Raw genomic sequence first — 57,671 nt, 5'->3', positions numbered from 1 at the left:
CATAATTTTTTGATTTTCAACATACTCGGCAATAGTTTTAATTCCCATGACGTGAGCGATTTTGGTAATAGCTTCCACCATTGCAACATCAATAGGATTATCGACAATATTCTTAATAAAATTGCCGTCTATTTTGAGATAATCAACCGGCAAGCTTTTCAGGTAAGCAAAGGAAGACATCCCGCTGCCGAAGTCGTCCAAGGCAAACTGGCAGCCTAGTTCCTTGAGTTGCCAAATCAAGCTTGCTGCCTTGCTGAGATTACCGATCGCCACGGTTTCGGTAATTTCAAAACAAATTATTTGCGGCGGTATTTGATGGATGGAAAACTGTTCTTGAATAAACTCGATAAACTTTTCTTCGTTGAGGCTGTCCCCAGAAAGGTTGATTGAATAAATGGTGGGATATTTGCCAAATAAGGATTGCGGATTAGACAAAAGAGAGCAAGCAGGGAAGGTAACTATTTTATCGCTGCCTACTCCAGGGTCTTGGACTAATAAATTGGCCGTGAAAATTTTAGATAAATTGCTAAATAAAGTACGAATTACCCAGCGGTCGATCGCGTGCATCAAGTTGTAGCGTTCTGCCGCCGGAATAAACGCCATCGGCGACACCAACTCACCAGTTTCCAACCGGAGGCGCAGGAGGATTTCGCAGTGGGTTCCGGTGGTTGGAGAATTGAGCAAAGGTACGATCGGCTGAGAGTACAAGCAAAAGCGATTCTCTTCTAATGCTTGATTAATTTGCACCACCCACTCGGTTTCGCCGTGCTGTTTGATTAATTCTCGATCGCCTGCTTGATAAACCTGTACCCGGTTGCGACCTTTATTTTTAGCAGCGTAGCAGGCCATATCGGCCGCGCTCAAAATCGCAGATGTCGATGCTGTTTTGGGATTGATTGCTACCAAACCGATACTGACGCCGATCGAAAAAGTTTTGTCCTGCCACGCAAAGCGGAATCCCTGAATGCTTCGCAGCAGCGTTTCAGCAACGTTCAATCCTCGTTCGACGGGACGATTGTACAGGAGTACAGCAAATTCATCGCCGCCGAGACGCGCCAAAATATCGGTTTTGTGGATATTGCTTTTAAATAGCTGGCTGACTTGGCGCAGCAGTTCGTCCCCTGCAGCATGACCGGAGGTGTCGTTAACTATTTTGAAGCGATCGAGATCCAGGTAAAGCATCACGTGTTCTTGCCCGTAACCTTGAGCGCCGTGTAGGGCGTGCTCTAGCTGGTACTCAAATTCCCGGCGGTTGACTAATTGCGTCAGAGGGTCATGAGTTGCCTGCCAGGTGAGTTGCCGCGCTTGAGTTCGCACTTGGGTGACATCTCGGAACACAACGACGGCCCCGACAATTTTGCCGCTGCTGGCGTGGATGGGGGCGACGCAGTGGTCGATCGCAAATTCGGTGTGGTTGCGGGCAATCAGCAAGCTGTTGTGTCCTTGGTCAACAATCCGACCTTCGCACAAAGCGATTTCGGCGATATTTTCGATCGGCAGCCGGGTAGTTTCGTCAACTATTCTCAGCACGCTGGCGAGGGGCAAACCTTTAGCTTCCAATGTAGACCAACCAGTAAGTGTTTCGGCAACTGGATTAAGGGTGGAAATGCAGCCGTCGGCGTCTGTCGCGATTACGGCATCGCCGATCGATTGTAGAGTAACATGAGCGAGTTCTTTTTCTTCAAAAAATGCTTGTTCCATGCGCTTGCGATCGCTAATATCCCGCTGCACCGACACCCAGTGGGTAACGTTCCCGGAGGTGTCGGCAATAGGTACGCTGTTGAGTTCCACCCAATAAGTTGAACCGTCTTTGCGGTAGTTAATCAATTCTAGGCGTAGGGGTTCTCGGCGAGAGAAAGCACGGCGAATTTTATCGACTTGGGTGGGGTCGCTTTCTGGGCCGCGCAAGCAACTGGGGGTTTGTCCGATGATTTCTTCGGGTAGGTAGCCCGTCATTTGGGTAAAAGCTTCGTTGGCATAGATGATGGTGGGGTCGGAGATATCGCTGTCTCCGGCATCCATAATCACGATTGCGTCGTTAGCGTTCACTACAGCAGATTCTAAAAGGTGGAGTCTGGCCTCGGCCCTAACGCGGGTAGCAATTTCGCTTTCTAATCTGGCGTTAGTCAAGCTGAGGGATGCGATCGCTTTTTGCAATTCCCTAGTCCTTTCTGCCACTGAATCGTGCAGAATATCTATCGCCCCGGACATTTCCATCGGGTCAAGTACGCGCAGTATGTTGGTTTGAGTAACTATTCCCAGGAGTTCTCCCTGTTCCCCCGTTACTACCAACCTGCGGACTAAACGCTGGTGCATTTCCTGATGAGCTACCCACAGCGAGTCTTCTTGCTTGAGGCTAAATAAGGGGGTACTCATCACAGTTTGGGCGATCGTTTGCGACAAATCTATATCTAAAGCTTGAAATTCCACAATATCCCGTTCTGTGACGATACCTACTGGAATCGGGAACGGTAAATCCCTCGATAATTCTGTTGATTCGGTAATTACCACGCAGCTAACGCGGTGCTCGGCCATCAACTCGGCTAAACTCATAACTGACGCGGAGCGAGGTGCTTGAATGACTTGTGCGGTCATTACTTCTTTCACGCGGCGCATTTTTAAGATATTTGCCGGTTTCAGCATGGCTTGGCGAATGCTTTCCGGGGTAATTACTCCTAAGAGTTGACCTTCACTATCCACTATTGGCAAGTGCTTAATTCTTCGTTGCCCCAGGAGAATTAGGGCACTGAAAATGTCTTGAGTCTCGGATTTTGTCAGAGTTGCTGCCGGCTGCCTCATTACTTCTGCGATGGTGACACCTTTTAAGTTTTTGCCCGAGGCAATCAAATCGACAAGATCCCTTTCTGTAAAGATTCCTTGCAAGTGAGAATGTGGAGCCGAGTGCGAGGATAATTTTAAGAGTGATTTTTCCACGACAAAGACGCAGATACCTGTCGCGTCTCTGCACGCGCTTGAGGTGGGGGGATTTGCGATTTCTGTTAGTGGCTGATAGATATCGGTTGGTGGAATGTCTGCGTTTAGAGAGCAAATTCCGCGCCGTTGGCCCATCAGGGTAATTACTTCTGCTAGTGGGGTATCGGGCGCAACTGTCAAGGGGTAGCGGTCTATTACTTGAGCTAAGGTTGGCAGATACTTGGAGGAATCGTTTTTGAGCATATTTAATTGAGTTTTGCGATCGCGTAGACTCTGCGACATTCCAAAAAAGTGCTGATTTCCAAGCACTAGGTGGATTTTTACGGCGCTGCTGAGACCTAATTAAAATTTATTGTTAAAAATGCAGCCGAGCTTGGGCCGGGGATCGGGGCTGTGACTGCTTTTCCTCTACCTATAAAGTTATAAGCTTATCTTTATTTTAAATTAAATTTTCTGTCTCGTGACACTTTTATTAAAAACCAGGTATTTTTTGTCAACTTTTTGGGGAGCATCTCACCTTTGCAGCCAAGCTAGAAATTGGAGTTTTGAGGCAGGAGGCAGAAGGCAGGAGGCAGAAGGAAAGAGGAAGAAGGAAAGAGGAAGAAGGAAGGAGCCAGAAGAAGGAAGGAGCCAGAAGAAGTATTTTTACAAATATGAGATGCTCCCACTTTTTGCGATAAGATCGCAGCTAAAATCATCCATAGCATTGCGAATCATCTCCATCTTCAGAAAGACGCATCGGTTGGCTATCCGGGTTAACCTAGAAAATGTTACTACAAAAAGGCACTGAATTAAGTTAGGCAGTGTTAAGTTTTGCGAAATTATGTTTTGCAAGCTGGTCGAGACCATGTATGCGTTGTTGAGTGCAATTGATATCACAGCCAATGTGTGAATTAGATCGCAACTTCCGAAAACAACCGTGGTAAGATTGTAGATATCAAGACAAGAACTTGAATACAGAGTCTGTGAGGAAAAGGGATTATGAAACGCAATCTATTAGCCGCTACTTTTTTAATTACTCCCCTACTGTTGGCTGGCCCGGCTCGCGCTGAAAATCCCGCTCACGTCCAACAGTTATTGTCAACCGGGCAATGTTTTAAGTGCGACTTGTCAGGAGCAGATTTAATGGGAGCCCATTTAATTGGTGCTGATTTGAGAGAAGCAAATTTACGAGGCGCAAACCTATCTAGTGCCAACCTCGAAGGCGCGGACTTGACGGGTGCTAACTTGACGGGTGCTAACTTAACCCAAGTTTTTCTGACTAATGCCAGTTTAAATGACGCAGACCTCGATCGGGCAAATCTGACCGCGGCCATCATTAACACCACTGACGTATCCGGCGCATCAATGGAAGATATGACCATCACTAATGCCAAAATCTACAATACCCAAATCGGCGTCGGCGGCAGCTACGACCAGTAAACTTCTTAAAAGAATGGAAAACGCCAATTTTCAGTTTAAAAACCCGGTTTCTATCCAGAAACCGGGTTTTTAGTCTTTTTGTAGGAACCCTCGAAGCCTTGTCTTACATTTTCTCTCGTATTTCAAGCGAACAATCTGACGTACCCTACCCTACCACGACCACTAAAAACCCAAATCAACCGCAATTCGGTGCGCGCAAGCAAACCCAGAAAACGCCACCGCATTTAAACCCTGTCCGGGAAACGTACTGTCACCCACACAATACAAACCAGGCATAGAAGTTCGATTAAACGGCATTCCCAGCAAACCCATTAACTTCTGTCGCGGAATCGGCCCGTAAGTTCCATCTTCGCGCCCCAAAAAGCGGCGGTGAGAACGCGCTGTCCCCACTTCCATATAATCCAAACCGGCATCTAAACCGGGAAAAATCTTTTCTAATCTTTCAATAATTCTCCCTCCAGCCTCTTCCTTTTTATCCTCATATTCCTGCTGCGAAAGTCCTTCCCACTGTTCCATCCAACTCGAAGTAAAAGCGTGAACGATGTGATATCCTGCGGGAGCTAAATCCGGGTCGAGCACGGTCGGAATGGACACCAAAACAGTTCCCTCTGGCGCTTCCATTTTGTCCCAATCTTCTAACAAAATGTGGTGGCAGGCACTACCGGCAGGGATTACGCTTGCTTCCACTCCCAAATGCAAACTCAAGAAACTGGGGGCTTTTTGATAGCGCTGCTGCCATTTCTTTTCGCTAGCGGGCATCTCTTCTGCGGGCAGCAATTTCTCAAAAGTATCCCACCGCGTGGCGTTAGAAACTATGCGCTTGGCGCGGTAAACTTCGCCGGTTGCTAGCTCGACTCCGACAGCGCGGCCGTTTTCTGTTATAATTTTTTTCGCCTTAGCTTTGTATTGAATTTTTCCGCCGCATTTTTCTAATCCTTCTACTAATTTTTGGGCGATTTGACCGACTCCGCCTTTGGGATAATTGATGCCACCGTAATGTCTGTCGGAAAATACCATTCCGGCATTAATCATCGGCGTCAAGTCTGCGGGTACTACAGACCAGTAGTAGCATTCCATGTCGATAAATTTCAGCAAAGTAGGGTCTTTTATGTAGCGCCGCGCAATGTCGCCAGTATTTTGAGGCAGATATTTTACTAATCCCAAACAGGCTAAAGGATTCTGAAAAAAGACTCGGACGAGATATCCGGGTTCTTCTAGGGATAGCAATTCCATGCCGTTGAGGCAGTTAAAGACGTTCCAGCATTCGCCGTAAAATTTGTGGATTCCTTCGCGTTCGTGAGGGAATCTGTCTGTTAATTCTTGCAAGTATTTCTCATAAGCCTGGGGAACTTCAAGTTCCAAGCCGCTGGGTAAGTGATAGTGAAGCTGTACGGGGTCGGGAATGGTTTCTAAGGTGACGTTGACTGCTTTCAGGGCGCGGGTGAGGAGGTTGGTGGTGCCACGCTGTCCGAAACCAAATATCATGGAGGCGCCGACATCGAATCTGTAGCCTTCTCGATCGAAATATCCAGCACTACCCCCCGGAATTGTATAGCTTTCGAGCACTAAAACTTTGGCTTTCTTAGCCGCTAGCTGGGTGGCTGTCACGAGTCCACCAATGCCGGAACCGATGACAATTACATCAAACTCTTGCTCTGTAGGGCGGGAGTTGGGAGAAAATAACTGGGATTGGGTAGGAGCTGACATTGGGTTAAAAATCTTAATATTTCTATGATTTTACAGTCGATCGCTCCAGAAGGAAGAAGGAAGAAGGAAGAAGGAAGAAAAATAAACTATTTCCAATGCCCGATGCCCAATGCCCGATGCCCAATGCCCGATGCCCAATGCCCAATGCCCGATGCCCAATGCCCGATGCCCTGTTTGCCCGATGCCCAACGCCCAATGCCCCTGCTTCCCAAAAAAATGCGGGAACAGTCTACCATTGCCGACTGCCCCCGTCTGCCGATCCTTTGAGAGGAGAACACTAAAAATTACTATAGCCTTGTTGCTAATTAATGTCAATACTATTGGAAAAATATTTCAATAAGCTGATGGAGGTCGATCGGCGAATGGGTTCTAACTCATATGTTGCACAATTCTCAAGAACAGGCAAGATGCCTGTTCCACAAAGAGTGAGTTTTCTTGTGGGGTGGGCATAGAGCCCGCCCGTGAAAGGCTTATTAATAATGGTGCAAGATGTCAGTTCTAACCGACTGCTGGTGGTTGTCGCAATAGTCCGGCACTCCGGCGGAGGTTTGAGCCTGTGAGGGCAATCTTAAAAATAGTGCTCTTCGGTCGATTCTCAATCTCTGGCTTGTATGCGCCCTCAAGGATGTGATAAGTTGCACAGAGCGATCGATCGCCCGTTGGCGAAGCCCTCAAAGAAGATCGATCGCACCGCATAAAATCCCTCAAACCTAGCAATCTCCCCAATTTCCTAATGTCCCTGCAACTGCGCGTTTACGTTCCTCCGCATCCATTAATTAAACACTGGCTGGCTGTTGCCCGCGACGGCGCCACCCCCTCGGTACTTTTTCGTTCTGCGATGACAGAATTGGGAAGGTGGCTGGCTTACGAGGCGATTCGAGAATGGCTGCCGACAGTGGAAACCACAGTGCAGACGCCTTTGGCAGAATGTCCGGCGGCTTTTATCAACCCGGAAGCTCCGTTAGTTGTGGTACCGATTTTGCGGGCGGGTTTGGCACTGCTCGAAGGAATTCAGACGGTTGTGCCGCTGGCGTCGGTTTACCACCTCGGCATGGCAAGAAATGAGGAGACGCTACAACCGACTTGTTATTTGAACAAATTGCCGGCGCAGTTTATCCCGCAAACGCGGGTGATAATTAGCGAGCCGATGCTGGCGACTGGCGGGACGATTATAGCGACTATGCAGGAATTGACTGCACGGGGAATTGATCCGAGCTTGATTCGGATTATCTCTGTGGTGGCTGCTCCTCCGGCTTTGAAGAGGCTGAGTGCAGAGTACCCGAGTTTGATGATTTACACGGCAACGATCGACGAAATAGTCAACGAACAGGGCTTTATTGTACCTGGTTTGGGAGATGCGGGCGATCGAACTTACGGCACATGAACCAGCCAGTCAGTCAATTTTAGATTTTAGATTTTAGATTTTAGATTTTAGATTTTAGATTGACTCGACAGATAAATCTGGGGGGTTGTCTCCCTTTTTGGGCGCGGTGAGTGGTTCCAGGAATGAGTTGCTGAAATCTTCGGCGAAAAAGATGACCGAAAGCATCTAGGATACCCGCCACGTGATTCATCCCTGGAGGAATAAAAAACCTGTATCCGATAAAACTTGCCCCCCGAATTTATCCGTGGGGTTAATGCTTCAATTCTAAAATCTCAAATCTAAAATCTAAAATCTAAAATCGATTGACCCTGGTTTGGTAAAAGCAGGCACCGAGAGAGTTAGAATCAAAAGTACAAGTCAAAAATAAATAGCGTTTAGCACTCATTGCCCGTGAAACTTGATTCTGTTCCGCCAAGCTTGTCTGCTTCTGACTCAGTAAACCTCAATTATGATTTGCCACAACAGGTACAACTACAAATAAAAGAGGTTACTGAGATTTGTGCTGCTTTAACCCCGGAGCCCGCTGAACTCTCAGTGACTGTAAATCCCGATATTTGTCAGGAACAAAAGAAACTGAAGCCCAAGCACTGGGCAATTTTTGCTTCGACTTTTGCAACTATTTTTTTAGCTGAAATTGGAGACAAAACTCAGCTCGCGATTTTGCTGATGACGGCTGAATCTCGAAATCCTTGGATCGTTTTTGCGGGTGCGGGTTCGGCTTTGATAGCAACCAGTTTGCTGGGGGTGTTGCTAGGAAGGTGGCTGGCTAGTCGGATTGCTCCGAGAACTTTGGAGAGAGCAGCCGGAGTGATTTTACTGGGGATTTCGGCGGTTCTGCTGTGGGAAGTGCTGGGTTAATTGTCTGCCTGTCGGTAAGTCGTAGATTTCTACAAGAGCTAATTAAGAACTGAAAAAAATATGGACTGGCAACTTTTGGGAATCAGTTTTATTACAGTGTTTTTGTCAGAATTGGGAGACAAAAGTCAATTAGCTGTGATCGCCCTGGGCAGTAGTTGTAACTCGCCGCGGGCTGTATTTTTTGGTACGGCGTCGGCGCTGCTTCTGGCGAGTTTAATCGGCGTGGGCATTGGCTTCAGCACGGCAGAGGTGTTGCCGGAACGACTGGTAAAGGGGCTCGCAGCGATCGGATTTGCGGTGATGGGCTTGCGCTTGCTGTGGCCAAAAGCAGATTTACCGGAAACCTCCGAGTAGGGCGTGCCGTTAGTCGATTTTAGATTTTAGATTTTAGATTTTAGATTTACTCTACAGATGAATCTGGGAGTTTGAACAAGAGTCTAAAATTTTTCTTTCTCCACGGGAGGAGTCGTTCGCAAGTATCCGTTTTTGCGCGGGTTCAGGAAACTTGACAGTATTGTTATATCAAATCTGTTAGCATCGGAGATTATTCCTATCACTCTTCTCTTCATCTGCGTGAATCAGCGTCAATCCCTTGTCATCTGCGGCCCAAGAAATTCTCTTTTTTTAACCGCAGATGAGGGCAGATAAACACAGATTAACGCCGATGAATATCAAATCCGGTGTTTACGATCGTTAAAATTTAAAAAATTAGCGGGGGGCGTGAATTCACGCCCCCCGCTGCAGGTTGAGTTTTTTTTCTCAACTCAACCTCTTAGCCTTCTGTCGATTAAACTTGGTTTTGGTAGCACCAGCCCAGCAGCGTACCGGCGACAGCCAACTTCAGCGCTTCCAAGGCAAAATAGCCTTGGTGCAGTAGATTCATGCCGGCGGGCACTTCTGCTGCGGAATCGAACAGATTTAGCTGCATTCCCAAGGCGCTCATTTGGGGTGTCAGGGCGTAGGTGTCAATCAGGGCGATCGCCAGAAGTACCAATGATAATAAGATTGCTGTGCGGCTGCGCTTGCCGAAGTCACCGACTAAATTGCTCAAAACCATCAAACCCGTTGCCACCACGCCCGAACAGATTAACTCAACGCGGTTGAATCCCCAGAACATTAAATTGCCGGCTGTTGCAAACTCCGGTGATGTCGTCATGCCAGATACGTAGAGACTGGGCATAATTACTAGATCCAAAATCAGGCTAACGCTGAGCCAGAAAATTAGAGCCACCATGACAATTGCTTGCCAGCGCGGTTTGATTGATTCCACTCTTGATGTTGTAATAGCTGTCATATAAATTAGACCCTCTAAAATTTTCTTCTGCCTTTTCTAGAGTTTAACTAACTTTTTTCTAAAATCGTGTTAAGTATTTTTAAATTAATGGTAACTTTTGTGTAACTAACTGAGAAGAATTGTTAAGCTTGCGGGTGTTCGTCTTCGATGGCTTTTTTTCTGATCGCTTCGCTAACGCCAACGGGCGAGCCAACAGCAACAGTTTAAAATTTATGGCGATCGTCAAAAATCTCTTGATAATTACTCATTGGAGGGAGAGACTCCAGAAATTTCATGTGTTATTATTACAGTTGATTTGAAAAATATTAAAAATGTTAGCAAATGATTGAAATGAACACAATCATGGAATTGAGTCGGGCAATAGCCAATAAATTCAAACCGCAAAAAATAATTTTGTTCGGCTCTTACGCCTATGGAAATCCCACAGAAGATTCGGACGTTGATATGTTGGTAGTTTTATCTTCGGATGGTAATAATCTTCGTAAAACTTGGGAAATATTAAATCAAACTCAGCCAAACTTTGCTGTAGATTTGTTAGTGCGAACTCCTTCGGAAATTGAACAACGTCTAGCTTGGAATGATTTATTTTTGCGGGAAATCATCGAGAAAGGAAAGGTGATTTATGAATCCGCTCACACTTGAATGGGTTGATAAAGCTGAGGGCGATTTTACTACAGCTTTGCGGGAATTGCGAGCGCGAAAATCTCCGAATTATGATGCGGCGTGTTTTCACGCTCAACAGTGTGCCGAGAAATATCTAAAAGCGCGTTTGCAGGAAGCAGTAATTGCTTTCAGCAGAACGCATAATTTGACTGTTTTGTTAGATTTGCTGTTGCCCGTTGAGCCTGGGTGGGATAAGCTTCGCACAAAACTTTTAGCGTTAACTGCTTTCTCCGTTGCCTATCGCTATCCGGGGGCTTCGGCTGATAAAGATACAGCGCGCGAAGCATTAAATTTTTGTCGCGAAGTTCGCGAACAAGTAAGGTTAAGTTTGGGTTTGACTCCATAATACCAAATCCTGCTTTAATACCTGCTTAATTCTTGAGTCCGCGAAGGCGGACTTCGTTTGTGTAGAGGCGGTTTCAACCGCCGACTGTTCATTAGTTTAGACGCGGTTTCAACCGCCGACTATTATAAATAATATATGCCTAAATTTCAATTATCCTCTTGGTTGCCCCGTCTCCCCCCTCAAGTCTGGATTCTTGCCGCCGGCAGATTCCTCTCCCAAAGCGGCACGGGTTTTACTTTATTTTACGCGCCGATATTTTTTGTCGATCGCGTCGGTTTATCTGCTACTGCTGTTGGGATTGGTTTGGGTAGCGGTTCAGTTTCAGGAATATTCGGCAGAATTTTGGGCGGTTCTTTTTGCGATTCCAAATTTTGGGGAAGGCGGCGAACTTTATTGCTGGCGACAATTATTTCGGCGGCCGCTTCTTTTATACTGGCGGGGACTAATGATTTCCCAGGCTTAATTGCGGGCAATTTACTGATGGGTTTTGGCGTGGGTTTGTATTGGCCTCCAACGGAGACGATGGTGGCCGATTTAACCGAGGGCGAACAGCGACAGGAAGCTTTTGCTTTGACGCGGCTTGCTGATAATTTGGGTTTGCAAGTTGGGATTATTTTGGGCGGTTTGTTGATTTCTATAACGGGGAATTATCGATCGCTCTTTATTATTGATGGTATCTCGTTTTTAGTGCTGTTTGCGGTGGTGGCGATCGCGATCGCCGAAACCTACAAACCAGTTAATTCAACGGATATAGGCAAAAAAAGTCTAAAAAATGGTTGGATGGTGGCGCTGAGCGATCGCAGTCTTCTAGTTTATGCTTTAGTAAATACTCTGTTCACATTATATATTTCCCAAATCCAAACCACCATGCCGCTGTACTTTAGCAAGTTTGTCGCGGTGGGGACATCGGGAAAAGGCTTTTCAACAGGTACAATTACCGTTTTGTTTGCTTTTAGCACGTTTTTAACTGTGGCTTTGCAACTGCCGGTTGTTAAAGCTTTGAAGCGGTTTTCCCATCCGAAAGCTTTGATGATTTCTGCGCTGCTATGGGGAATGGGATTTATTGCGATCGGCTTGACGGGAATGGCTGCAACTGGCAATCTATTGTTGGCTGTTTTAGGCTTGAGCTTTTTGTCGATGGCGACTGTTGCTTATACGCCTTTTGCTTCGGCTTTGGTGGTGGATTTAGCGCCGGAATCTTTGCGGGGCGTGTATTTAGCGGTTAGTTCTCAGTGTTGGGCGATCGGCTATTTAATCGGGCCACCGCTGGGCGGTTTGGCTTTGGATGGAGGTAAATGGGCGGCAGATAATTTTTGGTTGGGTTTGGCTTTGAGTGTGGGCGCGGCTATTTTTATTTTGCAAAAGCTCGATCGAATGTTGAAAAATAGCAGTCATTAGTTATTAGTCATTAGTCATTAGTCATTAGTCATTAGTTATGAGTCATTAGTTATTTGTTGCTGCTACCAATGCCCAATGCCCAATGCCCAATGCCCAATAACCAATAACTAATTTATTTTCGTCGATCGCCCAATTTGCGGTAAACTGCTCTTAAATCAACTTGATGGTGAGCCAAAGCAACCAAAGCGTGATAAAATAAATCCGCAACTTCCCCAGCAATCCCCTCTTTGTCGTCATCTTTGCAAGCCATCACAACTTCCGCCGACTCTTCGCCAATCTTTTTGAGAATCTTGTTGTCGCCGCCCTCGAACAACTTGCAAGTATAAGAACTTTCGTTAGGATTGTCGCGCCGATCGCAAATTACCGCAAATAATTGAGATAACATATCCCCTGGCGGCGGTGAAATTTCCCCGTCAACTTGGTGAAAACAACTTCTTTCTCCTGTGTGACAAGCAATATCTCCGACTTGTTCGACAGTCACCAGTAAAGCATCGCTATCGCAGTCGTAACGCAGCCCTTTGACATTTTGAATGTGTCCCGAAGTCGCGCCTTTGGGCCACAATTCGGAACGAGAACGACTCCAGAACCAAGTTTGCCCGGTAGAGAGCGTTTTTTGCAGCGACTCCCGATTCATCCAGGCCATCATTAACACCGTACCGTCCAAATAATCTTGGACGATCGCAGGCACTAAACCGCGATCGTCGTAACGAATCTTTTCAATTGGGATCGATCGGCTCAAACTCGATAAATCAGTAGTAGACATACTTTTATTTCAACTTGGTAAGATAGATTAACGCTTTCCTGTCGGAGATTGTTTTTTTTATTAACCGCAGAGAACGCAGAGGACGCAGAGGAAGAGAGAAGATTGAGCAAGTGATGGGTAAATTGTCAAGAACTATTTTACAAAAAATTACATTTTAGGGCGATTCCCTACGGGATAGCTTCGCTTCACGGTGCTAGTGCGACAAAGCCTAAAAAACCTAAGCTAGTATTGCTACTCATTGGTTTGTACCCTAAAATCTACTAGAATAGTTTCCTTGAATCGACCTAACCTTTATGTTGAACTGGCTATAAAATTATTCTACCAACAACAGACGTTCACTAAGGAGAAAACATTGGTTTCCACAACCTTGAAAACGACCAAATCAGAAGAAATTTTCGCCGCAGCCCAGAAGTTGATGCCAGGTGGCGTCAGTTCCCCCGTCCGCGCCTTCAAATCCGTAGGCGGACAGCCCATCGTCTTTGACAGGGTAAAAGGAGCCTACATTTGGGATGTTGACGAAAACCAATACATTGACTATGTAGGCACTTGGGGCCCAGCCATCTGTGGCCACGCCCACCCGGAAGTCATCAAAGCCTTGCACGAATCTTTAGAAAAAGGTACGAGTTTCGGCGCACCATCGCTGTTGGAAAACGTACTCGCCGAAATGGTCATCGATGCGGTTCCCAGCATTGAAATGGTGCGATTTGTCAACTCTGGCACCGAAGCCTGTATGGCCGTTTTGCGGCTGATGCGAGCTTTCACCGGACGCGATAAACTGATTAAATTTGAAGGCTGCTATCACGGACACGCCGATATGTTCTTGGTAAAAGCCGGTTCCGGCGTGGCAACTCTGGGCCTTCCCGACTCCCCGGGCGTCCCGAAATCCGTTACTGCCAATACCCTCAACGCTCCCTACAATGACTTAGAAGCAGTCAAAGCTTTATTTGCCGAAAATCCCGGCGAGATAGCAGGCGTAATTCTCGAACCAGTGGTGGGGAATGCCGGTTTTATTACCCCGGATGCAGGTTTTCTCGAAGGTTTGCGGGAAATTACTAAAGATAACGGTGCTTTGTTAGTTTTTGATGAAGTAATGACCGGTTTCCGCATCGCCTACGGCGGAGCTCAGGAAAGATTCGGTGTCACGCCGGATTTGACTACTTTGGGTAAAGTTATCGGTGGCGGTTTGCCGGTGGGTGCTTACGGGGGAAGGCGGGATATTATGGGGATGGTGGCTCCTGCTGGGCCGATGTATCAAGCGGGTACGCTTTCGGGAAATCCTTTGGCGATGACTGCTGGGATTAAGACTTTGGAATTGCTGCAAAAACCCGGCACTTACGAACAGTTGGATAAGATTACCAAAAAACTGTCCGACGGATTGCTAAAAATTGCTAAGGAAGCCGGACACGCGGTTTGGGGCGGGCAAATTAGCGGGATGTTTGGCTTGTTTTTTGCGGCTGGCCCGGTTCACAATTATGAGGATGCGAAGAAGTCGGATTTGACGAAGTTCAGCCGCTTTCACCGGGGAATGTTGGAACACGGAATTTATCTTGCTCCTTCGCAGTTTGAGGCTGGATTTACTTCTTTGGCTCATACTGACGAAGATATCGAGAGAACTTTGGCAGCAGCGCGTGAAGTGATGGCTAGTATTTAACGTGTGTAGTAAGGATGTTAATCCTTAACACTCAGGAATAAATCATTAAAGTCCTTGCTGTTTGTTGGCAGTAAGGACTTTAATTTTTAACGGCTACCCAATCCGCTTTAAAAATCTCTTGATTAGGGCTTACGCAGGGGGCGAGAAACCCGGTTTCTAGGGAGCATCTCATATTTGCAAAAACACTTCTTTCTTCTTCCTTCTGACTCTTTTCTCCTGGCTCCTGACTCCTGACTCCTAATTCCAATTTCGAGCTTTGCTGCTTTCATTGAGATGCTCCCGGTTTCTAGAAGATTTTGCGACGACTCACGATAAATATACGCAGAAACCGGGTTTCTGAGGTATTGTTTTTTTGGGATGACCTACTTAATGACGAATGAGTAATGACTGCTGACTCATTAGACTGGAATTGCATACATTCACAAAGTATCTTTAAATGCCTCTGCGTTGCATCAGCAGTTTTCCTGTCACTCAATGATTTATGCAATAAGTCTAATGACTAAGGACTAATGACTACTGACTAAATCAATCATTAATAAATTCACTTTCACAGATAATCGAGTCTCTGTTCTCTAAATCTTCTTGATTCCAAACCGCGTTTAATGCTGCGGAACTTAAGGAAGTTGACATCGTATTTAAGGTCGTGTTGTAGTATTCTACAGCATTATTAAGTTCCACCTGCGGCGCTTCTTTGAAGTACGAATTAATATCAGGCGTACACCGCTGGGCTTGGTAGTATACATAAGCTTCAGCATTAATGCACATTACGTGGTAAAAATCCTTATTTGCTGCCGCAACATCTCCAAGTTTATACAGCGCTAAACCCCGGTTGAGATAAGCTTTAACATAGTTCGGATCGAGTTCCACTGCTTTGTCAAAGTCTTCAATTGCAAGCTGCATTTGTTTTAATTTATAGCGAACGCAACCTCTGTTATAATAGGCATAAATATTTTGTGGATCGATGCCGAGTGCAATGTTGTAATCGGCCATCGCCTGCGTATTGTCTCCTAATTGGTGGTAACAGAGACCTCGATTTATGTAAGCTTTGATATATTTAGGATTCAACCGCAGCGTTTCGTTAAAGTTTTCCGTTGCGGCCTCTTTTTCTCCCAAAAGGTAGTAAGCGCGCCCCCGGTTGTAATAGGTTTTATAATTGTTGGCATTGATAGATAGAGATCGATTGTAGTCTTCTATTGCTTCTTCGTAATTTCCTAAATTAGCAAGTACAAGTCCCCGGTTGTTGTAGATAGCGTGGCTGTTAGGCTTATTTGCTAAAGCACAGTTTAAATCTTCAATGGCTTTGTCGTGTTCTCCGAGATGACGCCAAGCATTGCCTCGATTCAAGTAAGCCTCGAAGAAGTTAGGATTGATATCTAAGGCTTGGCTGAGGTCTGCGATCGCTTTTTGGTAGTCTTTCATGTAATAGTAAACCAAGCCGCGATTGTTATAGGCTTTGGCATCGGCGGGATTGACTTGCAGTATCTGATCGAAGTCCTCAAGTGCCGCTTCATAGTTTCCTTTCTTGGCGCTGTGCAAACCGCGCTTGTAAAATTGTTTGAGGTTCATAGGTCAACTTTCAGGATTGCTTGATTCTGGGGGTTGATTCCTGTGCAGTCAGTTTTGAGTTAGAGGGCCGTTAATCTGTTGAAAGAGCATCCACCTGGGGTCAGAGTAACTCTTGAATGATTCCCGGCAATCTACCGTAAACAGGATTTTGGGTTTATTTTAACAGTAGTTAAATCCTGTTGAAAGGCTCTGCACCTCGGCTGGATTTACTTATTAGTCAGTTCGATTGTTTACCCGATCGACTTAATCTCAAAAGTCTACTTTTACTTGGTGCTCTGTGTCTCTTGATGCGGCGGCGATCGGCTCGATCGCCCAATTAAGTTTGAGACCGCTACTCAGTATAAATTGTTGCCAGTAGTCCTACCGAGTAAACTCTATATTTTTTTGACAAACTTCGTCTCAGTATTTACGGCAGTACGTCTCTACAAACTTTTGTTGCCTAATTACCAATTACCGATTGATTTCCTCTTCCACATAAACTCTCAATTTCTCCAAATCTGGAAGTTCGATCAATTCTTGTTCCTTTTCCTTAACCGACACGGGCATCATCACAGGTTTACGCTGCTCGATCCAGCAACTCGCCAGCGGTAAAGTTTGTTCCAAATCTTCCAAAGGCCTCGGAATTACCATCACCGCGTTCAACTCGCCAATTCGCTCAGCTTCGTACATCCCTGCCTCTACGGCTACTGCTACATCTGCAACTGCACCGCGAATAATTGCCGTGCACAAACCGGCGCCAATTTTCTCGTAAGCTGCCAAGTGTACGTCTGCGGATTTGAGCATAGCGTCGCAAGCACCCACCATTGCCGGGAATCCCCGGGTTTCGAGCAAACCGATCGCCTGATTGCTAAGCCGAGAATAACTGCCTTTTTCCGAAAGTTCAGTCAGCCGAAAGCCGATCGGCAAAACCACTTCCAAATTAGCCAAAGGTCTAGGAATCACCAACTTAGAAACAAACTGCCCGAACTGTTCCGCTGTTTGAGCTCCAGCTTCCACAGCCAAACGCACATCGGAAATTCTGCCGCGGACAATCGCGGTACAGTGACCGGAACCAATTTTTTCGTATCCTACTAAAATCACTCCTGCCGACTTGAGCATCATGTCAGCAGTCCCCACAATTGCCGGAAAACTCTTGGTGGATACCAAACCCAAAGCAGTGTCTTTGAAGTATTCCTGGCGCTGCGATCGCTCTTCGTGACTGTTACGATCTGTTTGTCCGTCCATCTTCTATTACCCTTAGAAACTTCCCAAAATAAAAATTTGTTGATAGTTTTAGTTTCTCAGATGAGAAGACAGACTGCACGAGCTACAAGACACTGATTGCTGCGGCAAAGCCTGACAAATTGCTGAGCTACCAATAATATGAGATTACCTATTTATATTTGATCTTTCTGCCTTTAGCATAGCTGGCTTTTGCCGAAATGACCGAAAGCATCGAGGATACCCGCCACGTGATTCATCCGTCCAGAAATAAAAAACCTGTATCCCATAAAGGAACCCCGAATTTATCCGTGGGGTCAATGCTTCAATCTCAAATCTAAAATCGAAAATCTAAAATCGATTGACGGCTACCCGGAACCGCCCGATAGAGTTTGGCCGTTTTCCTCCGATCGATTAAAAGCTTGCCGGTGCGGAAACAGCGTCCCCAACAGCCGATTAATGTGAGCTTGACCGTACAGAATAGTTGGCGTTTCCCCTGGTTGGGGCGGCTCTGCGGCGGTGGATTCCGGCGGGTCTGGGGCAGTCTCCGGCGCAGTTTGAGGCGGTGTTTGGGGGGGTTGTGGTGGCTCGATCGGCTCGATCGGTCGATCGACTGGTGGCGTAGTGGCTTCGGGGGTTTCTGGTGATGTTGGCGCTGCTGTTGGCGCTGCTGTTGGCGCTGCTGCTGTTGGTTCTGCGGCGACTTGGCGGCTGGTATCTCCCATTAGAGAACCTGCTGGCATAATTTGCATTTTGTCGATACAAGGATTGATTAGGGTCGTCGCGGCGCCAATACAGGCATTTTCCCCGATCGTTCCCGCACCTACCACCAGCACCCCTGCACCCAGAATAACGCCCGCCGCGATTTCCAGAGTACCTTCACGGGCGTGAAGGATAACTCCCATACCGATACAGGCACCGGCGGCGATCGAGATCCGGCTTCCGGGATCTGCTTGCAGGATTACTCCAGGGGCGATCGCCGCACCCTCATTCACAACTACATCGCCACTCATCAAAATCTGAGAGTTGCTACTTAATTGCAGTGGCGATAAATAGTTACTACATTGATGGTCAAACATGGGCAGACCCGCTCATGTCTTTCAACTTAGTCATTTTGAACGAGATATTAACTCGTCTGGGATGTGCTACCACACAACCACTATTCCGCTTTACAATCAATTCCAGAGAACCGAAGGAGTTAGGAATTACTTTTCGACCGATATTGAACGCACCATTCACATCGGCATGAATTACCGTTCCATCTTGAGAGCGGTACTTTTTCGTTGCTACACGTTTACCAGAGAAACTCAATGTGTTGGTTTTACCAGGCTGCCAAGTTGGGATCTCATCCCAATCTAAAAATGAAGCCTTACTGGTGTAAGATTCTTCACCTTCCTTTACGGTAATGCCAAATTTTTCTAGTTTACGAGTCAACATTGAAATAAACTTTGCATGAGGAATTAGAACAAACTGCTGGTTGTTTTTAGTTCCCATATTTACCTCCTTTTTCCACCGAGGATTTTTGCCAATCGCTACATGAGTGACGCCAATATCATTAAGTTCTGCTGTAATCTTGGCAGTTGCTTGGTGCAAGTAAGAATGCACGAAGTTATTACGATTCCTGATGATGTTTTGAATTTTTCGAGAACTCCCAAAACCCATAGCTGAGCGCAATCTCGCAACTTCTTTGTTAAACCATTGATTCTGGGCCTTCACAGGTTTGCCATTGACAGCTATAGGTTGAATCGTCGGGTCGGAAAAAACAATTGTAGCTAGATTGTCAATTCCAATATCAATTGCTGCGGATAACCCTATATTAACCAGCTTCCAATCATCCACCCCATTGTCATAAACGACTTCTACTACATAGCACCCTACTTTGGGAACTAACCTCACCTCGATTATATCAGCCAGTCTTAAACCTGGTTTGACTGGAATGAAAATGGGCGACATGGATGGAGCAATGAAACCTTTTTTGAACGCAGTTTTACCGAGCGCTTGGTTATTGAATTTAATCAAATTTCGACCGTCAGAATCAATGTAACCAGGCATTTTAGGCTGGCCTGTAAACCTAGACGAATCAAGTTTCCAAGCAGACAAAGCCTTGAAATAGGATTGCCAACTATCAGCAACCTGCTTCAGGACAAGCTGACTGACTTTTGCAGGAAGCGATTTGTAATTGATATCTGATTTGAAGAGCTTATCCATAGCCGCTTGGGTGAGCGTTCCGTGACCATATATGAAACTTTGACGATTTGAGTATTGAGCGGTGTTGAACAAGTTCTTGGACGCGAAACAGGCTACCTCGCAGTAACCAAACCACTCGCTACTGCTTTTTATTTGATGTTGCTCCACTTGGTACGACATTACGGCATTAATTGATAGATAAAATGCCTAATTCTGAGCAATAGTTATCGATCAAACTATTTAACTATCTCAAATCCAACTTCAATCCGAAGAGCATATCTCCCGTTGGCCCCAGCGCGAGGGCTTAACGGGAGAAACAAGCTAATTACCTAGCAAATTAAGGACGCTGGATAATCTCTTCGAGCACCCGGCGCTTGGCCTTGGAGTCGATGCCCAGCAAGCGGACGTACTCGCCGCTGTGTTCTTTGAGACAGCTTTCGAGGGCGGAAATCACTTCGGATTCGCGGTTGGATGCGATCGGCGCGCAACTGCTCCAAGAACCGGTGCGGAAACGGCGCGCGTCGGCGTGTTCCGTGCCAATTTTGTAGCCTTGGGAAAGCAGGTTGCGGATTTGGTCGATCGTCTTGCCGGTCAAACTTCCGCTGCTGGCCGAACCAGTCGAAGCTGCTTTGTATCCCGATGTTGCGGCCGAGTTAGATGTTGCTGCCGGCTTAGCCGATTGAGCAACCGGGCCGTCGGGACGCTGAATAATTTCTTCAACTATGCGTCGCTTAGCTTTCGGGTCAATCCCGATCAAGCGCACGTACTCACCCGGGTACTCGTTCATCACAGCTTCCAAAGCGGCGATCGCCTCAGATTCGTTTCTGACTTGCAGCGAAGCCCCGCTTTGCCAAGAACTGGTGCGGAAGCGGCGCGCGTCGGCGTGTTCCGTACCCACTTTGTAGCCTTGAGCTAGCAAGCTGCGAACCTGAGCCACTGTTTCGGCACTCAATTTGCCGCTTGACACGGAACCGCTATTGTGGTGGGAAGCTTGTGCAACTTTACCGTTAGATTGGTGAGTTTTCGCACCGTTAGAACCGTTAGAGCCGTTGTCTCCCGGTCTTTGGACGATTTCTTCGAGTACGCGGCGCTTGGCTTTGGTGTCAATCCCGATCAAGCGGACGTATTCTCCTTGGTGCTCGGCCATGCAAGCTGACAAAGCCGCGATTACTTCTGAGTCGCGCTTTGAGGAAATCGGGCCGCAAGTACGCCAAGAACCGGTACGGAAGCGGCGTGCGTCGGCGTGTTCGGCTCCCACGCTGTATCCTTGAGCTAGTAAATTGCGGATGCTATCGGCAAGAGTTGAACTCAATTGGGTGCCGGCATTGGTAGAATATTTGGTTTGAGTCATATTTGGGTTTTTAGTTTGCTCGTTGCGAATTGGTGCTAGACAGGCGATGTTCTCAGCGCAGCGATAACCCGTTCTCAGAGCGTCATTGATGCCGATGACATGGGTCGCAAATTGAATGTCAGAATCTTGAACGTCAGGCAAGCGATCGGCTTGCTTCTGATTAGTGATGATGGCTCCCGAAGGTACGTACTTACCGGGGGGAATCTCCACATCTTTAATTAGTACGTGCATCATGACAATGCAGCCGTTGCCCACTCTGGCATTGAACACCGTAGAGCGAAAGCCGATAAAGCAGTTCTCGCCCACGTAGGCAGGGCCGTGAATTAAACTCATGTGGGTGAGGGAAGTATTTTTCCCCACCCACACAGAATAGGATTTGTCGTCGTCTCCTGTGACTCGGCCTTGTTCTAGGCCGTGAATCACTACTCCGTCTTGAATGTTGCTTCCTTCTCCGATATAAAAAGGAGTGCCTTCATCGGCGCGGATAGATGTCCCGGGGGCAATCATCACATTAGAACCGATATGCACATCCCCAATAATGTTAGAAAAGGAATGTACGAATGCGGTGTCGTGAATTTTGGGCTCAGCCAAGTTTTTCGACCAAGGCGTCGGGGGAGCCGCAACGTTGCGGACTGCCATAAATTAAGTTCTCCTAAGCTGAAAAATTTTTTGTTAGTTGTTAGTTGTCAACTGTTCACTGTTAGCTGTTCACTCTTCACTGTCAACTGTTCACTGTTAGCTGTTCACTGTTCACTGCCAACTGCCAACTGCCAACTGCCAACTGTCAACTGCCAACTGCCAACTGTCAACTAGCGGTACGGGTCGTCTTTTTTACTGTAAATGAGGCGGTTTTCTACATTGACAGTATCTATAATGCCTACTACTAGAGCATCGATCGGACGGTTTTCACTTCCGGGCGCGATCCGGGCTGCGCTGCCTCGGGTTACTAAAACCCATTCATCTATACCTGCGCCCACACAGTCAGCGGCTACCTCATAGCCGGGAACTGGCGAACCTTCCTCATCGATGAATTGCAGCAGTAGAAATTTCGATCCTCTCAGCGTCGGCTCTTTTTGGGTACTGACAACTGTGCCGAGAACTTTGGCCATTTGCATTTTAGGTAATAGGTAATAGGTAATTGGTAACTGTCATTTTTACAGGGTCACTTGTCTTTTTTTTATTAGCTTTGCTCAGTCCGCTGTCCGCCGTTTAGAGTTATTCGTCTAGTAACTAATGACTCATGACTAATGACTAATGACTCATGACTAATGACTCATGACTAATAACCAATATCCCATACCCACCTCAATTAAAAATTAAAAATGCTAAATCAAAAACAGCGCGATTTTTAATTTTTAATTACCAAACGCCCCTAACAGCCGTGAGCCTATCTTATGATCTGTTGAGGGGGCGAATGCCGCTCACGCCTTCACGGAACTGTTCTACAGCTTCGGTGTAGCGAATCGGCAGCACGTACTCTAAGTTTTCGTGAGGGCGGGCGATAATGTGGGTGGACATCACTTGTCCGCCGTTAACGCGCTTCACTGACTCTACTCCGGCGGCGACAGAAGCTTGCACTTCCGAGACATCTCCTCTTACAATGACCGTAACCCGAGCGCTACCGATTTTTTCGTAGCCTACCAAGGTGACGCGGGCTGCTTTGACCATCGCGTCAGCGGCTTCTACCACTGCGGGGAAGCCTAGGGTTTCGATCATGCCAACTGCAATTGCCATTGGTTTTACTCCTGATTGAATATTTGGGGAACTAAACAGTTAATTTTTGACGATCGCACAAATTTTCCTTTAACGAAATTTTTGTGCGCTAAGAACTTAGTAGCCTCGGAACTGTTCTACTGCTTCTGTATATCGAATCGGCAGAACGTATTCTAGGTTTTCGTGGGGGCGAGCGATGATGTGGGTAGAGACGACTTCTCCGCCGTTGACACGCTTGACGGATTCCACTCCTGCTGCGACTGAGGCTTGGACTTCCGACACGTTGCCGCGCACAATTACGGTGACGCGGGCGCTGCCGATTTTTTCATAGCCCACGAGGGTAACGCGGGCAGCTTTGACCATAGCATCGGCAGCTTCCACAACAGCGGGAAAACCTTTTGTCTCAATCATTCCCACGGCAATTGACATTTTTGAATCTCCTTTGAGGATGAGCGAAATTACCGTTACAAATCTTTGAGAAATCTAAAAATTTGGACGGGGAGGCCCACATTTTTTAGTAAGGCAGTGTAAAGCTTCCTATCCTATAAGAATAGGGGAAGCTGTCCACCTTGACAATATAAACTAACATCATAATGTTTAATAACAAAAATTAAAATTTTTTATGTTACTTAAACTAATTTAATATTTATTTAATAATCTTAATATAGAGAGGGGTAGATGCCGACGGCGTGGGGGATTAAAGTAAGTAATAATACTCATAAAGTAGAGTTCGGTATGTGAAGCCGGAGCCGATCGCACCCGGGAAACTTGGGGATTTCAAAAGGGGGATCGCGGGTAAATCGGCAAAAAAGGCAGTCTTGGCCCATCGGCCGGCATTTTTTTCTTTGAGTGCCTCCTCTGCTCAGCCTGTAATTTTGTCTTGAAATAATTATCAGTTTTGATGCTTTAATGTATAGTTAATCTGGAGTGCAAATTATTTTGCCACAACTATACGATCGGGTTTAGTGAAAGTTTTAGGGTATCGCGCGATCGCCCGCGACAGTTTTTGTATTGTAAAACTTCATGGAGTTTATAAGCAATTATAAACAATAATGGTATTATATTGTTGTGAGTGTTGAACAAGGAATACGCATAGCCCAAAAAACGCAAGTCTCAAATGCAACTAACACAGAGGCACATCATTAAATCAACGTCACACCGTTTCGCCCAAATAGACGAACTAGCTTTCAAGTCCAAAAACCTCTACAATGCCGCCCATTACGTCATTCGTCAGAGTTTTATTTATGGGTGGGGTTATGTCAGTTATAACGAAATGAACCGATTGATGAAGTCTCATGAAGTTTACAAGGCTTTGCCTGCCAAAGTAAGCCAGCAAATCTTAATGGTGTTAGACAAGAATTGGAAATCGTTTTTTGAAGCCGTTAAAGCTTACAAAGCTGACTCTTCAAAATTCACGGGTCGCCCAAAATTGCCAAAGTACAAAGATAAGACTAAAGGGCGAAACCTTCTCGTCTACACGATTCAAGCGATTAGTAGTAAACAGTTGAAGAAAGGAATCATTAAACTTTCGGGGACTGAACTTTTAATTAAAACCCTACTCAATCCCAACCAGATTTGTCAAGTTAGACTGGTTCCGAAATGTGATTCCTATGTAATTGAGATAATTTATGATGAACCGGAGTCCACCATCAGCAATGCCAACTCTGTAGCTAGTATTGATTTAGGACTAGATAATTTAGTGGCGTTAACTTCAAATCAACCGGGATTTATCCCTTTGTTGATTAACGGGCGACCATTAAAATCGATTAACCAGTTCTATAACAAACGCAAATCCCGATTACAATCCCAGTTAAAAGGGAACCGCAAAACTTCACCCCGGATGAGCGCGCTTAACTCGTTGTCGCCATCAAAAAGTTGATAATTACTTGCATCATGTTAGTCGTGTGATTGTTGCGATTTTAAATACCAAACAAATTGGGACGCTAGTAATTGGCAAGAATGCACAGTGGAAAACTGAAATTGATCTAGGGAAGCAAACCAACCAAAACTTTGTTAGTATTCCTCACTCTCGATTAATTGAAATGTTGGAGTACAAAGCTCGGTTGGCGGGAATCAATGTAATTGTGCAGGAAGAATCCTACACATCGCGGGCCAACTTCGTGGGTCTAGACCCAATCCCTGTCTACGGGAAAACAGAAAAAGAGCCAATGTTTACTGGTAAGCGTATTAAGCGAGGTTTGTACAAAACATCGACTGGTCAGTTAATTAATTCTGATATCAACGCTTCGTACAACATCCTCAGAAAAGCAATCCCAAATGCGTTCAGCGATGGGATAGGGAGCTGCGTAGTTGGGCCAATGCGGGTTAATCCGCTCAAAGTAAAAGTGAAGGGGGAGGGGCTTGAAGCCTCCCATGCCTATAAATGACTATACTTTTACCAGCTATAAAGGCAGCCAGTAATTTGAAGTTTAAGGGATAAATTAAATGACTCAATTTCTCCTCCAAGCCTGTTGGTGGGTACCTTTATATGGCTTAATAGGCGCAATTTTAACTTTGCCGTGGTCTACGGGCACCGTTCGCAGAACAGGCCCGAGACCTGCAGCATACTTCAATTTGCTGATGACGGTGTTAGCTTTCATACACGGATCAGTTATTTTTACAGCGACTTGGGATCAACCGCCCCAACAGTTGCTCGTGCACTGGGTGCAAGCAGCCGATTTAGATTTGTCTTTTGCAATAGAAATCTCCACCGTCAGCGTGGGAGCAATGGAGTTAGTTAGTGTTCTGAGTTTGCTAGCACAAATTTACGCTCTAGGCTACATGGAAAAAGACTGGGCGCTAGCTCGATTTTTTGGGCTGATGGGTTTTTTTGAAGCGGCAATTAGCGGCATTGCCATTAGCGACTCGCTGCTTCTAACTTACGCTTTGTTGGAAGTGCTGACGCTTTCAACTTACTTGCTAGTCGGGTTTTGGTACGCTCAACCGCTGGTAGTAACAGCCGCTAGAGATGCGTTTTTAACCAAGCGTGTAGGAGACGTGCCGCTGCTGATGGGAGTAGTGACGCTTTCAACTTTAGCGGGAAGTTTGAATTTTTCCGATTTGGAAATATGGGCTGAAACTGCAACTTTGTCTCCTGTAGTGGCGACTTTTTTAGGTTTGGCTTTAATCTCTGCACCTACGGCCAAGTGCGCTCAATTTCCCTTCCATTTGTGGCTTGACGAGGCGATGGAAGGGCCCAACCCGGCTTCGATTATGCGGAATACGGTAGTTGTGGGCGCTGGGGCTTATGTTTTGATTAAACTTCAGCCTGTTTTAGCGCTTTCGCCGATCGCCGATGCGGTGTTGGTGGTTTTGGGTGCGGTGACGGCTGTTGGCGCTTCCTTGGTGGCGATCGCCCAAATCGACATCAAAAGAGCACTATCGCATTCTACCAGCGCCTCTTTGGGTTTGGTGTTTATCGCCGTGGGGCTAAATCAAGTTGACATTGCTTTGCTGTTGCTGTTCGCGCACTCGATCGCCAAAGGCCTATTATTCATGAGCGTAGGGTCAATTATTACCACAACTAACACTCAAGATTTAACAGAAATGGGTGGGTTGTGGTCGAAGATGCCTGCTACCACTACGGCTTATTTAGTAGGCGCTGCGGGGATGGTAGCGTTGTTGCCTCTGGGCAACTTTTGGGCGATGCGGCGCTGGCTCAACGGTTTTTGGACTTTGCCTTTGTGGCTGGTAATAGTGCTGCTTTTAGTTAACGGTTTGACAGCGCTAAATTTAACTCGCATATTCGGTTTAGTGTTCGCTGGAAAACCGCAGCCGAAAACTCGCAGAGCTCCAGAAGTTGGTTGGCAGATGGCTTTGCCGATGGTAATTTTGACAGTGATTGGGCTGTTGGTGCCTTGGATGTTGCAGCAGTGGCAATTGTTAATTAGTTGGACTGGGCCTTGGGCGGAAACGGGGGATTTTGATACTTTAAATTTGCTGTTGAAGACTCTGCATCTTCCGCTGTTAATGTTATCTGGGTTGATTGGCGTTGCGGTTGGGGTGGCGATTTATTGGTACGGGGTTTTACCTCGACCGGTACGGCTGCCGGTGCCGGCGTTGCAGGATTTGTTTGCTTACGATTTTTATATCGATCGAGTTTACCGCTTGACTGTCGTTTGGGCTGTGGCTTTTATTTCTAAAATCAGCGCTTGGACTGATAGGTATGTGGTGGACGGGGCGGTGAATTTGTTCGGTTTTGCCACAATTTTCAGCGGTGAAGGGTTGAAGTACAGCGGCACCGGTCAGTCGCAGTTTTATGTGTTGACTATTGCGACGGGGGTTGCTGTGTTGCTGGCGTTGATTATTTGGCAGTTTTAAACCGCAGAGATTGGCAGATGAATTTTTCGGGGTTTGTCTGCTTTTTGTCTGATGTTATTTAATTTTCAACCGCAGATGAGGGCGGATGAACGCAGATGAACGCAGATGATTTTATTCTGGGTTTGTCTGCTTTTTTATCTAATTTTATTCAAACTCGATCGGCCACAATTCTGTCACCGCAACTTCCCAACCGGGCAAAAGTTCGGGAATTGAAATCATGTCGCCGTCTCTCAATACCACTGGCTCGGCTGTCGGAGTGTAAATTGTTACTGTGCGCTTGTCTGGGTCGATTAATATTCCTACTTTTGCTCCGAGTTCGATGAATGATAGAATTTTTTCTCGCAGGGGTTTGAGGCGATCGCACTGAGATTTGATTTCTACAACTAAGTCGGGAACGAGTTCGGCAAAATACCTTTTGCTTTGTTTGAGGCGATCGGCTGTCACAAACGAAACATCGGGTGCAGTAAGATTTGAATTGGGGAGGATAAACCCGCCGCTGGACTCAAACACTCGTCCGAGTTTGCGGGGTTTGACCCAGTTTAGTAAAACTCTGCCAAACTCAAGTCCAATTTCGCTCGATACAATGTCTGATGGGCCCATAATGATAATCTTCCCGTCTACGAGTTCTAATTGGTAGTCTAGATGCGCTTCGCAGAGTATACCTTGCAGTTGTTCTAAGTCGGCAACTGTTAGGCGGGTGGAAGGAGAACCGGATTTAATTTGCAAATCTTCTCGATCTGTAAGACTTGAGGTCATAGGAGGATTCCAGAGACATTTGAATTTATGTTAACAAGAAAATCAGCCGATCGCTTTTTTATGCAGTTGGTTTGCGTTAATGTTAAATAGAGTTCTAAAAACTGCGTAATAAAGGAAAGTTTTAATTGATGCTCAGTGCTTTAATCTGGATACCAATGTTGGCGGCCGCCCTGATTGGGCTCTGGCCCGGTGAGATCAGTTCTAAAATAGTTCGGAATGTCGCGATCGCCATTGCGGGTATAACTTTTATTCTTTCGGTGATTTTGGCAGTTCAGTTTGATGCCAGTCTCAGTCAGTTGCAGTTTGCGGAATTCATTCCTTGGATAGATGCTTTAGGATTGAATTACAATCTCGGCGTTGATGGTTTGTCTCTGCCTTTGGTAATTTTAAATACTCTGCTGACAGGGCTAGCTATTTACGCTACGGATGAGTCGATCCGCAGACCTCGACTTTATTATTCTTTGATTCTGTTAATTACAGGCGGCGTAACAGGGGCTTTTTTATCTCAAAATTTGCTGCTGTTTTTCCTGTTTTTTGAGGTAGAATTGATTCCGCTTTACCTGTTAATTGCGATTTGGGGAGGCGAGCGCCGGGGTTATGCTGCTACTAAGTTTTTAATCTATACTGCATTTGCGGGAATTGTGCTGCTGGCTGCTTTCTTGGGGACTGGTTGGCTTAGTGGTGCTTCTAGTTTCGATATGGTTGGTGCAGCGGGCGCATCGCATTTGCAAGGAGGATTGCCATTGCCTTTGGTAAGGCAAATTGTTTTGCTGGCAGGGGTGTTGCTGGCTTTTGGAATTAAGATGCCTTTGGTGCCTTTTCATACTTGGCTGCCGGATGCTCACGTAGAAGCTTCGACGCCGGTTTCGGTGCTGCTGGCGGGGGTGCTTTTGAAGCTGGGAACTTATGGGATGCTGCGCTTTGGTTTGGGTTTGTTTCCCGATGCGTGGGCGGTGGCGGCGCCGATTTTGGCGAGTTGGGCGGTGGTAAGCGTGCTTTACGGGGCGAGTTGCGCGATCGCCCAAAAAGATATGAAAAAAATTGTAGCTTACAGTTCGATCGCTCACATGGGCTACATTTTGTTAGCTAGCGCCGCAGCTACTCCGATTAGTATGCTGGGAACAGTTTTGCAAATGGTTAGCCACGGTTTAATTTCGGGGCTGCTATTTTTGAGTGTCGGCGTTGTTTACAAAAAATCCGGCACCCGCAACATCGATGTGCTCAAAGGTTTGTTCAATCCCGATCGCGGTTTGCCGATGATTGGCAGTTTAATGATCCTCGGCGTGATGGCTAGTGCCGGCATTCCGGGTTTGGCTGGATTTATTGCTGAATTTTTGATATTTCGGGGCAGTTTGCCCGTGTTTCCGGTGCAAACTTTGCTCTGCATGATCGGCACTGGTTTGACTTCAGTTTACTTTTTAATTATGGTCAACCGCGCCTTTTTCGGCCGCCTTTCGGATGTGGTGGAAAATTTGCCCCAAGTCCGCTGGCGCGATCGCATCCCTTCGCTGGTTTTAGCCATAATTATCGCAATTATGGGAGTGCAACCGGGAGTTTTAGTTGCTTTGAGCGAGAAAACAGCGATCGGAATGGTAGCTAATGTGCCACCGCAAGTTAAAGCGATCGCTCAAAACTTGAAATAAAATATGACCTAGGTTCGTAGCATCGGACATCTTGCAGCAATCTCAATAAGAGGATTTTTCGGGGGGTCGGGCGGGTTTATAGAACCTATTTGCAAGCTTTAAGGCTGTTGGCGAACCCGCCCCTACGGCTAATTGAGAATGGTGCAATATCTCAGTAGCATCGGACTTTAGTCCTATGGCAGTTTTCAATCCCATGAAATACAGCAGACGGCTGTAGGGAGACGGCACTGCCGTGTCCCTACCTATTCCATTCATCAGTGTATCCGTGTTCAAATCCTTGTCGTTCCTTCCTTCAATTAAGGTTAAATAAGAATGAAAAGTACCGTATTAAAACCCTCTTCCCATCCCCTATCCGCATACATTGACCTCTTGGAATCAGGCAAAGCTTTGCTTCCCGAATCGGCGGAAAATGTAGTAGAAGTTGTCGGCATTCTCAAAAGTTACGGTGTGGTTCTCGATGCCTATTCTCGCAATCTCAATTATATTGCAGAAGAACAGTTTTTAGTGCTTTTCCCGTTTTTTAAATATTTCAACGGAGAGGTAACGCTGCCCAAATTAATGCGCTATTTGTGGCACGATCGCATAAATTTTGAGTATGCTGAGTATGTTATGAAAACTATGCTGTGGCACGGCGGCGGGGGTTTTGACACTTATTTGGATACCCCGGAATTTAGCAGTTTGGTCGAAAAGGCGATCGCTGCTAAACTGAAAGGCAATTTTTTCATGCAGGGACTCAACAAAGCATTTCCTAATTTTTTGCCGGAACAAGTGCGGATGCTGGCTTACTACACCGGTCTCGGTCAGTTTTGGCGGGTAATGAGCGATTTGTTCATAGACTTATCTGATGCCTACGAAGCCGGTAAAATTAAGTCGATCGCAGAAGTAGTTGATTTTGTCTTAGCAGGTTTGGTTAGCGCCGCCAGTTTACCAATTACCTACAGCGTCAAGATTGGCCCTCAAGTCTACGATATCATTCCGGCGAGCGCTAACTTAACATTTTTACCAGATGTAGCAGTGCCTTATGTAGAGTCAATTTTCTTTCGGGGCACTGCGTTTTTTGGTACAGTTTCCTACAACGCTCAAGCTCATCAAATCCCGGAAGAACAAAGAGAATTTGCCTACGGGGCTTTGTTTGCTGACCCTTTACCGATTGGAGGTGCAGGGATTCCGCCAACTCAATTAATGCAAGATATGCGTCATTATTTGCCGGAGTATTTGCACGAAGTTTATCGCACTAGCTGTCGCGGTGAAGACGATGTGCGGGTGCAAATTTGCCAGAGTTTTCAAAAGTCGATGTTTTGCGTGACGACGGCGACTATTTTCGGTCTAGCACCTCATCCAATGAATACATCAGATCCAGAGGAAAGAAAGGCTAATCGGGCTTATTTGGAAGGTTGGATGGATCGATTTGGGAATTCTCGCTTGGATTGGGCAAATCAGCCAACTAATAGGGCCTGTCAGTTGTTCCCCGAACGGTAGAAGGGCGACTGGTTTTTAGGGAGAAATGTCTCTAGGAGTTGCCAAAATATTACCTGAAGAAAGCAATTGCTTTCTTTGGGAAGGCGAAAGCTCATCCTGGCGATCGCAATGATATCATGTCCATTAAAATAGCCCTTATAAGGCAAGTAGTGAAAACTTCAGTCCACAGACTTTTATGAGGACTGAAGTCCTCACTACCAAACAATTTTATATAGCAATCCTAAATCATTCTCATAATTATTGTAGGGGCAATCCGACCCCTACTCCCCGTGGTTGCCCTATAGATAGGGGGTAGGCACGGGGAGTAGGGGTAGCACTACCCCTACAAATTTATCTGAATCATTTAGGATTGCTATAGTAGTCATTTTAGCGGACATAATAGACCTCTTGCAAAAATAATTAGGACGGGCTCTTCGGCCCATCCCACAAGAGTTATTTTTTCTTGTGGGATGGGCCGAAGAGCCCGTCCCATCAATTGAGGAAAAGGATTTTTGCAAGAGGTATAATATGACCTGAGAAACTGTTTTTTTACTGTTTATTTTCGGCTCATTATGATTGCTTTCATAAGAGATATATCCGCTAACGCTTAGACTGGTAATGACAGGATAAAGCACTTGTTATTTCCGAACTATTTAGATTCGGACGAGAAGACTCAGCCCGTGAGAGTCCGTGCCACAAGTTCCCAGCAAACCATAAGTTTCTGCTAAATCCTTGACTAAAGCAGTTTGTTTGGGACTCGGTTTCCAAGGATTTGGATTACCGTAAGCATAGTAAATTTCTAGACCGTCAATGCCAAAACGGGCTGCTTCTGGGATTAGTTTATCTGCAGTCGATCGATACCTGCAAGGATGTGCGAGAACTGCTAAACCTCCTGCTTCATGAATAGCTTCAATTACCCTGGCTGCTGAATAACAATAAGTGCCTTCAGTGCTTTTACCTCGTAGGTATGGTTGGAGACTGGGATGTTGCGGATCAAAGGCGTAACAGAGAATGTGTACCTCATTGTTGAGCAATTCGGCATTAATTTCAGCGCCTGTCCAGAGACTAGGTGCTTCGCTATTTTTGTCAGGATGGTTTAATTTCCAATTATCCAGCCAAATTTGAGCTTTAACGTAGCCTTCGGTGCTGTGGTGGTCGGTGATAGCTAAGCCTTTGAGACCGCGGGCTATGGCTTGTTCCATCAATTTCTCTGGCTGCAATCGCCCGTCGGAGTAGACTGTGTGCATATGAAAATTATAGGAACCCGGACAGCTATCGGCATCAATTGTCTGAAAGACTTGTTTGAGTGCTGAGATATTCTGGGCTTCTGGTTTGAGGCTAGAACCGGGGAAGGGAGCGAGATTGACAGTCATAAGCGTTATTATAAAAAAAACTAGCTTTGTTTAATATATCGAATAAATTGATATGTTGCACCGATCGCGATAGTTACAATAGCGATTTACCGTGGTGCGGGGGCGGGTTTATGAGATTATTGATTTTAGGCAATTACGATCGGTAAAACCCGCCCCTACAGGTTTGTGGAAAATGCCACAAGATATCAATTCAATCGCACTTTAAACCTGCGGCTGCGGCTGTGGGAAATTCGATCGGCACAAATGTCAGACCAAATTGTTCTCTAGCACACGGAACAATATGCGCCACTCCTTTAGGAGGGTTTTTGCGATTGCCGGTCTTTGAGTCAAACTCAATTATACCCGTGGCTCCCTCGGCTTTAAAATTTGGATCGGCTAAGGTTTGTTGCATTCCTTGGCGGGTTGGTTCTGGCTGCATTTCTAGGGCTTTAATCAGCGTGCGGGCTGCATCGTAGGTTAAAGCCGATCGAGTATTTACCGGGCCTCCCCACAACTTTTCAGTATTTTGAGGAAATTTTTTGTCAAAACTGGTTAAAGGATGCCAGAACACAGATATAGCTAGTTTTTCGACAGACTTTAGCTGTTTGGCAGCTTCTAAAGTTCTCCAATCGTAGAGTCCCCAAGAGGCGACAATCCAATGGCGATCGTTGTTAGCTTTAATCATATCGATCGCATTTGGCTGGGCATTAGTGACTTGACCGTCGGGAATTAAAAGTAACGCTATTTTGCCGGCTTTCTCAAGTTTTTTTATTGCGGCTTCGGCGTTAAAATTATTTTTAGATAAGTCGTAAAACTCTCTAAGCCTGATAGTCGTTCCTCCTTGCGCTTCAAATTGCTTTTTGAATTCTTCCCACAAAGAAGCGCTGAACGGACTGTTGGGATTGTAAAATACTGCAACTTTTTTCTCACCGAGCGAGAGCAGTTGATTTACTAAAGCTTCAGCTTCGATGCTAGTTGTCGGAGCAGTCCGAAAGAAAAATTTTCGAGGTTTTCGCGTCAGTTCTTCGGTGGTACTTCCCGGAGAAAGAGCGACTAATTTATTGCGATCGTAAATATCTACTGTTGCCAAAGTCATCTCGCTGGCATAGTGTCCGATAACTGCTAAAATATCTGGTTGAGCGAGTAAAGAATTTGCCCTTTTAATTGCCTCTAACTTGAGATTTGCATCATCGGCAATGATGACTCTGAGACCTTTACCGTTAATAGATTTCGGTTCGATAAATTCTTGACCGGGAAAGTCTTGATTGCGCTCTTTTGCAGCAATCGCGCCTAAATTAACTTCGGTTTGAGCTTGAGCAATGCCGCGCAGCAGTTCTTCTGCTAAATTTGCGTTAGCGATGCTACCGTCGGGATTTCTGAGGATGGGAACAACGATCGCGATCGTGTAATATTCTGCATTTATTGCCTTCAGCAGGGCATTGTTGATATAAATTAAAGTTTCTGGATCTCTGCGGTCTTCTCGCCAGGACTGTTTGAGCAATTTCAAAGCATCAGGATAATTTGAGTCGGCCAACTCACTAATTCCCCTTTGTTTTGACCAAAGGGGCGAGGTTTGCACTAGGAGTTTTTCGCCAGAACTTACACCATCTGGGGAGGGTACAGCCACCGTTTGTGGCGGGGAAATTCTGGGGATTAAAAATGCGATCGCCAATGCAGCGCCCAGTCCCGCAACTCCGAACAGCAGCCAGCGAAAGCCCGATCGCAACTTCCGCGAAGTTTTGGGTACTTGGGGCCCTGCGACGATCGACAAATCCAAGTCTTGCAAAACTTCATCAACCGATTGGTAGCGGTCTTGAAAGTGGAAACGCACCATCTTGGTTAAAATATTTTTAAGCTTGTCGCTAACAGGTTCAGATGTTAAATAATCCCAGACAATTTCACCAGTTTCGGGGTCTTGTGGCAGATTGGTGGGACGCCGCCCGGTGAGGGCTTGAATCGCGATGATTCCTACTGCATAAATATCATTGTAGGGTTGCGGGAGAGACCGCGTATCGTGTTGTTCGGCAGGCATATAACCCCTGGTGCCGATCGCCTGCGAGCTGAATATTTCACCTGTAGAGTTAGAGGTAAAAGTGCCGATTTCTTTGACTGCCCCAAAATCAATTAAAACAATTTGTTGATCTGTTTTACGCCGAATTAAGTTAGAAGGTGTAATATCGCGGTGAATAATATTTTCTTGGTGGACTGATTTTAATATTTCCAGAACTTCTCGCAACAAAGCAACGGTATTTTTCTCATTCCACCGATCGCCCGCAGTGAGTTCTTTACTGAGCTGATGTCCTTTAACGTATTCTTGCACTAAGTAAAAATAATCGTTTTCTTCAAAGCTATCGAATAATTCGGGAATGCGCGAGTTTCTCCCCAGACGGCGCAAAGCGCTAGCCTCCCCTTCAAATCGGTTCCTTGCCCTCTCCAAGACGCGCGGATCGTTCGATGGGGGAAAAGGAATTTCCTTAACAACGCACAGAGGATTATTAGGTGTGTTTATTTGTACAGCCGTGTAGGTTCTAGCAAACCCTCCCTCTCCCAACAAAGCGATAATTTTGTAGCTTTCGTGCAGGATATCCCCTAAGTTGACACACATAAATTTTCCAACACCTCTTTACAGGCTGCGGCTTTTAATGTTGATTATAAGGACTTAAACCAAAAATTAGTCCCTTTTATGGTAAAATCCATTGTAGTGTAGTTGGCGCTTCCACGTCGAAAAACTCTCATAAAGGAAACAACTCCCACCACCATGTTCCCATGCTTCGATAAATGGTGTCGTCGCGAGAGACGATGTTTTTACCCACAAATCCCAAAAAACGGGGCTCACCCTCATCATAGATGACTCAGGTAATGGCGGAAAAGTGGCTCTTTAACTGCAAGAGTTGGCCGACAATATATGGCGTGAAATCGCCCAAAATGATAACTGGGTAGTCTTAGTAACTACACATTTATATGATGTAGTAAAAATTCTCTCATATAAATGTAAGCTTTTAAGCACTTAAACTATGAGCAGAGCTTTACCTTTTAAAGTTAAGACTGTTAATACCGCCGCAGTTGGTAGCAGTGCTAGGAAAAATCATCCCGGTAATTTTAAACGCCGTCTCAAAGAACACTGGATTCCTGATAATGGTTTTAAGCTCGAACGTTTTGGCTTTATTTGATATCAATTCCGGCTGCGCCGGAATGATGATATCAAATCCGCGCTTCATCGTCGGGCGAAAAGTCGAATCAAACTGCCAACAAATAATTCGCGTAATATTCATTCTTTTGACTCACCGTCAACAGTCAACAGTCAACAGTCAACAGTCAACAGTCAACAATATGATTCCTCTACAAAGCCAATAAAAGAGCCGTGTAAATTCCAGCACCAAGGGCAAATGCCCAAAACCGACTTTCTCGTTCTTCTGGCAATTCTTCTTTGAGGACGTTGAGAACAATTCCTCCGGCTAAAAAAGCAAATAAAACTGCGATCGCAGTTTTTCCAATTTCAGTAGCGCTACCCAACACCCACCCCACAATAATAGCTGCTGCTAGTATCCAGCGTCCGATGCGATCGTAAATATGTTTGTGGTGTTCCCGCAAACCAGAGTCGTTCACTGCAAAGTGCAGTGCCATTGCACAAGAAAACAACAGCAGATTGGTAATGCCCGGTTCTTCCCGATGCACCAGCAGATAGCCAATCAGAGCGTTGTAGATTGCAAAAGAGCCTATGTGCAACCAAAAAACACCAGGACTGGTCACATCCTCTTCGCCACGCTGACGAGATAAATTTGCAATTTGCTCCAAGCCGTAAAATACAGTCAATCCTAACAAAGCTATTAAATAAACGTGGTGTTCTAGATAAGAAATAACTCCTGCTTCTACTTGCTCTAATACCGCTTGGTGCAGATTTAATTCCGGTAAAATATGCACAAAAACATAAGCTACCGAAACCCCACCAGCCGCTGAAAGCCAGCCACTGCGAGGAATAGGAGCAAACCGCAACTTGCCGCAAAATAAATGTGTCAGCGCTAAACCAATGGCAATCAGCGCGGTTAAAGCTAAATTATTAGGAGCCGATCGCAAAGCTGCTGTTATTACCATAACTCTGCTCAACAAAATTAATCCTCTCCTAAAACTTTAATGACTTGGTGATACTGCTCTTGGACATCTTTCTGGTCTTGCTCCTGAGAGATTTGTTCGCGGCTACTATTTAAAATCATCTCCGCCTGACGGCGTAAAGCTTCTCGTTGTTTGGAATTGCGGGTATAAGTGGCGATGCAAGCTATAGCTTCCAATAAGCGAATTGTTACCGCCACATCTGATTTACTGTACTGGCGAATTTGGTTAAATGCAGCATCGACTAACCCTTCAAAGGTCACTCCTTCAACAATGACGCGCAAATTATCTTCATCGTCGTAGCGATAGGGCGAGGGAAAATCCCTTTGAGCGAGGCGGGATAATCCGGCGCTGAGTCGATCGATACACCGAATCGCAGTAAATGGATCGTTGATAGCAGGAGAAATCGCACGCAAGGCAATTTCAACTAACTGATCGATTGGAAATTCTACATCTTGATATTCAGTCCGTTCTTTGCCCAGAATAAAAGCATCGTTAATCTGTTGTTTCAAGCTTTGATTCACCCCTTTTTCCGGGAAAACCATCGCTAAATCGCTGCCCCTGACGATAAACTTTCCCGGTCTAGTTTTAAGACGTAGAAGCAGATTGTACTTACGGGCAATTTTCATTAATTCGTTGTCATCGATTGCTTGCAAATAACCCTCGCCAGTGGCTTTGATTGGACTTGCTTCCGAGTCAAAATTGGCAGGAATTTCTCCCAATTGTCCCGAGTTGTTCGCTTTACCTCCTCCGATTTTTCCGGGAAACAGACGATCTAGAGCTTTGTCTAAATCGCCACTAACCTGAGTAATTACATGGGACGCTTGAATAATGGTTGATGCGTGATGGATAAAGTAAATCAGTACCCCGATACTGGCAATTGCCAATCCAGTACCAACTGTAACCGAGAGTTGGGGTACAAAGAGAGTGTATCCTTCTCCTTCTGAATGAATGGTTCGCAGTACGAGTAAACAGTAAATAAACGTGCCAATGAAAGTGCCAAGCACGATTTGATTGCCCGTATCCTGCATAAAATTACGCAGCAATCGGGGGCCAAAATTTGAACTCGCCAACTGAAGCGCCACAATAGTAATGGAAAAAGCTGTAGCAACAACGCTGACCATTGAACTGGCAACCGATGAAAGAACCGCTCGCGCACCATCGGCTCCACCCGTGTAAATCCACCTCCAGTTTGGTATATTACCCGTGCGGTCAAGTGTCAGCATTGCGATCGCTAAAATCATCGACCCCACCGCCATCAACGTTGGGATAAACCAGTAGCTAGAGTGCAGCGAGTCCCAAATTTTGCTTAACTTGACATTTTTCATGAGTTGGGGTGGCGTGAAGATTGTCCGTTGCCATCTTGTTGCGATCGCTGTTCAATTAGTTGTCGCAGAGAACCGCTGATGCTGCGGGGTTTGGGAACTTCGCCATTACCAGCGGGCCATCCTTCCCGTTGACGTTTGCGATCGCCATCCGTCTCTTCGGTTTGGTCGTGAAACAAAATTTGCTGCGTAGGAAAGGGCAAGTCGATGCCATTGGCAGTCAGCTTTTCCTTAATCGCAGAAAGTACCTTGTCCCGCGATCGCAGATCGTCCATTCGTCGCGGCGGAGCAATCCACCATCGAGCGCGGATATTGACGCTACTTCCTGCAAGTTCCATCAGCAGCACGTCAGGAGCAGGGTCATCCAAAACCTCATCCACACTCTGCATGGCTTCCATCATTAACTGCTTGGCTCGGTCAATATCATCGCCGTAGCCGATACCAACGTCGTATTGCATCCGGCGTTTATCAAAGGCGGTATTCACAGTAACAGAATTAATGAACAATTCCGCATTGGGAACTACAATCCGGCGACCATCATAGGTTCGGATTGTTGTAGCGCGAGTTTCAATATTTTCTACGGTTCCCTCAAAGTTTTTAAACACAATCTGGTCATCGATTTGGAACGGTTCCGTCAAAAGAATTAGGATACCAGCTAGGAAGTTTTGTAAGATATCGCGAAAGGCAAAACCAATCGCTACCCCGCTAATTCCCAGCAGTTGCACCAAATCGCCTGCTTTAAATGTGGGAATTATAATCGACAAGGCAATAAACAGACCAACCAGAACAGTAATACCCTGCGCTAACCTTCCCAACACCAGTCCCAAATTCCGGGATTGGCGGTGGTTGCGGGTAAGCCGCCTGACCGCTCTCTTAATTGATCGGCCAACAAAGAAAAAGATTGCAAAAACAATTAACGCTAGTATCATATTAGGCAGCATGACAATGAAGCCATTGATCATGCTCTCAATCTTGTCCCAGACTCCCGATATTTCTGCTGTCATACAACTTCCTCTTGCATCAGTCGTTCTTGATAGTATTAAAATTAGCCATGTCAAACTCTATCTTAAGGCTGTAGATTACTGTAACGTGAGGCTAATTTAGGACTTACACAGCCACAGTAAATATTGGGGATGGTTCGTTACGCAGAAAGCTAACGCACCAACAAATTTTTTCAAGTGGATATCGAAGCCACATCTTGACCGTTGAGTTTTTGTGCGATCGCATCCAGCACCCTCTGTTCTGCTTCGGAAACCTCTCCCTTACTTTCGGCAATGCGACGGCATTGAGCTAATAGCGGTACTGCAAAGTCGGGGTTAAGTTGCTCTAACAATGCACCCAATGGTTTGGGGGACTTGATGTTAGCAGCAATCCTTTTGAGAGAATCGGCATTTAATTGCAATGCCTTCAATTCCGGCAGAATATCTTCCCAGTTTTTGTTGGGATAACTTGCCAAAATCATGTGAACCATAATTTGATCCATGCCTGCTTGCTGGGCGATCGCAACATCGAGATATTTCTCGCTTTGTTGCTGAATCGCTTGCAGCGTTTCGGTGCCAGGTTCTTCAGTCTCTTCCCTCACTTTGGCTTCGTAAAACTGGCGCGCCGCATATCCCAGCGCGTACAGCATCGTAGCATTCGTACTCGCACCAATCATCGCGCCAGCCAGCGGTACGTTGCGTAAAAAGCCCAAACCAGCTCTCATTGCGTTGCTACCGCCTAGCGCTAACCCAAAAATTGCCAAAACCTCGCCTTTTCGGGCTGGATTTTGCAAATCCATCCCATAAGCGGCGGCAATTTCATAAACCATTTCGGTTTGAATCGCAGTAGTCGCGGCTAAATCGATCGCCAGCAGTGCAGCCGCGACACCGGGTAAAATGCTGCTAGCAAATCCGACACCACCGGCGTGGATCGCTTTTTCCACCATAATGCGATGAGCAATTTCGCTGGGTTCTTCATTGGGATACTTTTGTTGGAGTTCCTTGACTTGAGCTTCGGCTTTGGCTAAGTCGATGCGATCGCTGAGTCCAACTAACCAATCAAGCCTGAGTACCCCTGCTGCTTGTTTAACCAAGGGAAGATTGCCAACATAAGTTACCGCCTCTCCGGTTCCTTGCGTCGCTTGTCCAATCCATCGATAAGTTTGTTTAGCAGCAGCTTCCCCCCAATTAATTGCTGTGTCAACAACCGCTTTGCCTGTATTCAGTGCAGATTCTGTTGTCTCGGCAATGAAATTTAACAAACCAGACTTTTGCTGTGAATTAGTTTCTTTTTTTGGCTTTGATTGGTGATCCATCACTGTTTTTTCAATTAACTACAATACGCCAGGTTTTCAGTTTGGAAGTAGCCTCTCAGAGGCACTGTAATCGGCATCCAACCATCCGTTCTTAAACTTTCAATCTCACTCTTCGTCCATTCGCGACGACTCCAACGCTTTCCCATCAGTGGAAGGTACTTGATGTACGTTAATTCCTTTTTGGGCTGCAACTTGGCTGCTGTTAGTAGGAGGCGGGGCGGTGGCGACTTCACACGCTCCGAGAAAACCACCATATACGCAGCCTTGTATCGGGGCTGTAATTGCTATCCAGCGATTCTCACCAAGACTTTGAATCGTCACATTTCCTGCGGAATCAATGATGCCAATCGCTTCGCTGTTAGCCGTCGGTTGTCGCCGAACATTAAGACCATTCCTCGCAATAACCGGGCGACAGTTTTCTGAAGCTTGCGCTAGTAGATATTCACCTTGAATCTGTGTTTGATTTGTATCAGCGGCGAACGAGGGAGCAACTAAAACTGTTGCCGTTAACAAGTTCGATCTTGTTAACGTTGTATATTTTTGCCAGCTCCTCTGCTGTTGCATCGCTTTATCTTCTTTTAAATCTCTATGCCCAAACCTTATAAAAGGTTTTTAGCTCGTTCATCTGTCTTCCCCCTTGGAGACCCCCACGCTCACCTGTACTCAGGGAGCGTGGTGGGAGTCCAAGGGGGGCAAGGTTTATGCTGCATACGAATAACCATCCTTTCTGTGAATAATTGAACAATATTTGTGGCTAACCCCTGACACCAATTCTGATGCGGCAATATTAAATGAACCACTCGTTCTAACGGCAACACGCCCAACATATTTACCAACTTTCTTGCCAGAAGTAACGATTGCTTTGACAATATCTCCAGTTTGAAAACCTTTAACAAACTTAAGCCGGGGAACATAGCGACATGGAAATCCAAACTTATCGGTACGACACATTTGGCGCGTCCCATGCCCAGTAGCTTTAATTAACAACGGTTTGCTTGTTAAAATTTCCAACGATTCAACTTTCCCTACACAAGCTGCATCTAGCCAGTGAGTTTTAGCTAAGTTTAATCGAGTGCGATTGAACTTTGTTAAGCCACCACTGCCAGTAGAAACAGGCAAACCAATCATGCTAAGCCGATTAAATAATGCCCAACGAGTTGAATTGACTGCTGTCGCATCTTTTAAAGAACGCTTTGATTGAGACAAAACCCGTTTTAAAACCTCTGGCTTTTTAGACAGGAATTGCTCTATATTTTGAGTTCCTTTCTTGATATTGCACTTTTCACAAGCAAGGCAAAGATTAGAAATGCGATTAGAACCACCCTTAGCTTTGGGATGAATATGTTCGACTTGTAATGGTGTATTTGTAATACCACAGTAAGCACACTTTCTCTCCCACTTGTTGAGCAAATATTCCCGAACCTCGTAGCCACACAAAACGCCTTGTTGGTACTCAATTCCAGAAATTTCCGGGTTTTCTAATTGTTGTAAGTCAAACCGCACCAGTTCTTGAACAATAGAAACAATGGGGGCAACTTTCATCAATTTAGTCACCCATGTTATAGTTGTTTCAACGCGATGTTGCAAACTTGGGGCTAGCCAACCTTTAAGGCGAGTTCTATTTAGGAATCTAGCTGGACGATAACGAGTATGGCGATTTCTCCGGACTCTACGTAATGAACGACGAGATTCAAGGCTGGCTTTAATAGCTTGACCTCGGTGAGTCAGTTCTGCGCCAAAGATTACTTTTTCTCCTTGCAGTAATGCGAACCCAGTGGTTTGAGAGCCAGGGTCTATTTTGAGAGTGATTGGTTTTTGGGTTGCTGTTACCTCTACCTTGAGAATTAGTGTGAATGGATACCTTTTAAAAACAGCAGCTTTGCCATTAGTTAGCAATTTACGGGCCATTCCTGGGTGGATTGGATTGAGCGGTCGTTTTTGGGTATCTAGTACAAAAACAAAGTTAGACATTTTAAGTCCTCCCTTTCGGGGTAATGTTAGCTTCGTCAATGTTTAAGGTCGGTAACTATCTTAAAAGCACTGGCTTAACCCTTACACCTGTTTAACTTTTAAGTTCTAGAGCAGAGAACTAGCAACGCATTCTCTGGTAGGTCTTTAACACTTGCCTTAAACGTAGTGATTTAACACCTAGACTGGTCAACTTGGCAATTTCTGTGCCCCCACTATATCGGTACTCCGATTAGTGGTGGGTGGTTGACCGCTAATCAAGCATAAACGCGAGGTTTGCGAGCGCCAACAGCACCACCCACCATTGCCGCTGCCAAACTCAGCAAAGAGCCAAGTAGAAATGACCAAGTAGCTTTAGCTGTATTACCAGCTATATCGCGAACTTGATTTGGGCCTACATTCTGCGCTTGATTCGGTATATTAACGCCGCCCTGTTGTTGTACTTGATTGGCAATTTCTCCAGCATTAGCAGCCGCAGCGCCAACAGCACCCGATATCCCGCTTCCTAATAACCAAGCACTAAGTGCTAATGTAGCTCCCCAAAGAATTGCTGCATTCAAAAATGCTGTTTTCTTGGTCATCGGGCCGCAGCTTTGAGCCATCACCCAACCGCCCAAAAATAGGGAAATTAGCAAACTGATAATCGACCAAATTACGACCCCAATACCAACGGAACCTGCATCCGCGCCTGTTGCACCTGCGGTTAATCCGATCGCCATTCCCAAAGCGCTTAAAAGTAGTTGAGTACCCAGAGCGATCGCAATTCCTGCCAAAATTGGCCCCCACCTCACTTGGTCGTGGTAATCCACCAGCGGATTGACGATTGTAGGCTCAGTGAGTTCACTGCCCGATCGATCTGGATAAGTCATAAAAGATTAACCCCTGCGTTACGTCATTTTTTTTCTTGAAGGTAATTTAATTTTACTTAATCATCATTACCAGAATATCTACCGATGGGCATAATATTTTTAAGTTAAAAATTCTAAATATCAAAAGTAGTAACTTCGCTCATAAAATGGAAATTTCCTTTAAAAAAAAACCAGCAGCTCGTTTATAGATGCCCTTAACTTTGTAGGATATCCCCTAGTTAAGGTGATCATAAAACCTAATAAATCCTTGTGAGAGTTGCTGGCAGAAACGTTGTAGGTTGGCTCCACCCAACCTACGAATCATTAGATAAATTTACCCCTTTGAGTACAGGAAATCTAAATTCATCTACCTAAAGATAGAAAAATATAAAAAAATATCGCTATCTTGATGATTTTCACTTTGCTGAATCATTCATAAGAAGGAAGTATTAGAACTGATATCTATCTAAAGTAGGTACACAAGTGGATGTAGATAGTACAGGAAACAACAATGTTACTTTACAAAATTGAGGATTTTAATCCCAACTACCGCCAAGCAGCTTTTGATGACGACGATATCAAAGGGGCGGAGGTGTATGCCGGAAATACCGATGATAAAATTGGCACGATCGATACTGTGCTAGTAGATGAGACAGGACGTTTCCGCTATTTTGTGGTAGAGACTGGTTCTTGGATTTTTGGCAAAAAAGTTTTACTTCCCATTGCTCTTTGTCGGATTGATTTTAAGGGGAGGCGCGTTTACGCTACAGGTTTGCAGAGTAAAGACCAAGTAGAAAAACTACCCAGGTATGAGCATGGGACGGCAGTTGATTACGATTATGAAGAACAAGTGCGGGGTATTTATCGTACTTCAACAGTAGAAGCGTCTGTACCAGTAGAAGCATCATTACCTTTAGAAGGGCCTGTTCCAGTTTCGAGAACGTATTCTGTCTCGCCTCAAGCTCGTAAAGCTGCTTATGACCGGGATACCTATACTTACGAGCGAGAACCCGAATTGTATCAGATGAACGAACAGGATCATCAAAAACTCAAACTGTACGAAGAACGATTAGTTGCAGATAAAACCCGTCGCAAAACAGGCGAGGTAATAATTGGCAAACAAGTTGAAACCAAAACGGTACAACTGGAAGTTCCTGTAGAAAAAGAGCGAGTTGTGATTGAGCACACAACTCCTGAATATGCAGGGAGTCGAGTAACTCCAGATACCGCCTTCAAGCAAGAAGAAATGGCACATTTTGAAATCTACGAAGAAACTGTCGATATCAAAAAGCAAGCGTTCGTGCGCGAGGAGGTGCAAGTCAGAAAAGAAGTTGAGCAAGATACGGTTGAGGCAACAGACACAGTACGTCGCGAAGAGTTAGATGTAAAAAAAACAGAATCGGATTCGGAGGGTAAAAAAAGTAATCCGCTTTAACTCAGCCAAAGAGTATCGTTAAAAATGCAAAAATCAGGAGGAAATTTATTATGTCTACTCGCAGGCATTTACCGTCAATCAGCGTAGCCTTTTTAGCTTTAGCCGTTAGTGTCAGTGGCACTGGTTTTGTGCTAAGTTCCCAGCAAGTTGCTGCTCAACAAGCTAAATCGAAATTTCCTGATGTACCGCCGAATTACTGGGCGCGTCCGTTTATTGATTCCTTAGCTGAAAAAGAGATTGTTACCGGATATGTAAACGGAACTTTTAGACCAAAACAGGTTGTGGATCGGGATGAATTTTCGGCGATGATCCACCAAGCTTTTAATCGAGCAAGCGTTAGAAAGATACCGAGTGGAAGTTACTTTAAGGATGTGCCTAAAAACTATTGGGCCGAAACTCCGATTCAAGAAGCTTATGAAACGGGATTTATGAATGATTTTCCTGGAAAGGAGTTTCGTCCCAAGCAGCCCTTGACTAAGGCACAAGCATTAGTTGTGTTAATGAGGGGTTTAAATATGGATTACAATCCCCCTGTTGTCAAAACTGATCCAGCGGCTGTAACTGCAGCCAAGCCAACTCCAGTAAATAAACGTCGAATTGCTAGGAACCGTTTGGCATTTCCCCTCGCAGCGACTGTTTTGATGCAGCCGTTATTACCTGTAGTGGCAAGGCTGCAGCCTGCGGCTGCGCCCGCACCTAAACCGGCTAAGGCTGTTCCACCAACAACGACAAAAGCTGCAACTGCGCCTACTAAAAATTCGGCATTAGATTTTCTCAATTCGTACTATAAAGATGCGGGGAAACTTCCTAAATATGCGGTTGAGCCAGTGGCAGCAGCGACAAAGGCAAAGATAGTGGTCAACTATCCAGATCCCACAGTTCTTAATCCGAACGAGTTGCTCAGTCGGGGTAGTGCTACTGCCCTAATTCATCAAGCTTTGGTCAATCAAGGTCAGATAGAACCGCTTCCAGACAAGAATACTGCTAAGTACATTCCTACGAGCCCACGTCGCTAGTTTTCCCATCAACTTTAACTTGTTTACGCCTGGATTCGATTGACTCGAAACCAGCGATAGCCGTAGGCTTCTAAGGGAATAGAGGGCGAGTCGGCATCGAGAGATTCATAGAGACGATCGCCAAATAAATCGAACAGATTGCTGTATTCGTTAGATTTGAGCGTAGCGGTACAAGGCTTGTCGGCTAGATTGTGGACAGCAATCACCGTCCTGCCTTTCCAGTCGCAGCAGTGGGCTAACACCGAGGGAGAGTCGGTTTCCAGAATTTGCCACTTGCCCCTACCCAACTCAGGACATTGCTTGCGGATGCTGATTGCACGTTCCATCCAGTTAATTAATGAGGCAGGATCGCGCTGCGCTGCGGTGACATTGACTTGTTTGTAACCATATTCTCCGTGGGCGATCGCAGGTCTGGCAAGGGCATCAGTTGCAGCCGTCGAGAAGCCACCATTCGCGGCATCTGACCATTGCATCACCGTCCGCACGCTGTCTCGACCTTCCAGCGAAAGGTCATCGCCCATGCCAATTTCTTCGCCATAGCGCAGCATGGGTGTACCAGGCAGGGTGAAAAGCAAGCTGTAGACCAGTTCAATCCGGCGGCGAGATCCTCCCATCATCGGTGGTAAGCGACGACGAATCCCACGCCCGAAAATTTGCATAGTTTTCTCAGGGGCAAACGCTGCAAAAATTTCCTCTCGTTCCGATGAAGTAATGCGGTCTAGCGTCAGTTCATCATGATGGCGCACAAAATTAAGCCACTGACAAATATCAGGAATATCCGGTAAGATTTTTAGTCCATCGCGCAATGCTGTGGATTCTTGACGCGCCAGTGCCAAAAACAGATGCTGGTTCAGCAAAAAGTTGAACAGGATGTGCATTCTGTCGCCCTTATCAAAGTAGATAGAAATTTGCTCGCGATCGACATTTGCTTCTGCCAGCAACACTGCATCACCCCGACGCGATGACACAAAATCTCTCATTTCTTCCAAGAAACCTCGCAGGCTTTCGGGGTCTGCACCTTCGATGCCAATTCCTTTAATTAAAAAGGGAACAGCATCAATGCGAAATCCAGACACGCCCAGTTCTAGCCAGAAACCCATAATTTTGCAGATTTCTTCTCGTACCGCCGGATTGCCAATATTCAAATCTGGCTGTTCTTTGTAGAAGTGATGCAAATAGTAAGCTTTTGCTTGTTCGTCGTACTCCCAAATACTCTCCTCAGCATCGGGAAACACCAGCAATTCTGGATCTGTTTTGGGTGGATTTTCTGACCACACGTAGTAATTGCGATACTTGGAGTTTTTATCGCTTTTGGATGCCACAAACCAAGGATGCTGATGGGACGTATGATTTACTACTAGATCGATCAGCACGCGAATGCCTCGTTCCTTTGCTTGGTGCATGAACTCGACAAAATCTCCCAGGGTTCCCAGTCGCGGATCAATGTTGTAGTAATCCATCACGTCGTAACCATTGTCGCGGTTAGGGGAAGGATAAAACGGCAGCAACCACAAACAAGTAATTCCTAGCGCGGATAAATAGTCTAGGCGGTTGATAAGTCCTTGAAAGTCGCCGACACCATCGCCGTCCGAGTCCATGAAGGTTTCAACATCGAGGGAGTAGACAATTGCGTTTTTATACCAGAGGTCTTTCATTGCAGTAAATTTCCTAATAGAGAAACTGTGTAACATGGCTGTGTTAATAAACACGGCAACAGGGCTATTTAGCAAGCTGAATGCCACGGGTATAGCTCATCTTTCGGAATACGAACCTAAGTTTTGTTTGTCCCGATTCAAAATCTATCAATCTAAAAATAGATGAAATATCTCTCAATATAATAAATGAATTACGAAAAAAAAACGGTTGATTAGGCTAACTACCATTAGCAGGAGCGATCGCTACCAATTTCAGATTAGATGTTCATCCCAATAGCCACCTTGCTTAGCTTGTAGCTGCACTGTCTTCGCTCTCTTTCGCCAAGACAGTGCTTTCGCCACCAACCTTAGTTAAATCTAAATCGGTCAGGCCTTGTCAATCCTAACGACATAGGAGTGGTGTTTGCCTTTAGCGATCGCCAATGCTGCCAACTAATCTTCTACCCAATTGAGTAACCCAAGAGAAGTAACAGCTCCAAAAAAGTGAGCGCCAATCAAATTGACGTTTGCCATCGTCACAAAAATATCTAGGGAACGAATCACATTTTCTGGCGCATAAGCTGCCATCGCTTGGGGCTGACTAAGAGTTTTCGCTAGGACTACAGCAACTGTTTCTTCAGAAGCAACAAACGCGATTAATACCCCCACCAAACTAGAAACTAATCCAATCCGTAAGGTGTGAGTAATATGTTCTTTGCTGGGATATACCTGGGAATTTTCGGCGTGCAAAAGTCGGCCTAAAAGCCTATAGCGAAAATCCCAAAAAATTCTAAAGCACAGCAATAACAGACCAATTATTGCTAAAAATACCCCGAAACCAATACCTGCATTATTGGCTTGTTCGCTCATGTTGCGACCCAACATAGCAAATAATAAAACAATGCCGGAAACAGCACCCAAGAATAACTGTATCCAGAAGCTAAATCTGCTGAACAAGCGAAAAGTTGCGACGAATTCGCTTTGGGTCAGCGGTTGCGACAAGGATTCTGGTTGATTCATTATATACACCTTATTGCTGAATTTATCATCAAAAGAAACGAGGCAAGAAAAAGGTTCTGCTTGTGTTCATGGGGCAAGCGATCGCCTTGTGGTTAGCTATTAGACTTCTCCCGAAAACTTCGTTAAGGGCAGGCAGGATGCCTAACCCCTACTCCCCGCAGTAGTTATGACAGAGGCCTATTGGTTACTGAGGAATCGCGGAGGGATATACCCCTGTAGCAACTAGCACAGGTTTGTTGGTATACTCGGCTTCTAGCTTCTGCTTCAATGTCAAATCCCATTGCAGATCGTAGTCCCGCTCAAGTTCAGCGAGGACAAACGAACGCAACTCGCCGGTTACGGCAACCTTCTCACCTTCTTGCACGGTTGGTTTTGGAACTGTGTGTATCACTAACAAGTCTTGTCCGCCAATTAATTTGTCTTCATCCAAAGTGAACGAGTTTGGACTTCTGAGGCTTTCGACTTCACCGCTGACCGCCAGTGTCTTGCCGTAGTATTTTTGGGGGTTTGAGGTGAGTTCACCCGGTGTGGGGGCTAGCGCCATCGATTGTGCAACGATCGCAGGTTTACTTTCGTACTCGGCGTACAAGTTTGACTCTAAGCCTAATTTGTACTCGCGCTCAATATCTGCAAGGACAAAATTGCGAACTGTTCCCGTTACTTGAACTTCTTGACCTGATTCAGCCGGCAGCACAAAAGGCTTGCCGGTGGCATTGACAACCAAAATCGGTTCGCTGCCAAAAAAGTCCTTATCGCTAACTGTAAAGGTCGATGGCCCCAATTTCTTGACTGGTTCGCTTCTGACGGTCACAGTTTTGCCAATTAGTTGTGCTGTGTTATCAACCACATTCTCGGTTGTCGTGGGAATCGAACCGGTTGGTGCAGGTGCAGGTGCAGGTGCCGTTGCTTCCCGCTGTGGGGTAGTACAAGCCGGAAGCAGGATAGTTGCTAGTGCGAGTGCGATCGCTCCTCCCTTAGCATTCGAGAGCTTTTGAGTGTAATTGTTCAAACGATTATTAACCATTGAAAAACCTCCAAAATTTTTTCTGTTTATTTTGTTGATGAAGCTACAGAATTTGTGTTCAAAACCCGGTCTTTTTATAGCCTAATTCAAAAACACTTGACCGTCAGGTTGAATTCTTAAAACCCCTTGATTGCTATCAAAGTTACTCGTTTCATCTCTGGAAACTGCTACCATCCCTGTTTGAGAACTAGACATGGGTTTAACTTTCAGCAGCCCTCCATCTTCGCGCACCATTGTGACAGTCAAAGGCGTTGGTAGATTTTGCAGAACAATTTCTGCTTTACCTGCTAGCATTCGGGATTCAGTATGCCCGATTTTGGGCGGGCAAATAGTCGCGAGTCACCGCTCAATTTTGAAACAGTACCAATGTTTCTTCACTGGTGCGATCGCCTCTACTAGAACTGAGATTAACCTCGTATCGGGTTCCTGGTAGAGAAATGGTCGGCTTAAAAGCAAAACTGAATTTACCTTGTTCATCCGCCCGAATTGTGCGTTCGAGGATATTTCGTTCAACTCCAAACAAACCTGCCACAGAAGAGGTAGCCTGAACGTTGACATTAACTGTCGCATTTGGGGCGCTGCGTCCTTCCACTTCCACCGTCCCGCTGACGCGAGCATTTTCTTGGGGAGTGATAATTTCTAGCGGGATTTCGGCAGTGTTGGAACTGCCATCATCGCCAGCAATTAGCTCTCGATCTAAACGGGAACGAATAACTTGATTTCCCGACTGCAAACTAGCAGTAACCGCCGCACCTGCAGGGGGGAAATAATCTTGGCTGCGGATCGTATATTCCCCTGTGTAAACGCCGTTGGATTCTTCCCGCATGGGAATGTTATTAGCAACTCCTTCAATGGAGAAATTAGCTGTAGCGTTGGGAGTGCCGAGCAATTTGAAATTGAGCGTGGTTCCCGGAGCTAACTGCTGTACTGGTTGAGCAATGAAGCGGTTAATAGACAAAGATTGAAAGCCGCGATCGTTATAACCAGCAACTAGAGGTTGTTGCAAGCGGGTGCTACTGATGCGATCGCCTTGTTGCAAATTTGCCCGCACAACTGTATTTTCGGAAATTCGATCGCCCTCGCGAATCACGTAGCTTCCCTCGTAAACTCCCGGTTGAACCTCCCGCATCGGCAGATTTTGCACTGCATTGGGGATAGTCAAGGTAGCTCTCGAATACGGGGCTCCTCGCAGCACGAAAAATAGTTCAGTTCCTGGCTCTAATCGCTGTACTGGATACGCGGTAAAACTGTCTATCTCCGAGCCGACTACTCTTCGTTGAGCTACTTGGATAGATGGTTTGGGACTAGCTTGAGCAATTTCCGGTAAATAAAGGGTTGAACCCAACAGAACCAGTCCAATTGCCGTTGAAAATGATTTTATTTTCATAAAATCCTCCTTAATCAAAACAACCAACCTCTTGCAGTAATAATGTGAAAATTTAAATTAATTATTAAAATTTTACTTTTGCTAAGGGTCGATTGTCTGTGTTCTAGGTTCTACATTCTTTCAAAATGTTGCTTATGTATCTATTTAACCTCAACTCTCCAAGGCTTGCCATCTGTCGGAGGCAATAAGAAAATATCTATCTGATGAAAGATGTTTGAAGAAAAAATGAGAAATTTGCGAGTTAAGTGCGATCGCTGGCACTATTGGCCATAGATGCTTGATTAGATGCTTGATTCCCAACTGCCGCACTGGGGCGCATCCATTCTTGCAACGTCCATAAGCTAGTTAGGGCAGCTATTGCAGCTCCCACACTATCCATAATCAAATCAACAATCGTATCATTCAGACTCTCAATCACTTCGGTTGAGAGAACAATACCAGCCGTCCATTCGGCAACTTCCCACAAAGCCCCAATCGCAATCCCAAAACTGGTTATTGTTAGCAAGTACAGCATTTTATGGTTACGAAAAATAGTCAGCATTGAACTGTATGCTAAAAAACTCAATGCTAAAGTCACGGCAAAAGTCGTGAAAGCATGAACAATTTCATCATAAGGTCCCGGTTGGTAAAACAGTCCGAAAACCCAGCCTCCGGCGTTGAGTAAGGCAGCAAGCACAAACAGGAAATCAAACAGCGTTGGCAAGCTATCTTCCATCACCACAAACGCCAGGGATGCTACTAAGAATAAGGCTAACCCCAAGGCATTTTGCCATTTTCCCTGACTCAGAGCAGCTATTACTGCTATTGTTAATAACGCCTGTCCTACCCAAGCTGCAACTCGATAGCCACGCCAGTTTGTAGTCATCATCACTCTCCTCCTATCTTAAGATCGCACATCCCCGACTTCTTAGAGAAATCGGGGTTCTCCATGCCCTTGATATAGTTTATTGGAGTGCAATTTCTAGAGGTCATCTTGAGCAACTTGGGCATGGTTTAAGGCAGCAACTAAGGTAACTCCGCCTAAAATATTACCAATTAGGGTAGGTATCATGAATTTGCCAAAATATTCTGGCCACGAAACAGCTTTAATTGCCACTGCATAGAAAACTTCCACCGATCCGGCAATAATATGAGGAAATTCACCTAGCCCAACCAGGGAAGTGATGATAATAATTACCCACAGTTGGGAAGACTCAGCGGCGGGGAGAAGCCAGACCATTAAAGCAATTAACCAACCAGCAAAGATTGCCCGCAATAAAGTTATCCAAAATCCTCCATCGATAACTCTTAAACCTATTTCGCCAAACGCTGTTTGAAATTCAGGCGGGAAGACTCCAACCTGTGCAACTATTGAGGCAAATATGAATGCACCTAACAAATTGCTTGCTAACACGATTCCCCATAATCGCAGCACTCGCATAAAAACTTTGGGTCTGCGATCGTTTAACAAAGGCAGAATGACAGTCAGGGTATTTTCAGTGAACAACTGCTGACGCCCCATCACCACGATGACAAAGCCGATACTGTACCCAAGGCTGACAATGATGGAACTCCAAGATTGCTGGGGTAAATTTGCTTGGAGTACACCTTGAGCCACCAGGGAAAATCCCATAGATAGTCCTGCGGCTAATCCAGACCAAGCTAGGGCTGAAACTGGACGGCACAACTCACTTTCACCCTCAATCCTAATCGTTTCGTGAATGATTAAGGCAGTGGGACGGATGCGCTCAATGATCTCTTCACGATCGCGATCGCTTAGTTCCAACTTTTGTTGACCCAGCAATTCTATTGCTTGGCTTGCTCGATCGCTATTTTGTGTCATCTCGCTCTTGTTAAATTATATGAACTTCGTAGTTCTCAGCATACAAACTAAACAATAGCGACGCGCCTAACCTGAGAATGAACTTTGGGTTTTTCTAAAAAGTCTCTGTAGAGAAAAAATAGCCGTGCAGCATCTATCTTAAGTTTGGTGATTTTAAAATTGAATGTAAAAGCAATATATCTTAAGTAATATATTTGGCTATTTGCTTTAATTTTGCACAATCATTGCCCGACATAGGTGTAGGGTAAAAATGTAAGAGTGGCAGTCTTAGGAGGTATCTTTGTACAAAATTAATTCCTTGAGTACAAGAAAACCTAACCCATTCAAAAATTCAACCACGAACGCGATTGTGGATACTTCTAGCTGGTTCTCTCGCTGTAATTGGGAAGGAAAAGTCCTCTCTCAAACTTGAGAACCTAGTCAAGCCTGAGTGCGATCGCATTCGTTGTGGACATTGCCGTTTTTTTGGGACTAGCAGCAGTTTTTTTGGCTTGGCGCGTACCATCATTTGCAATTGGCCAATACCTGCTGTGAGTTTTACGTTGCCACAATCATGCAAGTGGCTTTGGCATTCAGTTCAATCTAACGTTTTTGCTGGCGATCGTAGTTGTCTTTGGTTTAATCTCACATCTTGCAGCATTCTCAAGAACGGGCATCTTGCCCGTTCCACAAAGAGTAGATTTTCTTGTGGAACAGGCATCTTGCCTGTTCCTAAAAGGCTAATTGAGAATGGTGCAAGATATAAGTTTAATCGGACTTTGGGTAAAAGCCAGCAGCAAGCGTCGTTTTAACAAGCTGTGAAGCACCGGAATATGAAAATCCACAATTTCAACCTCACCATAAATCGTGGGTAAATCGATCGGTGTTGACCAGTTACTAATCGAGTAATAACAAACAATGAATAGAGATAGCAATCGCAGTTCTTCTGCACAAATAACTAACCAACAGGGTGAAAATACAAATCAACAAATCCCGCAGCCACCAGAGGGTTGGGATCGCTTTAAATGGTTGGGGCCGAGTTTTTTATGGATGCTTTCGGCTGCTGGTTCTGGTGAGTTACTATTTACACCTCGAATTGCAGCACTTTACGGCTACTCGCTGTTGTGGGCGCTGCTAGCCGCTGTTATCCTCAAGTGGTTTATCAACAACGAAGTCGGGCGGTTTTCGGTTTGTACGGGCGCAACGATTTTAGAAGGTTTTAAGCAAATTCCTGGGCCAAAAAATTGGACGATTTGGCTGATTTTATTGCCGCAGGTGATAGTAGCAATTTCCACGGTTGCCGGACTTGCAGGTGCCGCCGCTACAGCACTGATTCTAGTAACAGGAGGAACAGTTAAACTTTGGACGGTGATTATTATCGCTGTGACGGCAGCAATTGTGTTCATGGGGCAGTATAAAGTTGTTGAAAAAATTTCCTCAATTATCGGCATCGGCCGCACGTTGGCAGTGGTAGCCGCGGCGATTTTTGTTTTTCCCAACCTTCGACAATTCGCAGCGGGTTTAGTGCCTCAAATTCCCCAAAACGTGCAATATCAAGAAATCCTACCTTGGCTAGGTTTTATGCTAGCAGGGGCAGCAGGATTGATGTGGTATTCCTATTGGGTGGAAGCCAGAGGATACGGTGCTGCTTCCCTCAAACAAGAACAACCCCTTGATTTTAATCAAATCGGCCACGAACAAGTAAAAAGGTTGCAGGGTTGGGTGACTTTAATGAGTTTATCCAACACCTTAGCAGTCGTGGGTGCGCTGTTAGCGGCACTCGCTTTTTTGATTCTCGGTGGCGAGTTGTTGCGTCCCCAAGGATTAGTGCCAAAAGAACAACAAGTAGCAGAAATTTTGGGTAGTTTGCTAGGCGACCTTTGGGGGCCATTTGGCTTTTGGTTTATGGTGGCAATTGTTTTTATTACTTTTGGTAGCACCACGCTTTCAGTCCAAGATGGCTTTGGGCGGATGTTTGCCGATGGCACGCAAATTTTACTGCAAGGATTTGGCGTGCAGGGTCGTTGGACGAATGAAAAATTTTTGCAGCGATTTTATATTATAGTGCTGTTAGCTGCGTTACCCATTGCGATTTATCTGATTTTCGGCGAACCCGTTTCCTTGCTACAAATGGCTGGAGGCATTGAAGCAGCTCACATTCCCATTGTGACTGGATTAACGCTTTATGTGAATCATCGAATGCTGCCCAAGGAATTGCGACCCTCGAAGTTTATCTGGGGTGGAACGGTAATTGCAGGGATATTTTTTGCCGGCTTTGCAGTTATCTATCTTTTACAACTGACCGGGATAAGTGGAACGAGTGGAGGAGGAAGTTAAACAGGGTTTTTATAGTGGCGCTAGCAGGTGAACGTGCCATAATTTCGCAAAAATAATAGTTACATTTGTCTGGCGATAACTGGCTAACTGTTACAGATACAAACTCCTCCTCAACAGCAATCGGAATTGAATTGTTAGATATTGCAATCGACCACAATCAAACATCTCCGATTCACTTTACTTTTTTCTGGACTATTTCCCAAAATTGGGAAAATCGCAACTATCAAGTTGCTGTTGTTAGTTAACCTTCACTTTCAAATTGTTATGACTCTCGCAACCAAACCTTTATCTAACTATATCGCCGTCGTGTTTGACTTCGACGATACCCTTGTCCCGGATACCGTCGATAGTCTGTTAGAAAGCCTCAATATTGATGCCCTCGCCTTTCGTCGCGATCGAATTCAACCTTTAATTGATAGCGGTTGGGACAATATTCTAGCCAGATTTTACGCACTTATCGAGGAATCTAAGCGTCAAGGGAACAAAATAACCCAGCAATATATAGCCAATTTTGGGAAAAAATTAGCGCCCTTTGATGGCGTTGCGGAAATGTTCGCTCGCCTACGCCAAAGCGCTTATGCAATCAACCCCAAAGTGGAAGTTGAATTTTATCTAATTAGCTGCGGTATGGTGGAAATTGCCCGTAATAATTGCATCGCCCCCAAGTTTAAGGCGATGTGGGGTTGCGAGTTCCATTATGGTAAAGAAGGCGAGATTGAGTTTGTCAAAAAAATTGTAACTCACACGGAAAAAACTCGCTATTTGTTTCAACTTGCCAAAGGCGTTGACAACTCTCCAAAAGACGATGGCACGACATTTGTTTATCGGGATGTTCCGGCGGAAGAATTGCACATCCCGCTAACGCAAGTCATTTATGTGGGTGATGGGGCATCAGATATTCCTTGTTTTTCGCTTTTGAATGAACAACAGGGAATAACGATTGGGGTTTATAAAGATACTACCGCACAAGAGTGGAGTCAGGAAATAGAAATTAGCCAAAGTCAGCGGCTGATGAATTTGGCTTCTGCAGAGTACAGTGAGGATTCGGAATTGATGCGATCGCTCACTCTCGCTGTAGAAAGTTTAGCCAAAAAAATCTCCCTGCTCCAGTTAAGTGTGGGTGAATAGAGAGGCTTTTGTTGTGGGTTTAGGAAAGTGGATCGGTTTTTTGGCTTTGGTAGCCTCCCTCTATATTTTGTGGACAATTAGAACGATTGTTTTACTGTTTTTTACCGCCGTAATTATAGCGATCGCTCTCAACCGTTTAGTGCGAAGATTGCAGCAGTCGGGTGCGAAGCGGGGAGTGGCGATCGCCTTAGCAATTGCGATTCTAGTCACAGCGAGCGCTGTCTTGCTAACTCTCATCGTAACGCGCCTGAGCAATCAATTTCAAGAGTTGTCCCAACTCGTCCCGCTAGGAATAGAACAACTGCGAGTTTGGTTCTATTGGTTGCAAGCAAGATTACCCGGACCAATTTTTGATAACCTTCCGAGTATTGACGATTTAACCCAAGAAATTAAAACGCTTTTTCGGTGGACAAGTTCGCATATTTATCTGTTGTTTTCCAACTATCTCAGCTTGATTCTCAATACCTTATTAATTACCATTTTGACAATCATGCTTCTGGTAAATCCGATGCCATACCGCCACGCAGCTATCAGCCTTTTTCCGGCTTTTTACCGTCAGCGAGCCGATGAAATTCTCTCAAAATGCGAAGAGGGTTTAATGGGTTGGTTGGCCGGCGTTGCATTAAGCATGAGTTTTATTGGTATTACGAGCATTATTGGTTTGTTGGTTTTGCAAGTTCCCCTGCCTTTTGTGAACGGCGTTCTCGCATTCATATTAGCCTTAATTCCCTATATGGGCGCAATTTTAAGCGTAATTCCACCGTTGCTGCTGGCTTTATTAGATTCGCCTTCAAAAGCAGGCGCGGTGTTGTTGCTTTATTTCCTAATTCAACAAGTTGAAGGCAACTTAGTCACACCTATCATTATGGAAAAGCAGGTATCTCTGCTTCCCGCTTACACCTTAGCTCTTTTGACAGCATTCGGATTTTTCTTTGGCTTTTTGGGATTATTTTTAGGGCTACCAATTCTAATTGTTATTCAAATTTGGGTTAAAGAAGTTTTAATCAAAGATATACTAGACCCCTGGCAAACTGCTCCATCAGGGAAGCCATTTAATAACCCATAAAGCTATATTTGTCAAGCCCACTTAATGTGAATTTTATCACTCAATCAACCGATGACACTCCCGCTCAAGACAGATGACAAAAATTTCTCAACAAGGTAATTTTAACTTAATAAATAATAACATAAATTATCTGTTTAAGAACTCAGTTAACTGGAAAGGAATGCACCATTGCCTATGGCAGCAGTCGTGAACAACTAAATTGTCAAAAAATATGAAACCGCACAACTTACCCACCGACAGCATTAAACACTCAATTGGACAGGCAACTTCTCATGTCTGGTTTGAGCGACTGGCAAGATTGGGATATGCTTCCAAAGGCTTAGTTTACTTTATTGTCGGTTTTTTAGCAGCACAAGCAGCCTTTAGTATGGGCGGCAGGACAACCGATACTAGCGGTGCATTATCAGAAATTGTTAACCAACCCTTCGGTAAATTTCTGCTATTTCTTGTAACGATTGGCATTATTGGTTATGCCCTTTGGCGTATCGTTCAGACAATTCTCGACCCAGAACACCAAGGAGACAAATTGGATGCCAAGCGAATTGCCCAACGCATTGGCTACGGCTTAAGTGCTTTAGGATACGCAGGTTTGGCTTTAACGGCTGTAAAACTGATAATGGGTTCGGGCGGTGGTAAGAGCAATACAACCGAAGATTTGACAGCCCAAATTTTAGCGCAACCGTTTGGACAATGGCTGGTAGGATTGGCAGGATCAATTGTTATTGGCGTAGGATTTTCTTATTTCTACGAAGCATATAAAGCCAAATTTCGCCGCCATTTCAAGCTAGATGAAATGAGCCAAACCGAGCAAACTTGGGCGATACGGTTGGGTCGATTCGGAATTGCGGCCCGTGGGATTGTTTTCGTTATAATCGGTATTTTCTTAATTCAAGCAGCCAAGCTATCAGATGCCAGTCAAACGAAGGGATTGGGCGAGGTGTTGGCAATTCTGGGACAACAGCCTTTTAGTCCAGTGATTTTGGGTCTAGTACCTTTGGGTTTAATTGCCTATGGCATCTACTCGGTAATTCAAGCTCGCTATCGGAAAATTTTGCGATCGTAAGCTTGCCCGTTATGCAGAAAGTTATGAATTTTGAGTACAACAATTTTTTTGAATTAAAAACTTATCTAACTCAAAACTCATAACTTTTACAAGGCTTCCTGATTAAATCACCTGCTTTTAAGTCTGGATATTTTAACTCAAAACTCAGGGCGGGCACTCTTGGCACCGCCCCTACTCAAAACTCAGGGCGGGCACTCTTGGCACCGCCCCTACTCAAAACTCAGGGCGGGCACTCTTGGCACCGCCCCTA

The 57,671-nt window shown here is 45.4% G+C and carries 53 protein-coding genes and 2 pseudogenes (1 of these 55 running past the window's edge); 23 read left to right on the top strand and 32 right to left on the bottom strand.

All coding sequences use genetic code 11. The annotated features are described in order from the left end of the window. On the bottom strand, positions 1-3,216 hold the 5' portion of the coding sequence (locus tag QT990_RS05060; protein WP_333464997.1) for an EAL domain-containing protein. It extends 150 nt beyond the left edge of the window; the window shows 3,216 of its 3,366 coding nt (coding positions 1-3,216); the start codon lies at positions 3,214-3,216; its stop codon lies beyond the left edge, outside the window. 208 nt (positions 3,217-3,424) lie between these two features. Here QT990_RS05060 and QT990_RS05055 point away from each other — a divergent pair, with 208 nt between their 5' ends. Beyond that, positions 3,425-3,724 (top strand): hypothetical protein, encoded by a 300-nt coding sequence (locus QT990_RS05055; protein ID WP_333142843.1) that lies wholly within the window; start codon positions 3,425-3,427, stop codon positions 3,722-3,724. A 191-nt stretch (positions 3,725-3,915) separates the two neighbouring features. Continuing rightward, a complete protein-coding gene (locus QT990_RS05050; RefSeq protein WP_333142844.1) occupies positions 3,916-4,356 on the top strand; it encodes a pentapeptide repeat-containing protein in 441 nt (146 codons plus the stop codon). 162 nt (positions 4,357-4,518) lie between these two features. Here the strand turns inward: QT990_RS05050 and crtH are convergent, their stop codons facing one another. Next, positions 4,519-6,063 (bottom strand): carotenoid isomerase, encoded by a 1,545-nt coding sequence (gene crtH / locus QT990_RS05045; protein ID WP_333142845.1) that lies wholly within the window; start codon positions 6,061-6,063, stop codon positions 4,519-4,521. 24 nt (positions 6,064-6,087) lie between these two features. Between crtH and QT990_RS05040 the strand changes: the two genes are divergently transcribed. Next, positions 6,088-6,330 (top strand): hypothetical protein, encoded by a 243-nt coding sequence (locus QT990_RS05040; RefSeq protein WP_333142846.1) that lies wholly within the window; start codon positions 6,088-6,090, stop codon positions 6,328-6,330. Positions 6,331-6,561: 231 nt separating this feature from the next. Here the strand turns inward: QT990_RS05040 and QT990_RS05035 are convergent, their stop codons facing one another. After that, positions 6,562-6,780, bottom strand: coding sequence for a hypothetical protein (locus QT990_RS05035; RefSeq protein ID WP_333464996.1), 219 nt, complete (start codon positions 6,778-6,780; stop codon positions 6,562-6,564). Positions 6,781-6,796: 16 nt separating this feature from the next. Between QT990_RS05035 and upp the strand changes: the two genes are divergently transcribed. The 3 genes from upp to QT990_RS05020 all read left to right on the top strand — a co-directional run bounded on the left by upp (position 6,797) and on the right by QT990_RS05020 (position 8,659). Continuing rightward, positions 6,797-7,447 carry a uracil phosphoribosyltransferase gene (gene upp / locus QT990_RS05030; protein ID WP_333142848.1) on the top strand — a complete coding sequence of 217 codons (651 nt, stop codon included), beginning with the start codon at positions 6,797-6,799 and terminating at the stop codon, positions 7,445-7,447. 390 nt (positions 7,448-7,837) lie between these two features. Further along, entirely contained in the window at positions 7,838-8,305 is a 468-nt protein-coding gene (locus tag QT990_RS05025; protein ID WP_333142849.1) for a TMEM165/GDT1 family protein, read from the top strand. A gap of 60 nt (positions 8,306-8,365) precedes the next feature. Further along, on the top strand, positions 8,366-8,659 hold the full coding sequence (locus QT990_RS05020; RefSeq protein ID WP_333464995.1) for a TMEM165/GDT1 family protein: 294 nt from the start codon (positions 8,366-8,368) through the stop codon (positions 8,657-8,659). A gap of 433 nt (positions 8,660-9,092) precedes the next feature. On the opposite strand, the gene QT990_RS05015 is transcribed toward QT990_RS05020, so the two are convergent. Then, entirely contained in the window at positions 9,093-9,599 is a 507-nt protein-coding gene (locus QT990_RS05015; RefSeq protein ID WP_333142851.1) for a hypothetical protein, read from the bottom strand. 330 nt (positions 9,600-9,929) lie between these two features. Here QT990_RS05015 and QT990_RS05010 point away from each other — a divergent pair, with 330 nt between their 5' ends. The 3 genes from QT990_RS05010 (at position 9,930) to QT990_RS05000 (ending at position 12,006) form a co-directional block, all read left to right on the top strand. Beyond that, complete coding sequence (locus QT990_RS05010; protein ID WP_333101836.1) at positions 9,930-10,241, top strand: nucleotidyltransferase domain-containing protein; 312 nt, start codon at positions 9,930-9,932, stop codon at positions 10,239-10,241. After that, a complete protein-coding gene (locus QT990_RS05005; RefSeq protein ID WP_333283366.1) occupies positions 10,222-10,608 on the top strand; it encodes a HEPN domain-containing protein in 387 nt (128 codons plus the stop codon). Before QT990_RS05010 ends, QT990_RS05005 begins: the two co-directional genes overlap by 20 nt. Before the next feature lie 135 nt (positions 10,609-10,743). Beyond that, positions 10,744-12,006, top strand: a complete 1,263-nt coding sequence (locus QT990_RS05000) for an MFS transporter (protein ID WP_333464994.1) — start codon at positions 10,744-10,746, stop codon at positions 12,004-12,006. Positions 12,007-12,118: 112 nt separating this feature from the next. Here QT990_RS05000 and hisIE read toward each other — a convergent pair whose 3' ends face one another. After that, the gene (gene hisIE / locus QT990_RS04995; RefSeq protein ID WP_333202715.1) at positions 12,119-12,769 is read right to left on the bottom strand and encodes a bifunctional phosphoribosyl-AMP cyclohydrolase/phosphoribosyl-ATP diphosphatase HisIE; all 651 of its coding nucleotides are present in this window, start codon (positions 12,767-12,769) and stop codon (positions 12,119-12,121) included. Positions 12,770-13,121: 352 nt separating this feature from the next. Here hisIE and hemL point away from each other — a divergent pair, with 352 nt between their 5' ends. Beyond that, a complete protein-coding gene (hemL, locus tag QT990_RS04990) occupies positions 13,122-14,420 on the top strand; it encodes a glutamate-1-semialdehyde 2,1-aminomutase (protein ID WP_333464993.1) in 1,299 nt (432 codons plus the stop codon). 525 nt (positions 14,421-14,945) lie between these two features. Here the strand turns inward: hemL and QT990_RS04985 are convergent. The 8 genes from QT990_RS04985 to QT990_RS04950 all read right to left on the bottom strand — a co-directional run bounded on the left by QT990_RS04985 (position 14,946) and on the right by QT990_RS04950 (position 22,866). Next, positions 14,946-15,986, bottom strand: a complete 1,041-nt coding sequence (locus tag QT990_RS04985) for a tetratricopeptide repeat protein (protein ID WP_333142855.1) — start codon at positions 15,984-15,986, stop codon at positions 14,946-14,948. A gap of 450 nt (positions 15,987-16,436) precedes the next feature. After that, on the bottom strand, positions 16,437-17,210 hold the full coding sequence (locus QT990_RS04980) for a BMC domain-containing protein (RefSeq protein ID WP_190731639.1): 774 nt from the start codon (positions 17,208-17,210) through the stop codon (positions 16,437-16,439). Positions 17,211-17,554: 344 nt separating this feature from the next. Then, the gene (locus QT990_RS04975; RefSeq protein ID WP_333464992.1) at positions 17,555-18,265 is read right to left on the bottom strand and encodes a carbon dioxide concentrating mechanism protein; all 711 of its coding nucleotides are present in this window, start codon (positions 18,263-18,265) and stop codon (positions 17,555-17,557) included. Then, positions 18,258-19,553, bottom strand: coding sequence for a transposase (locus QT990_RS04970; RefSeq protein ID WP_333142857.1), 1,296 nt, complete (start codon positions 19,551-19,553; stop codon positions 18,258-18,260). The genes QT990_RS04975 and QT990_RS04970 overlap by 8 nt, the downstream gene beginning before the upstream one ends. 157 nt (positions 19,554-19,710) lie before the next feature. Continuing rightward, positions 19,711-21,363: a ribulose bisphosphate carboxylase small subunit gene (locus QT990_RS04965; RefSeq protein WP_333306578.1), complete on the bottom strand. Its 1,653-nt coding sequence runs from the start codon at positions 21,361-21,363 to the stop codon at positions 19,711-19,713. A 170-nt stretch (positions 21,364-21,533) separates the two neighbouring features. Further along, positions 21,534-21,839, bottom strand: a complete 306-nt coding sequence (locus tag QT990_RS04960) for a EutN/CcmL family microcompartment protein (protein ID WP_172186882.1) — start codon at positions 21,837-21,839, stop codon at positions 21,534-21,536. Between the two features lie 277 nt (positions 21,840-22,116). Further along, a complete protein-coding gene (locus tag QT990_RS04955; RefSeq protein ID WP_006635058.1) occupies positions 22,117-22,458 on the bottom strand; it encodes a carbon dioxide-concentrating mechanism protein CcmK in 342 nt (113 codons plus the stop codon). A 96-nt stretch (positions 22,459-22,554) separates the two neighbouring features. Beyond that, positions 22,555-22,866, bottom strand: a complete 312-nt coding sequence (locus QT990_RS04950) for a carbon dioxide-concentrating mechanism protein CcmK (protein WP_006635059.1) — start codon at positions 22,864-22,866, stop codon at positions 22,555-22,557. A 688-nt stretch (positions 22,867-23,554) separates the two neighbouring features. Between QT990_RS04950 and QT990_RS04945 the strand changes: the two are divergent. Both QT990_RS04945 and QT990_RS04940 read left to right on the top strand, forming a co-directional pair. Continuing rightward, positions 23,555-24,824 (top strand): annotated as a pseudogene (locus QT990_RS04945) (RNA-guided endonuclease InsQ/TnpB family protein). 58 nt (positions 24,825-24,882) lie between these two features. Next, the gene (locus QT990_RS04940; RefSeq protein ID WP_333464991.1) at positions 24,883-26,757 is read left to right on the top strand and encodes an NAD(P)H-quinone oxidoreductase subunit F; all 1,875 of its coding nucleotides are present in this window, start codon (positions 24,883-24,885) and stop codon (positions 26,755-26,757) included. Positions 26,758-26,901: 144 nt separating this feature from the next. Here the strand turns inward: QT990_RS04940 and QT990_RS04935 are convergent, their stop codons facing one another. Beyond that, a complete protein-coding gene (locus tag QT990_RS04935; RefSeq protein WP_333464990.1) occupies positions 26,902-27,513 on the bottom strand; it encodes a Uma2 family endonuclease in 612 nt (203 codons plus the stop codon). 128 nt (positions 27,514-27,641) lie between these two features. On the opposite strand from QT990_RS04935, the gene QT990_RS04930 reads away from it, so the two are divergent. Together QT990_RS04930 and QT990_RS04925 are read left to right on the top strand one after the other, a co-directional pair. Further along, positions 27,642-29,156, top strand: a complete 1,515-nt coding sequence (locus QT990_RS04930; protein ID WP_333464989.1) for an NADH-quinone oxidoreductase subunit M — start codon at positions 27,642-27,644, stop codon at positions 29,154-29,156. A 312-nt stretch (positions 29,157-29,468) separates the two neighbouring features. Then, a complete protein-coding gene (locus tag QT990_RS04925; protein WP_333142863.1) occupies positions 29,469-30,635 on the top strand; it encodes a CO2 hydration protein in 1,167 nt (388 codons plus the stop codon). Between the two features lie 632 nt (positions 30,636-31,267). On the opposite strand, the gene QT990_RS04920 is transcribed toward QT990_RS04925, so the two are convergent. Both QT990_RS04920 and QT990_RS04915 read right to left on the bottom strand, forming a co-directional pair. Beyond that, positions 31,268-31,987, bottom strand: coding sequence for a PHP domain-containing protein (locus tag QT990_RS04920; RefSeq protein WP_333144349.1), 720 nt, complete (start codon positions 31,985-31,987; stop codon positions 31,268-31,270). Between the two features lie 190 nt (positions 31,988-32,177). Then, positions 32,178-34,571, bottom strand: coding sequence for a bifunctional serine/threonine-protein kinase/ABC transporter substrate-binding protein (locus tag QT990_RS04915; protein WP_333306590.1), 2,394 nt, complete (start codon positions 34,569-34,571; stop codon positions 32,178-32,180). 129 nt (positions 34,572-34,700) lie between these two features. Here QT990_RS04915 and QT990_RS35775 point away from each other — a divergent pair. The 3 genes and pseudogenes from QT990_RS35775 to QT990_RS04905 all read left to right on the top strand — a co-directional run. Then, a pseudogene (locus QT990_RS35775) lies at positions 34,701-34,947 on the top strand (hypothetical protein); the annotation flags it as partial. Positions 34,948-34,980: 33 nt separating this feature from the next. Beyond that, the gene (locus tag QT990_RS04910) at positions 34,981-35,136 is read left to right on the top strand and encodes a hypothetical protein (RefSeq protein ID WP_333144351.1); all 156 of its coding nucleotides are present in this window, start codon (positions 34,981-34,983) and stop codon (positions 35,134-35,136) included. Beyond that, positions 35,102-35,320 (top strand): hypothetical protein, encoded by a 219-nt coding sequence (locus tag QT990_RS04905; protein ID WP_333144352.1) that lies wholly within the window; start codon positions 35,102-35,104, stop codon positions 35,318-35,320. Before QT990_RS04910 ends, QT990_RS04905 begins: the two co-directional genes overlap by 35 nt. Here the strand turns inward: QT990_RS04905 and QT990_RS04900 are convergent. The 7 genes from QT990_RS04900 to QT990_RS04870 all read right to left on the bottom strand — a co-directional run bounded on the left by QT990_RS04900 (position 35,306) and on the right by QT990_RS04870 (position 42,531). Further along, a complete protein-coding gene (locus QT990_RS04900; RefSeq protein WP_333300278.1) occupies positions 35,306-36,058 on the bottom strand; it encodes a hypothetical protein in 753 nt (250 codons plus the stop codon). The genes QT990_RS04905 and QT990_RS04900 overlap by 15 nt on opposite strands. Before the next feature lie 17 nt (positions 36,059-36,075). Beyond that, entirely contained in the window at positions 36,076-37,401 is a 1,326-nt protein-coding gene (locus QT990_RS04895) for a DUF2254 domain-containing protein (protein WP_333144354.1), read from the bottom strand. Beyond that, on the bottom strand, positions 37,398-38,402 hold the full coding sequence (locus QT990_RS04890; RefSeq protein ID WP_333144355.1) for a mechanosensitive ion channel family protein: 1,005 nt from the start codon (positions 38,400-38,402) through the stop codon (positions 37,398-37,400). The genes QT990_RS04895 and QT990_RS04890 overlap by 4 nt, the downstream gene beginning before the upstream one ends. 170 nt (positions 38,403-38,572) lie before the next feature. After that, positions 38,573-39,694, bottom strand: coding sequence for an EcsC family protein (locus tag QT990_RS04885; protein WP_333144356.1), 1,122 nt, complete (start codon positions 39,692-39,694; stop codon positions 38,573-38,575). 105 nt (positions 39,695-39,799) lie between these two features. After that, positions 39,800-40,258: a hypothetical protein gene (locus QT990_RS04880; protein ID WP_333144357.1), complete on the bottom strand. Its 459-nt coding sequence runs from the start codon at positions 40,256-40,258 to the stop codon at positions 39,800-39,802. Between the two features lie 135 nt (positions 40,259-40,393). Then, on the bottom strand, positions 40,394-41,665 hold the full coding sequence (iscB, locus tag QT990_RS04875) for an RNA-guided endonuclease IscB (RefSeq protein WP_333144358.1): 1,272 nt from the start codon (positions 41,663-41,665) through the stop codon (positions 40,394-40,396). 254 nt (positions 41,666-41,919) lie between these two features. Continuing rightward, a complete protein-coding gene (locus tag QT990_RS04870; protein ID WP_333144359.1) occupies positions 41,920-42,531 on the bottom strand; it encodes a hypothetical protein in 612 nt (203 codons plus the stop codon). 490 nt (positions 42,532-43,021) lie between these two features. Between QT990_RS04870 and QT990_RS04865 the strand changes: the two genes are divergently transcribed. Together QT990_RS04865 and QT990_RS04860 are read left to right on the top strand one after the other, a co-directional pair. Continuing rightward, positions 43,022-43,945, top strand: a complete 924-nt coding sequence (locus QT990_RS04865) for a DUF2382 domain-containing protein (RefSeq protein ID WP_333144360.1) — start codon at positions 43,022-43,024, stop codon at positions 43,943-43,945. 50 nt (positions 43,946-43,995) lie between these two features. Next, a complete protein-coding gene (locus QT990_RS04860; RefSeq protein ID WP_333144361.1) occupies positions 43,996-44,961 on the top strand; it encodes an S-layer homology domain-containing protein in 966 nt (321 codons plus the stop codon). A 23-nt stretch (positions 44,962-44,984) separates the two neighbouring features. Here the strand turns inward: QT990_RS04860 and QT990_RS04855 are convergent, their stop codons facing one another. The 9 genes from QT990_RS04855 to QT990_RS04815 all read right to left on the bottom strand — a co-directional run bounded on the left by QT990_RS04855 (position 44,985) and on the right by QT990_RS04815 (position 52,762). Continuing rightward, positions 44,985-46,616: an alpha-amylase family protein gene (locus QT990_RS04855; protein WP_333144362.1), complete on the bottom strand. Its 1,632-nt coding sequence runs from the start codon at positions 46,614-46,616 to the stop codon at positions 44,985-44,987. A 432-nt stretch (positions 46,617-47,048) separates the two neighbouring features. After that, positions 47,049-47,615 (bottom strand): DUF3611 family protein, encoded by a 567-nt coding sequence (locus tag QT990_RS04850; protein WP_333144363.1) that lies wholly within the window; start codon positions 47,613-47,615, stop codon positions 47,049-47,051. A 184-nt stretch (positions 47,616-47,799) separates the two neighbouring features. Continuing rightward, the gene (locus QT990_RS04845) at positions 47,800-48,639 is read right to left on the bottom strand and encodes a hypothetical protein (RefSeq protein ID WP_333144364.1); all 840 of its coding nucleotides are present in this window, start codon (positions 48,637-48,639) and stop codon (positions 47,800-47,802) included. An 81-nt stretch (positions 48,640-48,720) separates the two neighbouring features. Continuing rightward, on the bottom strand, positions 48,721-48,933 hold the full coding sequence (locus tag QT990_RS04840) for a hypothetical protein (RefSeq protein WP_333144365.1): 213 nt from the start codon (positions 48,931-48,933) through the stop codon (positions 48,721-48,723). 52 nt (positions 48,934-48,985) lie between these two features. Further along, entirely contained in the window at positions 48,986-50,026 is a 1,041-nt protein-coding gene (locus QT990_RS04835) for a hypothetical protein (RefSeq protein WP_333144366.1), read from the bottom strand. Between the two features lie 241 nt (positions 50,027-50,267). Next, complete coding sequence (locus tag QT990_RS04830) at positions 50,268-50,894, bottom strand: hypothetical protein (protein WP_333300274.1); 627 nt, start codon at positions 50,892-50,894, stop codon at positions 50,268-50,270. Between the two features lie 93 nt (positions 50,895-50,987). Next, entirely contained in the window at positions 50,988-51,848 is an 861-nt protein-coding gene (locus QT990_RS04825; protein ID WP_333144368.1) for a formate/nitrite transporter family protein, read from the bottom strand. A gap of 577 nt (positions 51,849-52,425) precedes the next feature. Beyond that, on the bottom strand, positions 52,426-52,548 hold the full coding sequence (locus QT990_RS04820) for a hypothetical protein (RefSeq protein WP_333144369.1): 123 nt from the start codon (positions 52,546-52,548) through the stop codon (positions 52,426-52,428). A 19-nt stretch (positions 52,549-52,567) separates the two neighbouring features. Beyond that, complete coding sequence (locus tag QT990_RS04815) at positions 52,568-52,762, bottom strand: hypothetical protein (RefSeq protein ID WP_333300272.1); 195 nt, start codon at positions 52,760-52,762, stop codon at positions 52,568-52,570. Between QT990_RS04815 and QT990_RS04810 the strand changes: the two genes are divergently transcribed. The 4 genes from QT990_RS04810 to QT990_RS04795 all read left to right on the top strand — a co-directional run bounded on the left by QT990_RS04810 (position 52,746) and on the right by QT990_RS04795 (position 57,421). After that, the gene (locus QT990_RS04810; RefSeq protein WP_333144370.1) at positions 52,746-54,164 is read left to right on the top strand and encodes an Nramp family divalent metal transporter; all 1,419 of its coding nucleotides are present in this window, start codon (positions 52,746-52,748) and stop codon (positions 54,162-54,164) included. The genes QT990_RS04815 and QT990_RS04810 overlap by 17 nt on opposite strands. Positions 54,165-54,428: 264 nt before the next feature. Further along, positions 54,429-55,292: an HAD hydrolase-like protein gene (locus QT990_RS04805; protein WP_333144371.1), complete on the top strand. Its 864-nt coding sequence runs from the start codon at positions 54,429-54,431 to the stop codon at positions 55,290-55,292. After that, on the top strand, positions 55,285-56,358 hold the full coding sequence (locus QT990_RS04800; RefSeq protein ID WP_333300269.1) for an AI-2E family transporter: 1,074 nt from the start codon (positions 55,285-55,287) through the stop codon (positions 56,356-56,358). Before QT990_RS04805 ends, QT990_RS04800 begins: the two co-directional genes overlap by 8 nt. Positions 56,359-56,569: 211 nt before the next feature. Then, the gene (locus QT990_RS04795; RefSeq protein ID WP_333144373.1) at positions 56,570-57,421 is read left to right on the top strand and encodes a DUF1206 domain-containing protein; all 852 of its coding nucleotides are present in this window, start codon (positions 56,570-56,572) and stop codon (positions 57,419-57,421) included. Positions 57,422-57,671: the final 250 nt, after the last annotated feature.

This window comes from Microcoleus sp. T3_B1 (assembly GCF_036700445.1).
GTDB lineage: Bacteria > Cyanobacteriota > Cyanobacteriia > Cyanobacteriales > Microcoleaceae > Microcoleus.
Note: the sequence above shows the minus strand (reverse complement) of the source record. Positions and strands in the feature narration are given on the sequence as shown.

Coding starts and splice junctions, on each gene's coding strand:
- QT990_RS04860 (WP_333144361.1), top strand. CDS start 43,996: ATGTCTACTCGCAGGCATTTACCGTCAATCAGCGTAGCCTTTTTAGCT.
- QT990_RS04885 (WP_333144356.1), bottom strand. CDS start 39,694: ATGGATCACCAATCAAAGCCAAAAAAAGAAACTAATTCACAGCAAAAG.
- QT990_RS04960 (WP_172186882.1), bottom strand. CDS start 21,839: ATGCAAATGGCCAAAGTTCTCGGCACAGTTGTCAGTACCCAAAAAGAG.
- QT990_RS04905 (WP_333144352.1), top strand. CDS start 35,102: ATGGTTTTAAGCTCGAACGTTTTGGCTTTATTTGATATCAATTCCGGC.
- QT990_RS04845 (WP_333144364.1), bottom strand. CDS start 48,639: ATGGTTAATAATCGTTTGAACAATTACACTCAAAAGCTCTCGAATGCT.
- QT990_RS04850 (WP_333144363.1), bottom strand. CDS start 47,615: ATGAATCAACCAGAATCCTTGTCGCAACCGCTGACCCAAAGCGAATTC.
- QT990_RS04870 (WP_333144359.1), bottom strand. CDS start 42,531: ATGACTTATCCAGATCGATCGGGCAGTGAACTCACTGAGCCTACAATC.
- QT990_RS04970 (WP_333142857.1), bottom strand. CDS start 19,553: ATGTCGTACCAAGTGGAGCAACATCAAATAAAAAGCAGTAGCGAGTGG.
- crtH (WP_333142845.1), bottom strand. CDS start 6,063: ATGTCAGCTCCTACCCAATCCCAGTTATTTTCTCCCAACTCCCGCCCT.
- QT990_RS05005 (WP_333283366.1), top strand. CDS start 10,222: ATGAATCCGCTCACACTTGAATGGGTTGATAAAGCTGAGGGCGATTTT.
- QT990_RS04895 (WP_333144354.1), bottom strand. CDS start 37,401: ATGAAAAATGTCAAGTTAAGCAAAATTTGGGACTCGCTGCACTCTAGC.
- iscB (WP_333144358.1), bottom strand. CDS start 41,665: ATGTCTAACTTTGTTTTTGTACTAGATACCCAAAAACGACCGCTCAAT.
- QT990_RS05020 (WP_333464995.1), top strand. CDS start 8,366: ATGGACTGGCAACTTTTGGGAATCAGTTTTATTACAGTGTTTTTGTCA.
- QT990_RS04865 (WP_333144360.1), top strand. CDS start 43,022: ATGTTACTTTACAAAATTGAGGATTTTAATCCCAACTACCGCCAAGCA.
- QT990_RS04855 (WP_333144362.1), bottom strand. CDS start 46,616: ATGAAAGACCTCTGGTATAAAAACGCAATTGTCTACTCCCTCGATGTT.
- QT990_RS04810 (WP_333144370.1), top strand. CDS start 52,746: ATGAATAGAGATAGCAATCGCAGTTCTTCTGCACAAATAACTAACCAA.
- QT990_RS05050 (WP_333142844.1), top strand. CDS start 3,916: ATGAAACGCAATCTATTAGCCGCTACTTTTTTAATTACTCCCCTACTG.
- QT990_RS05040 (WP_333142846.1), top strand. CDS start 6,088: ATGATTTTACAGTCGATCGCTCCAGAAGGAAGAAGGAAGAAGGAAGAA.
- QT990_RS04915 (WP_333306590.1), bottom strand. CDS start 34,571: ATGTGTGTCAACTTAGGGGATATCCTGCACGAAAGCTACAAAATTATC.
- QT990_RS05010 (WP_333101836.1), top strand. CDS start 9,930: ATGAACACAATCATGGAATTGAGTCGGGCAATAGCCAATAAATTCAAA.
- QT990_RS04825 (WP_333144368.1), bottom strand. CDS start 51,848: ATGACACAAAATAGCGATCGAGCAAGCCAAGCAATAGAATTGCTGGGT.
- QT990_RS04980 (WP_190731639.1), bottom strand. CDS start 17,210: ATGGACGGACAAACAGATCGTAACAGTCACGAAGAGCGATCGCAGCGC.
- QT990_RS04880 (WP_333144357.1), bottom strand. CDS start 40,258: ATGCAACAGCAGAGGAGCTGGCAAAAATATACAACGTTAACAAGATCG.
- QT990_RS05015 (WP_333142851.1), bottom strand. CDS start 9,599: ATGACAGCTATTACAACATCAAGAGTGGAATCAATCAAACCGCGCTGG.
- QT990_RS04925 (WP_333142863.1), top strand. CDS start 29,469: ATGAAAAGTACCGTATTAAAACCCTCTTCCCATCCCCTATCCGCATAC.
- QT990_RS04900 (WP_333300278.1), bottom strand. CDS start 36,058: ATGGTAATAACAGCAGCTTTGCGATCGGCTCCTAATAATTTAGCTTTA.
- QT990_RS04930 (WP_333464989.1), top strand. CDS start 27,642: ATGCTCAGTGCTTTAATCTGGATACCAATGTTGGCGGCCGCCCTGATT.
- QT990_RS04935 (WP_333464990.1), bottom strand. CDS start 27,513: ATGACCTCAAGTCTTACAGATCGAGAAGATTTGCAAATTAAATCCGGT.
- QT990_RS04950 (WP_006635059.1), bottom strand. CDS start 22,866: ATGTCAATTGCCGTGGGAATGATTGAGACAAAAGGTTTTCCCGCTGTT.
- hisIE (WP_333202715.1), bottom strand. CDS start 12,769: ATGTCTACTACTGATTTATCGAGTTTGAGCCGATCGATCCCAATTGAA.
- QT990_RS04795 (WP_333144373.1), top strand. CDS start 56,570: ATGAAACCGCACAACTTACCCACCGACAGCATTAAACACTCAATTGGA.
- QT990_RS04975 (WP_333464992.1), bottom strand. CDS start 18,265: ATGTTTGACCATCAATGTAGTAACTATTTATCGCCACTGCAATTAAGT.
- QT990_RS04955 (WP_006635058.1), bottom strand. CDS start 22,458: ATGGCAATTGCAGTTGGCATGATCGAAACCCTAGGCTTCCCCGCAGTG.
- QT990_RS04940 (WP_333464991.1), top strand. CDS start 24,883: ATGACTCAATTTCTCCTCCAAGCCTGTTGGTGGGTACCTTTATATGGC.
- upp (WP_333142848.1), top strand. CDS start 6,797: ATGTCCCTGCAACTGCGCGTTTACGTTCCTCCGCATCCATTAATTAAA.
- QT990_RS04830 (WP_333300274.1), bottom strand. CDS start 50,894: ATGATGACTACAAACTGGCGTGGCTATCGAGTTGCAGCTTGGGTAGGA.
- QT990_RS04920 (WP_333144349.1), bottom strand. CDS start 31,987: ATGACTGTCAATCTCGCTCCCTTCCCCGGTTCTAGCCTCAAACCAGAA.
- QT990_RS05000 (WP_333464994.1), top strand. CDS start 10,744: ATGCCTAAATTTCAATTATCCTCTTGGTTGCCCCGTCTCCCCCCTCAA.
- QT990_RS04835 (WP_333144366.1), bottom strand. CDS start 50,026: ATGAAAATAAAATCATTTTCAACGGCAATTGGACTGGTTCTGTTGGGT.
- QT990_RS04805 (WP_333144371.1), top strand. CDS start 54,429: ATGACTCTCGCAACCAAACCTTTATCTAACTATATCGCCGTCGTGTTT.
- QT990_RS04965 (WP_333306578.1), bottom strand. CDS start 21,363: ATGGCAGTCCGCAACGTTGCGGCTCCCCCGACGCCTTGGTCGAAAAAC.
- QT990_RS04910 (WP_333144351.1), top strand. CDS start 34,981: ATGAGCAGAGCTTTACCTTTTAAAGTTAAGACTGTTAATACCGCCGCA.
- QT990_RS04820 (WP_333144369.1), bottom strand. CDS start 52,548: ATGCCTGTTCCACAAGAAAATCTACTCTTTGTGGAACGGGCAAGATGC.
- QT990_RS04840 (WP_333144365.1), bottom strand. CDS start 48,933: ATGCTAGCAGGTAAAGCAGAAATTGTTCTGCAAAATCTACCAACGCCT.
- QT990_RS04985 (WP_333142855.1), bottom strand. CDS start 15,986: ATGAACCTCAAACAATTTTACAAGCGCGGTTTGCACAGCGCCAAGAAA.
- QT990_RS04890 (WP_333144355.1), bottom strand. CDS start 38,402: ATGACAGCAGAAATATCGGGAGTCTGGGACAAGATTGAGAGCATGATC.